The 57,671-nt window shown below is 35.6% G+C and carries 48 protein-coding genes, 1 tRNA gene and 17 pseudogenes (2 of these 66 running past the window's edge); 36 read left to right on the top strand and 30 right to left on the bottom strand.

Annotated elements, in window-relative coordinates:
* The 4 genes from NBW39_RS07785 to NBW39_RS07770 all read left to right on the top strand — a co-directional run.
* Window positions 1–195: the final stretch of an IS982 family transposase gene (locus tag NBW39_RS07785; RefSeq protein WP_250294632.1), read on the top strand. It extends 678 nt beyond the left edge of the window; the window shows 195 of its 873 coding nt (coding positions 679–873); its start codon lies beyond the left edge, outside the window; it ends in the stop codon at window positions 193–195.
* 326 nt (window positions 196–521) lie between these two features.
* Window positions 522–1,121 carry a peroxiredoxin gene (locus NBW39_RS07780; protein WP_250295109.1) on the top strand — a complete coding sequence of 200 codons (600 nt, stop codon included), beginning with the start codon at window positions 522–524 and terminating at the stop codon, window positions 1,119–1,121.
* Window positions 1,108–2,046, top strand: a complete 939-nt coding sequence (trxB, locus tag NBW39_RS07775; protein ID WP_250295108.1) for a thioredoxin-disulfide reductase — start codon at window positions 1,108–1,110, stop codon at window positions 2,044–2,046. Before NBW39_RS07780 ends, trxB begins: the two co-directional genes overlap by 14 nt.
* Window positions 2,047–2,131: 85 nt before the next feature.
* Window positions 2,132–3,643 carry an ankyrin repeat domain-containing protein gene (locus NBW39_RS07770; protein WP_250295107.1) on the top strand — a complete coding sequence of 504 codons (1,512 nt, stop codon included), beginning with the start codon at window positions 2,132–2,134 and terminating at the stop codon, window positions 3,641–3,643.
* Here NBW39_RS07770 and NBW39_RS07765 read toward each other — a convergent pair.
* The 4 genes and pseudogenes from NBW39_RS07765 to NBW39_RS07750 form a co-directional block, all read right to left on the bottom strand.
* Window positions 3,640–4,560, bottom strand: a complete 921-nt coding sequence (locus tag NBW39_RS07765) for a tyrosine recombinase XerC (protein WP_250295106.1) — start codon at window positions 4,558–4,560, stop codon at window positions 3,640–3,642. The two genes, NBW39_RS07770 and NBW39_RS07765, sit on opposite strands and share 4 nt — an antisense overlap.
* 2 nt (window positions 4,561–4,562) lie before the next feature.
* On the bottom strand, window positions 4,563–5,942 hold the full coding sequence (gene lpdA / locus NBW39_RS07760; RefSeq protein WP_250295797.1) for a dihydrolipoyl dehydrogenase: 1,380 nt from the start codon (window positions 5,940–5,942) through the stop codon (window positions 4,563–4,565).
* Window positions 5,935–7,044, bottom strand: coding sequence for an outer membrane protein assembly factor BamB family protein (locus NBW39_RS07755; RefSeq protein ID WP_250295105.1), 1,110 nt, complete (start codon window positions 7,042–7,044; stop codon window positions 5,935–5,937). Before NBW39_RS07755 ends, lpdA begins: the two co-directional genes overlap by 8 nt.
* A gap of 144 nt (window positions 7,045–7,188) precedes the next feature.
* A pseudogene (locus tag NBW39_RS07750) lies at window positions 7,189–7,311 on the bottom strand (Rpn family recombination-promoting nuclease/putative transposase); the annotation flags it as partial.
* A gap of 182 nt (window positions 7,312–7,493) precedes the next feature.
* Between NBW39_RS07750 and NBW39_RS09260 the strand changes: the two are divergent.
* Window positions 7,494–8,609: pseudogene (locus tag NBW39_RS09260) on the top strand (IS3 family transposase).
* A 266-nt stretch (window positions 8,610–8,875) separates the two neighbouring features.
* On the opposite strand, the gene NBW39_RS07735 reads toward NBW39_RS09260, so the two are convergent.
* Window positions 8,876–9,085 carry a helix-turn-helix domain-containing protein gene (locus NBW39_RS07735; protein ID WP_250295102.1) on the bottom strand — a complete coding sequence of 70 codons (210 nt, stop codon included), beginning with the start codon at window positions 9,083–9,085 and terminating at the stop codon, window positions 8,876–8,878.
* Between the two features lie 94 nt (window positions 9,086–9,179).
* Here NBW39_RS07735 and NBW39_RS07730 point away from each other — a divergent pair.
* Both NBW39_RS07730 and NBW39_RS07725 read left to right on the top strand, forming a co-directional pair.
* A pseudogene (locus tag NBW39_RS07730) lies at window positions 9,180–9,940 on the top strand (IS982 family transposase); the annotation flags it as partial.
* 216 nt (window positions 9,941–10,156) lie between these two features.
* Window positions 10,157–10,444: pseudogene (locus NBW39_RS07725) on the top strand (IS110 family transposase); the annotation flags it as partial.
* Window positions 10,445–10,493: 49 nt separating this feature from the next.
* Here the strand turns inward: NBW39_RS07725 and NBW39_RS07720 are convergent.
* Window positions 10,494–10,937 (bottom strand): annotated as a pseudogene (locus NBW39_RS07720) (IS630 family transposase); the annotation flags it as partial.
* 94 nt (window positions 10,938–11,031) lie between these two features.
* On the opposite strand from NBW39_RS07720, the gene NBW39_RS07715 reads away from it, so the two are divergent.
* Window positions 11,032–11,904: an IS982 family transposase gene (locus NBW39_RS07715; RefSeq protein WP_250294632.1), complete on the top strand. Its 873-nt coding sequence runs from the start codon at window positions 11,032–11,034 to the stop codon at window positions 11,902–11,904.
* Window positions 11,905–11,918: 14 nt separating this feature from the next.
* On the opposite strand, the pseudogene NBW39_RS07710 reads toward NBW39_RS07715, so the two are convergent.
* Window positions 11,919–12,340, bottom strand: a pseudogene (locus tag NBW39_RS07710) (IS630 transposase-related protein); the annotation flags it as partial.
* A 265-nt stretch (window positions 12,341–12,605) separates the two neighbouring features.
* Here NBW39_RS07710 and NBW39_RS07705 point away from each other — a divergent pair.
* Complete coding sequence (locus NBW39_RS07705) at window positions 12,606–13,043, top strand: transposase (protein WP_250295100.1); 438 nt, start codon at window positions 12,606–12,608, stop codon at window positions 13,041–13,043.
* A 304-nt stretch (window positions 13,044–13,347) separates the two neighbouring features.
* Here NBW39_RS07705 and NBW39_RS07700 read toward each other — a convergent pair whose 3' ends face one another.
* The 3 genes from NBW39_RS07700 to NBW39_RS08760 form a co-directional block, all read right to left on the bottom strand.
* A complete protein-coding gene (locus NBW39_RS07700; RefSeq protein ID WP_250294750.1) occupies window positions 13,348–15,141 on the bottom strand; it encodes a reverse transcriptase/maturase family protein in 1,794 nt (597 codons plus the stop codon).
* A gap of 557 nt (window positions 15,142–15,698) precedes the next feature.
* Entirely contained in the window at window positions 15,699–16,946 is a 1,248-nt protein-coding gene (ltrA, locus tag NBW39_RS07695; protein ID WP_250294718.1) for a group II intron reverse transcriptase/maturase, read from the bottom strand.
* A gap of 43 nt (window positions 16,947–16,989) precedes the next feature.
* A complete protein-coding gene (locus NBW39_RS08760) occupies window positions 16,990–17,112 on the bottom strand; it encodes a hypothetical protein (protein WP_256466289.1) in 123 nt (40 codons plus the stop codon).
* A gap of 1,040 nt (window positions 17,113–18,152) precedes the next feature.
* Here NBW39_RS08760 and NBW39_RS07690 point away from each other — a divergent pair.
* Window positions 18,153–18,226, top strand: a tRNA-Arg gene (locus NBW39_RS07690).
* Between the two features lie 8 nt (window positions 18,227–18,234).
* On the opposite strand, the gene NBW39_RS07685 is transcribed toward NBW39_RS07690, so the two are convergent.
* Window positions 18,235–19,185 (bottom strand): complex I NDUFA9 subunit family protein, encoded by a 951-nt coding sequence (locus tag NBW39_RS07685; RefSeq protein ID WP_250295099.1) that lies wholly within the window; start codon window positions 19,183–19,185, stop codon window positions 18,235–18,237.
* A gap of 50 nt (window positions 19,186–19,235) precedes the next feature.
* On the bottom strand, window positions 19,236–20,612 hold the full coding sequence (locus NBW39_RS07680; protein ID WP_250295098.1) for a UDP-N-acetylmuramoyl-tripeptide--D-alanyl-D-alanine ligase: 1,377 nt from the start codon (window positions 20,610–20,612) through the stop codon (window positions 19,236–19,238).
* A 185-nt stretch (window positions 20,613–20,797) separates the two neighbouring features.
* Between NBW39_RS07680 and NBW39_RS07675 the strand changes: the two genes are divergently transcribed.
* From NBW39_RS07675 to mdh, 7 genes are read left to right on the top strand one after another with little or no spacing between them, the layout of a single operon-like run.
* Window positions 20,798–21,664, top strand: a complete 867-nt coding sequence (locus tag NBW39_RS07675) for a hypothetical protein (RefSeq protein WP_250295097.1) — start codon at window positions 20,798–20,800, stop codon at window positions 21,662–21,664.
* A gap of 4 nt (window positions 21,665–21,668) precedes the next feature.
* Window positions 21,669–21,950 (top strand): hypothetical protein, encoded by a 282-nt coding sequence (locus NBW39_RS07670; protein ID WP_250295096.1) that lies wholly within the window; start codon window positions 21,669–21,671, stop codon window positions 21,948–21,950.
* Between the two features lie 3 nt (window positions 21,951–21,953).
* The gene (locus NBW39_RS07665; RefSeq protein ID WP_250295095.1) at window positions 21,954–22,322 is read left to right on the top strand and encodes an HIT domain-containing protein; all 369 of its coding nucleotides are present in this window, start codon (window positions 21,954–21,956) and stop codon (window positions 22,320–22,322) included.
* An 18-nt stretch (window positions 22,323–22,340) separates the two neighbouring features.
* Window positions 22,341–22,694 (top strand): NADH-quinone oxidoreductase subunit A, encoded by a 354-nt coding sequence (locus NBW39_RS07660; protein WP_006279576.1) that lies wholly within the window; start codon window positions 22,341–22,343, stop codon window positions 22,692–22,694.
* Between the two features lie 3 nt (window positions 22,695–22,697).
* Window positions 22,698–23,213, top strand: coding sequence for a NuoB/complex I 20 kDa subunit family protein (locus NBW39_RS07655; protein ID WP_250295094.1), 516 nt, complete (start codon window positions 22,698–22,700; stop codon window positions 23,211–23,213).
* Window positions 23,206–23,778 (top strand): NADH-quinone oxidoreductase subunit C, encoded by a 573-nt coding sequence (locus tag NBW39_RS07650; protein ID WP_250295093.1) that lies wholly within the window; start codon window positions 23,206–23,208, stop codon window positions 23,776–23,778. Before NBW39_RS07655 ends, NBW39_RS07650 begins: the two co-directional genes overlap by 8 nt.
* A gap of 3 nt (window positions 23,779–23,781) precedes the next feature.
* Window positions 23,782–24,729 carry a malate dehydrogenase gene (mdh, locus tag NBW39_RS07645; protein ID WP_250295092.1) on the top strand — a complete coding sequence of 316 codons (948 nt, stop codon included), beginning with the start codon at window positions 23,782–23,784 and terminating at the stop codon, window positions 24,727–24,729.
* A gap of 324 nt (window positions 24,730–25,053) precedes the next feature.
* Here the strand turns inward: mdh and NBW39_RS07640 are convergent, their stop codons facing one another.
* The 3 genes from NBW39_RS07640 to NBW39_RS07630 are packed head-to-tail and all read right to left on the bottom strand — an operon-like array spanning window position 25,054 to window position 26,999.
* A complete protein-coding gene (locus tag NBW39_RS07640; RefSeq protein WP_250295796.1) occupies window positions 25,054–25,848 on the bottom strand; it encodes a TatD family hydrolase in 795 nt (264 codons plus the stop codon).
* Between the two features lie 16 nt (window positions 25,849–25,864).
* Window positions 25,865–26,350, bottom strand: coding sequence for an RNA pyrophosphohydrolase (locus tag NBW39_RS07635; protein WP_250295091.1), 486 nt, complete (start codon window positions 26,348–26,350; stop codon window positions 25,865–25,867).
* The gene (locus tag NBW39_RS07630; RefSeq protein WP_250295090.1) at window positions 26,343–26,999 is read right to left on the bottom strand and encodes an AAA family ATPase; all 657 of its coding nucleotides are present in this window, start codon (window positions 26,997–26,999) and stop codon (window positions 26,343–26,345) included. The genes NBW39_RS07635 and NBW39_RS07630 overlap by 8 nt, the downstream gene beginning before the upstream one ends.
* A gap of 139 nt (window positions 27,000–27,138) precedes the next feature.
* Between NBW39_RS07630 and rsfS the strand changes: the two genes are divergently transcribed.
* From rsfS to rhuM, 4 genes and pseudogenes are all read left to right on the top strand, one after another.
* The gene (gene rsfS / locus NBW39_RS07625; protein ID WP_250295795.1) at window positions 27,139–27,456 is read left to right on the top strand and encodes a ribosome silencing factor; all 318 of its coding nucleotides are present in this window, start codon (window positions 27,139–27,141) and stop codon (window positions 27,454–27,456) included.
* A 244-nt stretch (window positions 27,457–27,700) separates the two neighbouring features.
* Window positions 27,701–28,953: pseudogene (gene tyrS / locus NBW39_RS07620) on the top strand (tyrosine--tRNA ligase).
* A 46-nt stretch (window positions 28,954–28,999) separates the two neighbouring features.
* On the top strand, window positions 29,000–29,557 hold the full coding sequence (locus NBW39_RS07615; protein ID WP_250295089.1) for a hypothetical protein: 558 nt from the start codon (window positions 29,000–29,002) through the stop codon (window positions 29,555–29,557).
* Window positions 29,557–30,000, top strand: a complete 444-nt coding sequence (rhuM, locus tag NBW39_RS07610) for a RhuM family protein (protein ID WP_250295088.1) — start codon at window positions 29,557–29,559, stop codon at window positions 29,998–30,000. The genes NBW39_RS07615 and rhuM overlap by 1 nt, the downstream gene beginning before the upstream one ends.
* A 67-nt stretch (window positions 30,001–30,067) precedes the next feature.
* Here the strand turns inward: rhuM and NBW39_RS07605 are convergent.
* The 3 genes and pseudogenes from NBW39_RS07605 to NBW39_RS07595 form a co-directional block, all read right to left on the bottom strand.
* Window positions 30,068–30,939, bottom strand: a pseudogene (locus NBW39_RS07605) (IS982 family transposase).
* A gap of 94 nt (window positions 30,940–31,033) precedes the next feature.
* Window positions 31,034–31,910 (bottom strand): annotated as a pseudogene (locus tag NBW39_RS07600) (IS481 family transposase); the annotation flags it as partial.
* Between the two features lie 37 nt (window positions 31,911–31,947).
* Window positions 31,948–32,740 (bottom strand): IS5 family transposase gene (locus tag NBW39_RS07595; protein ID WP_250294889.1). Its coding sequence is split into 2 segments (ribosomal slippage): window positions 31,948–32,475 and window positions 32,477–32,740, totalling 792 coding nucleotides; the frame shifts between segments, so codons are not numbered across the junction.
* 62 nt (window positions 32,741–32,802) lie between these two features.
* Between NBW39_RS07595 and NBW39_RS07590 the strand changes: the two are divergent.
* Both NBW39_RS07590 and NBW39_RS07585 read left to right on the top strand, forming a co-directional pair.
* Window positions 32,803–33,084: pseudogene (locus tag NBW39_RS07590) on the top strand (phospholipase D-like domain-containing protein); the annotation flags it as partial.
* A 114-nt stretch (window positions 33,085–33,198) separates the two neighbouring features.
* A complete protein-coding gene (locus NBW39_RS07585; RefSeq protein WP_250295087.1) occupies window positions 33,199–33,741 on the top strand; it encodes a hypothetical protein in 543 nt (180 codons plus the stop codon).
* A gap of 34 nt (window positions 33,742–33,775) precedes the next feature.
* On the opposite strand, the pseudogene NBW39_RS07580 reads toward NBW39_RS07585, so the two are convergent.
* Window positions 33,776–34,092, bottom strand: a pseudogene (locus NBW39_RS07580) (transposase); the annotation flags it as partial.
* Window positions 34,093–34,166: 74 nt separating this feature from the next.
* Between NBW39_RS07580 and NBW39_RS07575 the strand changes: the two are divergent.
* Both NBW39_RS07575 and NBW39_RS07570 read left to right on the top strand, forming a co-directional pair.
* A pseudogene (locus NBW39_RS07575) lies at window positions 34,167–34,465 on the top strand (transposase); the annotation flags it as partial.
* Between the two features lie 111 nt (window positions 34,466–34,576).
* Window positions 34,577–34,915, top strand: coding sequence for a helix-turn-helix domain-containing protein (locus tag NBW39_RS07570; RefSeq protein ID WP_370273787.1), 339 nt, complete (start codon window positions 34,577–34,579; stop codon window positions 34,913–34,915).
* Window positions 34,916–35,027: 112 nt separating this feature from the next.
* Here the strand turns inward: NBW39_RS07570 and NBW39_RS07565 are convergent.
* Window positions 35,028–35,860: pseudogene (locus NBW39_RS07565) on the bottom strand (transposase family protein).
* Between the two features lie 108 nt (window positions 35,861–35,968).
* On the opposite strand from NBW39_RS07565, the gene NBW39_RS07560 reads away from it, so the two are divergent.
* Window positions 35,969–36,520 (top strand): DUF2339 domain-containing protein, encoded by a 552-nt coding sequence (locus NBW39_RS07560; protein WP_250295085.1) that lies wholly within the window; start codon window positions 35,969–35,971, stop codon window positions 36,518–36,520.
* Here the strand turns inward: NBW39_RS07560 and NBW39_RS07555 are convergent.
* Window positions 36,517–37,389, bottom strand: a complete 873-nt coding sequence (locus tag NBW39_RS07555) for an IS982 family transposase (protein WP_250294632.1) — start codon at window positions 37,387–37,389, stop codon at window positions 36,517–36,519. The genes NBW39_RS07560 and NBW39_RS07555 overlap by 4 nt on opposite strands.
* 102 nt (window positions 37,390–37,491) lie before the next feature.
* On the opposite strand from NBW39_RS07555, the gene NBW39_RS07550 reads away from it, so the two are divergent.
* Window positions 37,492–37,734 carry a DUF2339 domain-containing protein gene (locus tag NBW39_RS07550; RefSeq protein WP_250295084.1) on the top strand — a complete coding sequence of 81 codons (243 nt, stop codon included), beginning with the start codon at window positions 37,492–37,494 and terminating at the stop codon, window positions 37,732–37,734.
* On the opposite strand, the pseudogene NBW39_RS07545 reads toward NBW39_RS07550, so the two are convergent.
* From NBW39_RS07545 to NBW39_RS07535, 3 genes and pseudogenes are all read right to left on the bottom strand, one after another.
* Window positions 37,721–38,110, bottom strand: a pseudogene (locus tag NBW39_RS07545) (IS630 family transposase); the annotation flags it as partial. The gene NBW39_RS07550 and the pseudogene NBW39_RS07545 overlap by 14 nt on opposite strands.
* A gap of 12 nt (window positions 38,111–38,122) precedes the next feature.
* Complete coding sequence (locus NBW39_RS07540) at window positions 38,123–38,995, bottom strand: IS982 family transposase (protein WP_250294632.1); 873 nt, start codon at window positions 38,993–38,995, stop codon at window positions 38,123–38,125.
* Window positions 38,996–39,087: 92 nt separating this feature from the next.
* Window positions 39,088–39,367: pseudogene (locus NBW39_RS07535) on the bottom strand (winged helix-turn-helix domain-containing protein); the annotation flags it as partial.
* A gap of 270 nt (window positions 39,368–39,637) precedes the next feature.
* On the opposite strand from NBW39_RS07535, the pseudogene NBW39_RS07530 reads away from it, so the two are divergent.
* Window positions 39,638–40,953: pseudogene (locus tag NBW39_RS07530) on the top strand (IS110 family RNA-guided transposase).
* On the opposite strand, the gene NBW39_RS09045 reads toward NBW39_RS07530, so the two are convergent.
* Window positions 40,895–41,233: a helix-turn-helix domain-containing protein gene (locus NBW39_RS09045; protein ID WP_370273785.1), complete on the bottom strand. Its 339-nt coding sequence runs from the start codon at window positions 41,231–41,233 to the stop codon at window positions 40,895–40,897. The pseudogene NBW39_RS07530 and the gene NBW39_RS09045 overlap by 59 nt on opposite strands.
* Between NBW39_RS09045 and NBW39_RS07525 the strand changes: the two genes are divergently transcribed.
* Window positions 41,182–42,936 (top strand): DUF2339 domain-containing protein, encoded by a 1,755-nt coding sequence (locus NBW39_RS07525; RefSeq protein ID WP_370273634.1) that lies wholly within the window; start codon window positions 41,182–41,184, stop codon window positions 42,934–42,936. The genes NBW39_RS09045 and NBW39_RS07525 overlap by 52 nt on opposite strands.
* Window positions 42,937–42,940: 4 nt before the next feature.
* Here the strand turns inward: NBW39_RS07525 and NBW39_RS09255 are convergent.
* The 4 genes and pseudogenes from NBW39_RS09255 to NBW39_RS07500 form a co-directional block, all read right to left on the bottom strand.
* Window positions 42,941–43,819, bottom strand: a pseudogene (locus NBW39_RS09255) (IS5 family transposase).
* Between the two features lie 647 nt (window positions 43,820–44,466).
* The gene (gene mnmA / locus NBW39_RS07510; protein ID WP_250295081.1) at window positions 44,467–45,579 is read right to left on the bottom strand and encodes a tRNA 2-thiouridine(34) synthase MnmA; all 1,113 of its coding nucleotides are present in this window, start codon (window positions 45,577–45,579) and stop codon (window positions 44,467–44,469) included.
* A 228-nt stretch (window positions 45,580–45,807) separates the two neighbouring features.
* The gene (locus NBW39_RS07505; RefSeq protein ID WP_250295080.1) at window positions 45,808–46,884 is read right to left on the bottom strand and encodes a rod shape-determining protein; all 1,077 of its coding nucleotides are present in this window, start codon (window positions 46,882–46,884) and stop codon (window positions 45,808–45,810) included.
* Between the two features lie 21 nt (window positions 46,885–46,905).
* Window positions 46,906–48,324, bottom strand: a complete 1,419-nt coding sequence (locus tag NBW39_RS07500; RefSeq protein ID WP_250295079.1) for a gluzincin family metallopeptidase — start codon at window positions 48,322–48,324, stop codon at window positions 46,906–46,908.
* Between the two features lie 277 nt (window positions 48,325–48,601).
* Between NBW39_RS07500 and NBW39_RS07495 the strand changes: the two genes are divergently transcribed.
* The 6 genes from NBW39_RS07495 to NBW39_RS07470 all read left to right on the top strand — a co-directional run bounded on the left by NBW39_RS07495 (window position 48,602) and on the right by NBW39_RS07470 (window position 56,447).
* Window positions 48,602–49,081, top strand: a complete 480-nt coding sequence (locus tag NBW39_RS07495) for an OmpA family protein (protein ID WP_250295078.1) — start codon at window positions 48,602–48,604, stop codon at window positions 49,079–49,081.
* A gap of 158 nt (window positions 49,082–49,239) precedes the next feature.
* Window positions 49,240–50,538 (top strand): tRNA lysidine(34) synthetase TilS, encoded by a 1,299-nt coding sequence (gene tilS / locus NBW39_RS07490; RefSeq protein ID WP_250295077.1) that lies wholly within the window; start codon window positions 49,240–49,242, stop codon window positions 50,536–50,538.
* Between the two features lie 27 nt (window positions 50,539–50,565).
* Window positions 50,566–52,476 (top strand): AAA family ATPase, encoded by a 1,911-nt coding sequence (locus NBW39_RS07485; RefSeq protein WP_250295076.1) that lies wholly within the window; start codon window positions 50,566–50,568, stop codon window positions 52,474–52,476.
* A gap of 125 nt (window positions 52,477–52,601) precedes the next feature.
* Complete coding sequence (gene ftsH, locus NBW39_RS07480; protein ID WP_250295075.1) at window positions 52,602–54,434, top strand: ATP-dependent zinc metalloprotease FtsH; 1,833 nt, start codon at window positions 52,602–52,604, stop codon at window positions 54,432–54,434.
* A 654-nt stretch (window positions 54,435–55,088) separates the two neighbouring features.
* The gene (locus tag NBW39_RS07475) at window positions 55,089–55,961 is read left to right on the top strand and encodes an IS982 family transposase (protein WP_250294632.1); all 873 of its coding nucleotides are present in this window, start codon (window positions 55,089–55,091) and stop codon (window positions 55,959–55,961) included.
* Window positions 55,962–56,090: 129 nt separating this feature from the next.
* On the top strand, window positions 56,091–56,447 hold the full coding sequence (locus NBW39_RS07470; RefSeq protein WP_250295074.1) for a hypothetical protein: 357 nt from the start codon (window positions 56,091–56,093) through the stop codon (window positions 56,445–56,447).
* Between the two features lie 6 nt (window positions 56,448–56,453).
* On the opposite strand, the gene tmk is transcribed toward NBW39_RS07470, so the two are convergent.
* Window positions 56,454–57,044, bottom strand: coding sequence for a dTMP kinase (tmk, locus tag NBW39_RS07465; RefSeq protein ID WP_250295073.1), 591 nt, complete (start codon window positions 57,042–57,044; stop codon window positions 56,454–56,456).
* Window positions 57,045–57,152: 108 nt separating this feature from the next.
* Between tmk and NBW39_RS07460 the strand changes: the two genes are divergently transcribed.
* A protein-coding gene (locus NBW39_RS07460) for a thioredoxin family protein (protein WP_250295072.1) crosses the window boundary here: on the top strand, window positions 57,153–57,671 show its 5' portion. Its footprint extends 54 nt past the window's final position; 519 of the gene's 573 nt are visible here — the first part of the coding sequence; the start codon lies at window positions 57,153–57,155; the stop codon falls past the right edge of the window.

Below are 57,671 nucleotides of genomic sequence, written 5' to 3'. Positions count from 1 at the left end.
CTGAAAGAGAAGATTTTACTAGGGAAAAGATCGATTGTTGAAACGGTTTTTGGCTGCCTAAAAAACAAATTTGAACTTGAGCACACTCGGCATAGATCCACAGTAAATTTCTTGGTACATATTTTTTCTACCCTCATTTCTTATTCAATGCAATCGAAAAAGCCCTGTATTTCTCAGCTTTACTTCGTTGGTTAATCCATAACTGGGGTCATAGGGGCTTGCATGACACCATTCTTTTTTCTGGATCCAAGTAGTCAGGGCACTGGGATGACACCCTGACAATCGTCATCCCGCTACATGTTAGTGGGATTATGCTAAGAGATACCGCGGCGGTATGACGGTTCATGGTGGAATGACGTAGAATTTTATACTCACCAACTCAGTGTCCAATCTGGATTGTATCTTATCGGTAAAAAAGAAGAGCTATTTTAGGAAGTTTTTATAGGGCTAAAACTAAAGAAAACTTGCATATAAATTCATCAAGTGTAAAATTAGAGTTGTTTTAAAAGAATAGGTCAATTATGAATCTTGTAACAAAATCTGCTATCGATTTTACTGCTCCAGCTGTTCTCTCCGGCGGAGAAATTGTTGATGATTTCTGTCTGAGTGAGCGCATAAAAAATAAGTATGCTGTCCTTTTTTTCTATCCACTTGATTTTACCTTTGTCTGTCCAACTGAGTTGATATCATTTAGTAATAAAATAGAGGATTTTTCAAAACGTGGTGTTGAAGTTATAGGAGTAAGTGTAGATTCAAAATTTTCACATTATAAATGGCGAAACACTCCAGTTAATGATGGTGGTATTGGAGAGATTAGCTACACTTTAGTGTCTGATATCAAAAAGTCTATATCAAGAGACTATGGGGTCTTATATGATGACTCAATTGCGCTGAGAGCAACTTTCGTTATTGATGATAAATTTATTGTACGTCATCAATCGATAAATGATTTGCCTTTAGGGCGTAATATCGATGAATTCATTAGAATCGTTGATGCAATTAAACATAATGAAGAGCATGGTGAAGTATGTCCAGCAGGGTGGAAAAAAGGTAAGCCAGCAATGCAGGCAAGCGATGAAGGAGTAGCTGATTATCTAAACTCATACAGTGAAGAATTATAAATTTAGTACAAAAGTTCTTATTATTGGATCTGGGGCAGCAGGTTATGCTGCTGCTATATATGCAGCACGTGCAAACTTAGATCCAATTGTAGTAACGGGAATGCAGCCTGGTGGTCAGCTTACAATTACTACAGATGTTGAAAACTATCCTGGTTTTGTTTCAATACAGGGTCCAGAACTAATGGAGCAAATGAGGTTGCATGCAGAAAAGGTTGGAGCAAAAATAATAGATGATGAGATAAAAAGCGTTGAACAACTTGAGGATTCTAATGAGTATAGGTTTAGATCTTCTGGTAATACCAATGACTACTACTCGAATGCAATTATAATTGCATCTGGTGCGCAAGCAAAATGGCTTGGTCTCAAGAGTGAAAAGGAATTTCAAGGTTACGGAGTTTCAGCTTGTGCAACTTGTGATGGTGCATTTTTTAGAAATAAAGTTGTAGCCGTGATTGGTGGTGGAAATACCGCTGTTGAAGAAGCAATATTTTTAACTCGATTTGCCAAAGAAGTGATATTAATACACAGGCGTGATAAATTAAGAGCGGAAAAAGTAATGCAAGATAGACTCTTTAAAAATGATAAAATAAAAGTAATGTGGAACCATACCGTAGAGCAGATTCTTGGAGAAGAAAATCCGAAAAAAGTTACTGGTATTATAGTTAAATCAACGGAAGCTCAAGAATTGAAAGTGGATGGAGTGTTTATTGCAATCGGACACGCACCAAATACGGGTATTTTTAAAGGCTTTGTTGAAATGGATGAGCAGGGTTACATCATTACAAAACCTGGAACAACTTTAACTAGTAAAGCAGGGGTATTTGCTGCAGGTGATGTTCAAGATAAGGTATATCGCCAGGCAGTAGTTGCCGCAGGAACAGGGTGCATGGCTGCACTTGATGCAGAGAAGTTTTTAGAGTCGTAATTAATTCTAGGATTTTGAATAAATCGCTTGCAATTTTCCTTTTCTTTTACATAATTATATTAGTAAATTATTAGATAGGTTTAGTATGTCTTGGGAAAGAAGTAGAGTAGGTATGACTGGATCAGAAAGAACCCAAGAGTCACTTAATACGCCAACACAAAAGTTATTTAAGGCTATTGATGATGAAAACCTAGAAGGTTTTAAACAAGCTCTGGCAGAGGGTGCGGATGTTAATGCGTTTGATAAAGAAGGCATGACACCTTTGGTGTCCATAGTTACTAATTTGTCTGCAGGCTTTAAAAAAGAATATCAGAATATGATTAGGTTACTTCTACTGCACCAGAGAATAGATGTTAATATTTGTGAAAAAAGTAATGACGATACAGCTTTACACCTAGCAATGTGCTTTCAACAAAAGAAAACGTTACAACTTTTGCTTAGTCACCCAAACATAAACACTAATATAACCAATAAGAAAAATCAAAGTCCTAGTGAGTGTGCTAGGCAAAATCGTGCTGAACATTTGATAATAGAAATACAAAAAGCACGAAAAGGAAAAGAATTATTAGCTGCTCTTTCTAGTGGAAACATTTACCAAGCGGAAACACTATTGAATCAAGAGCTTAATCCTAATTGCTGGAGAAGAACCCAAGATGGAAGAATAAAAACACCACTTAGCTTAATTATCGAATCGTGTTTACGAGGAATAATAGGAGATAACGAAGAAGTATTGACTAAACTTTTAAAACATAAAGACCTAGATTTTAGTCAAATAAAGCCAATACAAGCTATAGAGCGAAATCCATGGGTGAAGAAAATAATTGAACAAGCTATTACAGAGCGATTAACCGATGCTATTAATAAAAAAGATTTAGATGATGTAAAAAAATTAGTAGAAGATAATTGTTTCATAAATCGTGCAATTGTTACTGCTGCGTTGAGGGATGTTGATAATCCAATCGAATCTATTACAAATTATTTAAATGAGAAATTTCCTGCAAATACGAATAATATACCAAAAGATTTTGAGGGGTTTGTAAAAGAACTTGTAGAAGAACTTGAAAAAACAAAAACTCAACTTAAAGAAAAAGAGCAAGAGCTAACGAATAAAACTAGCAAAATTTCACAGTTAGAAAGAGATTTGAAACAAGTAAAACAAGAAAAATTAAGTCAACAAACGAAGATTAATGATCTAAATGATGAAGTAACTCGACTTAATAGAATTGTGTATGGAAGAGCAAGTGACACTGTCGAAATTTCACAATTAAAAAGAGATTTGAAACAAGTAAGGGAAGAAAGAGATAGGCTTTCATCAGAAATCCGTACTAAAAGTCTGAGTAATAAAAACGAAAAATCCTCACAAGCAATTTCCCCTGGTAAAAAACAAAGCAACTATGCTTATGCATTTTTTATATTATCTGGAGCATTGACTGGTTGTGTAGGTTTAGCAATTTTATACGATTATCTAGTAATAGGTGCTTGTCTTACAGCAGTTGCACTGGTTCTTTTTTTAGTAGGATGTCATAGTTTATATAAAGCAAACACAATACTTAGTGATGTTGAAAGCACTCAGCTTGGTGGTTTAGAACGAAGTTAAAGTTTTGACTTCTTCTCCAAACTCTGTTGGAAATTCTTATACATATTAAAAACATCTTGATAATTGAGGTGAGTGTAAACTTGAGTGGTCTCAAGACTCGAATGACCAAGCAGTTGTTGTATTGATCTTATGTCAATATCTTCCTGAAGCAAATGAGTAGCAAAACTATGACGAAATGCATGTGGAGATAAAATTTCTGGTAAATTTAACATTCTCCTTATTTTCTGCAAACGATTGGCCACATAAGTTCTTCCCAATTTTTTTCCCCTTACTCCCACAAAGAGATATTGTGCTTCATCAAGGTAAGGACAAGCTTTTACATATTCCTGTATACATTTTTTTACTACCGGAAGAATGAATACCTGCCTTTGTTTATCTCCCTTACCTGTTACTATTAAACTTTCATTGTTAATATCACTAACCCTAAGGTTCAACGCTTCACTGATTCTTAAGCCTGTACCATATAGCAGGACGATAATCGCAATTTCTCTTTTTATCACCCAAGGTTCACCCAAGTCAGATAATTTCATTTCTTTCACCAAAGTTTTTATATCAGGTATTGATAATGCTTTGGGCAGAGTTCTTCTCTGAATCGGCCTTGACAAGGAAAATACAGCTTCATTGTCTATATTGTAGTTGCTTTTTATGTACTTGAAAAAATTTCTGATTACTGAGAGTGCTCGAGTGTTAGATCTTGCATTTACACCTCTTGCGTAACGAGAGGTAAGCCAACTTCTTAACTCAGGTACGCTCAATTTTTCCAAAGTGCCAACATTCACTTCTCCACCAATGTGAGTATTTAGGAAACTTATAAGATCCTTCAAGTCCCTCATGTATGACTCTAAAGTGTTTGGTGAATAAAATCTGTTGCACCTCAGCCACTCATACCATTTTTCAATGATTGAACCGAGGTCCACAATTATTTTTTAAAGAAAGCATCAATGCATGCGTCGCGGAAGGCTTCATTTATATCAGGGTGAGAGTGACAAATTCTGTATATATCCTCTGCTGCTGCGCCATATGCCATTGCAACCGCTGCTTCGTTGATTAGCGTATCAGCGTATGCTCCTATGATATGCACACCTAGTATTGTATCTGCTCTGCTACAAGTCAGCACTTTCACGAATCCTTCAGCATCATCAGTGATTTTTGCTCTGCCGTTTGCAGCAAATTGACATTTACCAACTTTGTACTTATGGCCAGCATTTTTGAGTTCCTCTTCGGTTTTACCGATCGAAGAAACCGCAGGGTGAGTGTAAATGACAGATGGTATAATTTTATAATCAACGTGAGGTAATTGTCCTGCTATTATTTCCGCAACTGCAACTCCCTCTTCCTCTGCTTTATGAGCAAGCATTGCTCCACCGATCACGTCACCAATAGCAAATATCCCTTTCACATTAGTTTCATATCTATTGTTAACTTGAACGAAACCACGACTGTCTTTCTCTATTTTTCCATCGATACCAAGACTCTCAGTGCATGGTTTGCGCCCTACTGCAACCAGCACCTTATCCGCCTCTATAACGTTTGTTTGGTTATCTTGAGCAGAGCAAACTTCCACACTCAAAGAATTATTATTTTGTTTTATCTCCTCAACTTTAGTGCTGAGTAAAAATTTTACTCCTTGTTTTTGTAGACTAGAAAGTAGAGACTTACTTAATTCTCCATCCATTGCTGCAGCGATTCTGTCAAAAAATTCTACTACAGTGACTTCAGACCCTAGCCTCCTCCATACAGAAGACATTTCAAGTCCTATTGCCCCGGCCCCGATTACGACAAGTTTTTTTGGTACTTCAGTTAAAGATAATGCACCAGTAGACGAAATAATGTCTTTCTCATCGATATTAATTCCTGGCAGAGAGCTAACATCAGAACCAGTTGCAATTACTATATTTTTTGTCTTCAGCACCTTACCTTCAACTGAAATTTCAAGATTACCTTGGTCAAAAGAAGCAAGCCCATTGATTTTAGTGATTTTGTGAAGGTTAAATAGATATTCTATTCCTTGCCCCAATTCTTTAACTCTGGCATCCTTATAGCCTAGCATTTCTTTTAAATCGAAACTTGCATCCTTAATTTTTATGCCAAGCTTCGACAGATCATCTTTCGTGTGAGCATACTGATAGGAAGAATGAAGTAGTGCTTTGGAGGGTATGCACCCAACTCTGAGGCATGTACCACCAAAAATGCTATTTTTATCTATACAGGCAACTTTCAATCCAAGTTTTGCAGCAGCGATAGCGCACTTATAGCCGCCTGGACCACCACCTATAACAATCAGGTCATAATCAATCATAAAGAACAAACCTATTTTCTAAAGAATAAACACCATTTCCCTCAGTTGTTACATATATTTTATCGCGAGTAAACACCAGAGTGTGAAACACATTACCAGGTACTTTGATTACCTTTCCTGCACTTTCAGATCGCGGAAAAGCAATAATTGAACCTTTATTGCTCGTTACCCACAATGTATGTGCATGCATAATTGGAGCAAATAATTGCGTATTTTCTATTAAATCAGATGTCCAGACTGTTTCTCCATTTTTTATATCCAGGCCAATTATTTTATCGTCTTTAGTAACTATAAAAATTCTTCCGCCTTCTTTTTGCTCCTTTGGAGGAATAAGAGGACTATAATATGACTCAATGTCTGATACACTTTTTACTTGCAGTGACTTTGACCATAAAATATTCCCTGATTTTACGTCAATACCATAAACATAAGAATTGTTTGTAGTTATTAAAGTATCGCCAAGCACTCTCGGTGTAGTAGTTACATCTGTGAGCTGTGTATCCAAAAAGTTTGTAGCCAATTTTTGGCTCCACAATTTTTTACCGTCTTCATTAAAAGCTATTAACTCACCATTTGAAAATGGCGCTATTATTTTATCGTTAGAAATTGCTGGCGATATGGAATACCAACCTCGAACCTCATTGATACCGTTTTGATAAGTCCAAACGGAGCTGCCATCTTTTATATCAAACACGTACAGATAATTATCAATAGTCAATACTACCAATTTATTATTTATTACTGCTGCTTTCCCTCTTACTGGAGCTCTCAATTCTTTTTCCCACTCAATCTTGCCAGTTTTTGCGTCTATTGCGTGTAAAGTGTTATCCACTATAAAGAAAACATTTTTTTCATAATGCGATAGGCTCATGTTACCAATTTTTTTCCTATATGAGAGGTGTAATTTCCAATTCATAGCCTTTGAGTTATCAACATCAAAGGAATATAAAGCGCCGTGCTTGTCTGATAAAATAACGCTATCTTCTGTAAGCACTGGAGCTACATATCCTTGAGATAGTTTTTTATCCACTAGACTTATTCGCTCGCTTGCCATTGTGTAACTGCTGCACAATAACATTATCATGACAATTATTACTTTCATTATTTATTGAAAACAAGATTCATTAATATACATCTTAAGAACCTTAATTACAACGGAAATGTTCTTGCTGCATGTTAAAAACGTTGATTTATGAACGAAATATTATATTATTATGTGAGATAATGCATACTCTTAGAGGTAATGGTCAGGTAAGGAAGTAGTATTACTACTACTCCCTCCCTTAGAAACGCAGCATGCAGGTTTCCCCACACTACGCTTGAGCCCCTTATCTAAGTTCTTCTTTTCTCGAACCGGCTTGTCTTTCATAAATCCTCAGAATACATCAACTTTAGTGGTGACACTAACAGTAGAGAACCTTCTCTTGAAAAGGAGCTTGCTAACATTCTTGTTCGTTTCACTCTTTCATCAAAATGACCTTACCCAGAAAAAGTAGAGAGGAAGTTAAGCCATTTTTGAGGTAAAATAAAACATGATCATGAGGGCTTATTATGGTAAAGAACAGAAAGAATTACACAGTGGAATTTAAATTAGAGGCAATAAAGTTGGTAAAGGAAACGGGGCAGTCAGCAAGCAAAATAGCTAAAGATTTAGGAATAGATAACAGTACACTAAGTGACTGGATAAAAAAATATAACGAAAAAGGATCAATAGAAGAAGCATTTCCTGGTAAGGGAAAGTTGGCACCATGTGATAAGAAAAGTTTGAATTAAAGAAAGAACTAACAAGAGTTACTAGAGAAAGAGACATTTTAAAAAAAGCCCTGGGCAAGTCACAAAGAGTAAAATATTTATTTATCAAAAAGCATAGAAACTACTATAAAGTACAGGAGTTATGCAGGATTTTCTGCTAGCGGCTACTACAAATGGACTAGTAAGAAGAAAAGCAGCAAAGAATCAACAAGGGAGCAGTTTCTAGCAGATATTCAAAAAATATACCAAGCATCTAATTGTAGATATGGTGCACCTAAAATTCATGCTGAACTAAAGGCTTTAGGTAAAAATTGCAACATCAAAACAGTGCAGGATGTCATGCAAAAAAATGGCATTCAAGCTAGACTGAGGCGAAGATTCAAAAGCAAAAAACAGCAGACTGACAATAGCTCCCAATATATTGGACCAAAACTTTACTACTAGTCAGCCAAACAAAGTATGGGTAACTGATATTACATACATAAAAACTAAGGATGGTTGGCTATATTTGGCAGCAATAATTGATCTATATTCACGTATGGTAGTTAATGAGTAGTACAATAACTAAGCATAGATGCTTTATTGATGGCTGTTGATAAGCGCAAACCAGCCAAAGATCTGCTATTTCATAGTGATCAAGGTTCACAATATACCTCTAAAAATTATCAATTTTTACTGAATACAAAAAGTATTATTTCTAGCATGAGTCACAAAGGTTGTTGTTACGATAATGCTGTTTCGGAGAGCTTTTTTAGTTCACTAAAGAGGGAATTACTCATTGATACCTCACAACACTCCGCACAACAAGCTAGAACCGCAATATTTGAATACATAGAAATTTTTTATAACAAACAACGTAGACATTCTACTATTAACTATTGCATTCCTGAAAAATTTGATTCATCATTTTCATAATGAAAATGGCTTAACTTCCTCTCTACTTTTTCTGGGTAAGGTCAGTGGTGATTCAACTTTGTGTGACAATAGTAGCTTCGATCCTTCTTGAATTAAAGTGCTGATTGTTTTCATTATTCCAAAAATATGTTCCTTTCAGCCAAGAATAGCAATTCCAGTTTAGGGTAGCTGCACTAAATCCCAGTGTCAAGCACACATTTGTACGGATATTGCAATTTGCAGGTTCAAGTAGCTGACACTGGTTCACCTTATGCATATTGATACTCCTATAAAAAATTTGGGTTGTTGAGTTTACCGTTTTTAAAATCCACTAGAATTCTAACAGTTTCTGGTTTATCTTCAAATAAGTATTTGCCTCTGGTTTTACTATCATCTTTTTGTATTGTAATTTGACCATTATTGATTCTATCGTAAAGCCAATGAGTAGTAACTTTGAGGATTTTTGCAATTTGTGGAACAGTAAGGTAGCCAGGCACTTTAAACCCCAGTTGCGGATTAGAAGTCAGTGAAAAAGATAGGAAAATAGGGTAAACTCCGGAAACATATTATCAAAAAATAGAGAGGTTACCCATGAATAAAAATGTAACAGAATTATTTTGCTTTGTAGACGATTTTTGCAAGGCTATAAACAAAAATTTCGCAGAAAAACTCCTGCCAAACAGTAAAAAACCTACCAGAACGGCAGAGATTACGCATTCTGAAATTCTTACTATAATTTTACTTTATCAACAATCTAGATGTGAGGACTTTAAATCTTTCTATACATATTATTTGAAAGCACTATATGGATCTGAGTTTCAAAATTTGCCAACATATAGTAGATTTATTAGGCTAAAACCGAGGGTTTTATGGTATTTAGTGCTCTTGTTAAAGTGAGCAGTCAAAAGTGACCGGAATTTCGTACATAGATGCAACGTCTATCGCTGTTTGCCATCCAAAAAGAATCTCAAGAAACAAAGTTTTCAAAGGATTGGCGGAGCTTGGAAAGACTACATACGGCTGGTTTTTTGGTTTCAAATTGCATATGGTAATCAATGAAACTGGCGAAATTCAAGGAGTTACACTGACTAAAGGTAACGTTGACGACAGAAAACCAGTACCAAAATTAACTGAAAAACTGACCGGTCTTTTGTTTGGTGATAAGGGCTATATAAAGAAAGAGCTCTTTGCAAAACTCTTCGATAGAGCTCGTTACCAAAGTAAAAAAAGGTATGAAAAACACATTAATGCTGCTTGAAGAAAAGATTTTTTTAGGAAAAAGGTCGATTATTGAAACAGTTTTTGGCTACCTAAAAGACAGACTTGAGCTTGAGCATTCGAGGCATAGATCTTATATGTTGAAATTAAGTCTTTATAAGTATTAAGAAGTAGTAATATAAAGATGTATAGAGAAGAGGAACCGCCATAGATCTTGGTCATAAGGACCGTATTGGAGCAAGGTTCTCTTCTCTTAGGTTTTATACTGAAAGTTCCGAACAACTGATTGAGCTTTTAGGCTCGTATATAAGACTGGAAAATGCAGTATATGTTATTATTACGGAGGAATTATGAATTCATCAAACATTATTGCTGGCATTGATGTTAGCAAAAGTAAATTAGATATCCACATTCACCCATTTGGACATTATAAAACGTTTGAAAACAGTATACAAGCCATCGATAAAACACTAGACTTTTTACGTTTGCATAATGTAACCAAAGTTGGTCTTGAGGCAACCGGCGGATACGAAAAATTATGCGCATATACTTTACTAAGCAATGGTTTTGAGGTGTACGTCATTCAACCTAGATGGGTTAGAGACTATGCTAAAAGCCTTGGTATTACTACAAAAACTAGACTGCAGCACGTTATATTATAGCACTTCTCATAATAATCCGAACAGATCATAGAAAGGCAGAATCAACAGCATGACGAAAAGACTTGAATAGAGGAATGTTTTTCCTGACTCTGTTTTTTATAGCAAACCAATGATGTTCAATTTTGTTAAAATCTGGAGAATACGGTGGCAGATACAAAATTTCTGCACCAATCCCTTTAGCAAGCTTAATGATCTTATCAGACTTATGAAAAGTAGCATTGTCAAGAATGACAGTTTGTCCAGGTTCCAAGGTCGGTATCAAAAATTGCTCAAACCATCCATTAAAAATATCCATATTACAGTGGCCTTCAAAGGTTAATGGAGCAACTATTTTTCTTTCACTTAAAGCTGCAATCATACTGATTCGTTGAGTTTTCTTCCCAGATTTTAGGGCATAAAACCGCTGTCCCTTCTGACAATATCCATAGGGGTAGTCTTCAGTGTTGTCAATGCCAGACTCATCTATATAACCTCAGTTATGGATTAGAAAATAGATAAAAGTATAACTAAGAAGAGGGAAACAGGGTAAACTCGAGTATTTTAGTAATAATAAGAGGTTACCCATGAAGAAAGATATTACAGAACTGTACTGTTGCGTCGAGGATTTTTGTCGTGCGGTAGATGATAATTTTGCAAATAGGTTCTTATCAAACGGCAAAAAACCAACCAGAGTACCAGAAATAGCGCACTCAGAAATTCTAACCATAATCCTATTATACCATAAATCACCATGTAAAAACTTCAAGGCTTTTTATCTTTGTTATCTTCAGTTATTCTATAGATCAGAGTTTTCAAAGCTGCCTTCATATCACAGATTTATTGCCTTAAAGCCGCGAGTTTTGTGGTATTTAGCATTACTTTTGCAATGGTTTTGTGAACAAGCAAAAATGACCGGGATTTCCTACATAGATTCTACTTCAATAGCAGTATGCCATCGAAAAAGAATCTCAAGAAATAAGGTTTTCAAAGGATTAGCAGAGTTAGGAAAGAATACTTACGGCTGGTTTTTTGGTTTTAAATTACATGTAGTAATCAATGAAATAGGTGAAATTCAAGGTGTTACGCTAACCAGAGGTAACGTCGATGACAGAAAACCTGTACCAACTCTAACCAAAAAACTAACTGGACTTTTGTTTGGAGATAAGGGCTATATAAAGAAAGAGCTCTTTGAGAAACTATTCGATAGAGGTCTAAAACTCGTCACTAAAGTGAAAAAAGGTATGAAAAATGCACTGATTTCGCTGAAAGAGAAGATTTTACTAGGGAAAAGATCGATTGTTGAAACGGTTTTTGGCTGCCTAAAAAACAAATTTGAACTTGAGCACACTCGGCATAGATCCACAGTAAATTTCTTGGTACATATTTTTTCTACCCTCATTTCTTATTCAATGCAATCGAAAAAGCCCTGTATTTCTCAGCTTTACTTCGTTGGTTAATCCATAACTGGGGTTATATACACTAAGTTTTTAGGTTCTTTTGTTGCTATAATTTTCAAGAATTTAGCACGTTTTTCTTCGCTTCTTTCCTTGTACCCATAGGTCTTTTTTTGCGTGTAAATCCAATTTTTTTCAGGGCTCGGTGGATAGTTTGGATACTAACGTTGCTCCAAAGTTTAGCCATTTCCAATAGAGTCTTTCCTCCGTTTTCTCTGGCAAATTTAGCAAAGGCATCCCAGTCGGTAATTTTGTGATTGTAACCTCCATTTCCAAGTTTTTTTGATTGAAAGTCACCTGTTTCTTTTCTTCTTTGCTGCCACTCCCACAAAGTAGTTCGTCCAATTTTAAATCTTGCTGCCACTGTTTCTCTGCTTTCTCCCTCGTCTAGAGCTTCCATTGCTTTTTTCCTTAAGTCATAACTATATGCTGCTGGCATACCTACCTTCACTACTACAAATCCTTATTTTACCTTATTTGGACTATTATGAAAAGTACTATAATAACACAGATATGCGTGCTACTCCCTTAACAGTTGGTAATAGTAATATTGATTGCTTGAAACAAAAATTATCTCGTAGAAACCAGCTAGTAGAAATAGCAAAAATACAAAAAACCAACAGGTAACTGATACATCTATAATCAAGCAGATAGAAGATCTTCTTGCAATTTTACACAATCAAATAAAAACTTTAGAAGATGAAATGATTACATTTATCGATCAAAACCAAGACCTTGCAAAAAAATACATATCAATAACCAGTATACCAGGTATAAGTAAAATCACAGCCCTAACTTTGATCTGCTATTTACCTGAACTTGGAACTCTTCAAGAAAAACAAATATCTAGCCTTGTCGGACTTGCGCCTTTTAATCGAGATAGTGGTTTTAGTAGAGGAAAAAGGTGCATTCAGGGAGGTAGATCACAAATCAGGAAAGTTTTACACATGTGTATTCTCAGTGCACAAAAAGTTAATTCTTATATCAAACCTTTCTTTACTAGATTATATAATCAATATAAAAAGCCATATAAAATTGCTTCCACTGCTGCTATGAGGAAATTGCTTATTCTTGCTAACTCTTTAGTCAGAGATGACAGGGTTTTTACTGAGGAATATAGTCCTAAGACTGCTTCTATATAGTAATAGCGTAGCTGTGAATAAGTACGCCCACACAAATCTTAAGTACTTATTCACAGCTACATCAATTTTCCTATTGACTTTTAACACAACTGCTCCAATAAATTTTTTGGTGCACATCTTTTCTACATTAGTTTCATATTCCATGAAGCCTGGAGAGTAGACCGGCGGAACTTCCCCACCAGTCTCTCGCAGAACTGTACGTAAAGTAGAGTAGGCAGCCAGCGAGTTACTATTAAGCACTTTTCCAACAGCCTCTCTCCGAACCACGCATGACCGTTTCCGTATCACGTGGCTCTCCAATAATCTAACGTTTTAAGGAATCACCATCATATTTCCCATATTGGATTTTCTTATGGCATTCATGACAAACAACAAGAGTTTTTCTCTGTCGTTCAATCATTCTTTTCTTCCATTCAGGTAGTTCAACATTACTCTTACTTCGTAGATCAGCAAGTTTACGTACATGGTGTACCTCAATCTGCTCTTGTGATTTACATAATTCACAAGTTTGTGCCAATAGTCTTTGCTCTATTTCACTACGCTTATTCCATATTGGTATAAGGTTATCACTTATGCTTACCCATTTATTCCATTTTAGCGACACAGCACCAAAGTGTGTAATTAATGGTATCTTTGATGGTAAACGATCTACTCTGATTTGGATGACTTTTCGTTTTTCACCTTCATCGTTTTCAATCATCGCACCAAATTTTCTATAAATTTTCCTGCAAGTTGTTTTGTATTTAGATGCTAAAGTCTTTACTAATGATACTTCCATCACATACTTCAGATAACTTAGTGTGTGAAGGTTGTAGGCCATTTTGTAGTATTGTACAATTCCTCGATATTCAGTTTGATACTGAGCAACAATACTGTAAGCTGTATCAATTGTACGTTGAGGTAAATGTATAGGCTTTCCACAACGCATATATTCAGAACACTTTTTCTGCTTTATATGGTGTGGTACACGTAAGCCAACACTACCGTTAATACACCGCTGTGTCCGATGATCATGTTTATCATCTGCATGCAAGACGTGTATTTCATAACCCAAAAAATTGGCTTTGCTATCACATGCGTGTGTAATAAGCGTTTTATCTTCATTAAGCATAAGTTTGAGCTCCTCATTGAGGAATCTAGCAATCTCATTTTTAATTTGTTCAGCTTCATTTTTTGGTCCTGCAAACCCTACCAGAACATCATCAGCATACCTAACATACCAAAGACGTCGATAATTTTGATCACAAGAGTCCTTAGATGGCATACTCTGCACTAATTGGCGCAGTTGCCTTACTTGCTCCCAATTCCCTTGTTTTCTCATCATCGATACTTGCTTGGTTAACCTTAAATATTTTGGGTTTGTCCTTCTTCGCTTACCTCGGTTATTTGCTGGTATTAATGTATGTTCCACATGTTTATCTAACCGATCGAGTAATATGTTACTCAGAATTGGACCAATAATAGAGCCCTGTGGTACTCCACTGTGACTCTTATTGTACTTCCAATTTTCCATATATCCTGCTTTTAGCAGTCGATTGATTAGTTGGATAAAACGGTTGTCTTGAAAGCTTTCACTCAGTATTTTTAACAATATGGTATGATCAATTGAGTCATAACATGCTCTGAGATCCCCTTCTATAAACCATTTTGTACCTCTGCCTTTTTGCGTTACTGCTTTTAATGCAGTATGGCATCCACGCTTTGGCCGGAATCCATGTGAACACTCACTAAATTTAGACTCATAATAGGCTTCCAATATTAATCGGATTACTTCTTGAAGTAACTTGTTTGACCATGTTGGCAATCCTAACGGCCTTCGTTTACCGCTCTTCTTTAAAATGTAGATACGTTTTACTGGTATCCATCGATATCGTTCATAGCGTAAATCCTCTATGATTTTATCAATTTTCTCCAAAGACATACCATTAACTGTTTCAGCAGTTACACCTTCTGTCATAGCACCTTTATTACGACAAAGTTTACCATACGCTTGAAGGTAAAGATCACGCTGATAAAGTAGGCGATATACGTTTTTAACCGGCAGATTTCTTTGTCCGCGTTCACGTATAATGTTAAGTATTGTTTCAGCTTTCCGCATCTTGCGTACCTCCCAATTTCAACATTCAATTATCTGTCACCCTTTGCCCTGTATGTGGCTCTCCCACATTCCCCGGTGGTTCGTTACTTCCACGACTACTACGATGACTCCGTAACCATAGAACTCGCGTTCCTTAGGTCATCCCATGTTCCGTCACTAAGAACTGTTCTAGATCAACTTAGGTTTTCCATTCATCCTCTTAAATAAGTTCACTACTTATCGTTCTACAGCCAGAATGTCGCACAAACGAAAGTTTAATCTGTGCTTACTGTAGACATGGGGTTTTAAATGTGATACCCATGGATGTGAAGTCCCACCCCTGAAGATTAGAATTCAAGCAGTTTAGCTTTAACCATATTGATCAGGTGTTGCAAGCCGTTATCTTACACATCTTCAGACAACTCTCGCTTTACATACATGCTCTTGTCCTCCTCCCCTTTCGGGTTAAAGTTAGTTGTTCACCTCGAGGCCATTTATTCTGAACCCCGCTTAGCTCTGCTAAGTATTTCTTAATGCGTGCCACGGCGCACCCTCTCGATTTATACAGCTCCCGTTATTCAGCCTTTTGATCCCAATCCTAGTGTCCAGTGATAGAAAATATTTGGAGACCTCTTTCTCACTTTTGCTAGAAATTGCTTTGCTAGTCTTCCATGATTTCGAAGTTTCTTATATTTGGCTCTGACCCATCCTACTAGGTGCCACTCTACATTTCTGAGAGATGGATACATCTCTGATTTATAAAACCTGCCATAGTACTGATACCAGCCTCGGACTATAGGATTTATTTTCTTTGATATTTTCTCTAGTGTTGTATATGTTTGCCTACGTATTTTCCATGACCTTATGGTTTGGTTGATCTTCTTCTTGGCTTTGTTGCTAATTGCAGGTAGAAATGAGACAAAATAGTTTCCTATTTTATTGTTCTTTGCCAGTCTAGGTCTGAACGTGTAACCCAGAAAGTCAAAGCTCTGTATTGGAAACTCATCTCTCCTATTGTCATCCTTACAGTACACTATTTGTGTCTTTTCAGGATGTAATTTTAGCTTAAACTCAGCCAATCTTTCTTCGATCTTGTCTTTTATGAATTTTGCCTGTCTCTGGGTTTTACAGTGCACCATTGCATCATCTACATATCTCTCAAATGGTATTGTTGGGTAGTTTTGCCTCATCCACATATCAAATGCATGATGCATAAATATGTTAGAAATGATTGGGCTTACAGAACCTCCTTGTGGAACTCCCTTATTCCTAACTACCTTACTGCCATCTGCTAGTTGAATCGGGGCTTTCATCCACCTTTCCACGTACAGTATGACCCACTTGCAATCTGTATGCTTCTTGATAGTTTGCAGTGCTAACACATGATCCAGATTGTCGAAAAATCCAGAAATATCAAGATCTATCGTCCAATCACTTCTCCAACATCTCTTACACGCTGTACTTACCGCATCCAGTGCAGACTTGTTTGGTCTATAACCATACGAATCTTCGTGAAATTCCTGCTCTACTAACGGTTCGAGATACATAGTAGCTGCTGTTTGCCCTATCCTGTCGAATACTGAAGGAACACATAAAGTTCTTTGTCCTCCTGTATCTTTTGGTATCGCAACAGCTTTTACTGGTTCTGGAAAATAACTTCCGGATGACATCCGATTCCACAGTTTGTATAGATTATCTTTTAGATTTTCTTCAAACTTTGTTATCGAGACCTCATCTACACCTGCCGCACCTCTGTTTTTGGATACTTGTTTATAAGCTTTCCAAATCAGTTGCTTTGGTATGTCAAAAGATTTTGTTTTATTCATTAACTCTTCCCTTTCGGTTGATAAATAATTAAAACTAAATAACTCAGCCCCTTCGCTCCATTTCCATTACAAAAACTTCTTCACTACTACGAGCTAATCCGCCCCTGTTTTTCGCATCAGTACTCTCTTCCTTAGAGTTCAGCTCCTTGGACTTCTCCCTTATCATCGAAACGACAGGTTCCCATAGTTCCACACAATAGCCTGAAATAGGTTCATGCCACCTATATGCCGGATGCCACCTACCCAGTAGACAAGTTCCCGATAGGCTTATCCCAAGTTACTTTTTCTCCCCTGGTTTTGACATCATCGCATTACCTTTCGACGTGTAATCAGTGGTTCACTTGCGTTCATCTCTCTATTTCACACATGACGCATAATTACGCCTTTTCCATAACGCTCACTACCTTGGCTCTTTACCAAAGCAGCTTATGGTTGTTTGAAGCCTGCTCTTGTAAACCGGCTCCGAGGGGCCCACCCTCATCTATTGTGCAGCTTTCGCACTTAGTTTGCTCTTTCCTGAACATTCCTTGTGTCTCTACGGCACACAAAAAGCCCTGTATTTCTAGATTTTACTATATTGATTAATCCGCAACTGGGGTTACTAGCGGAAGTTACTCTCAAATGTTTGTTCATGTTAGCTAGAAATATTAAGAAATTAATTAATTTAAAAAAGGCAAAAGAAGCCCCTGTCAATATCTATTTAAAAACATTGGCGTTTTTTAAGTCTTAAACACTGCAATTTAGCTGCTTTTAAATGCAACTCACCTTAGTTTAAATGTTTAAGAAACTTACTAAGCAGAAAAAAAGGCAAAAGATATCCCGTGTTAGCTAGTTGTCACTCTCTAATCCTGCAAATCGGCGTTCTATACTGTCTTAAACAGCGCGTTTCAGCTTATATAGCTAGAAATACTGTGAAGACATAAGGTGCACATAGTGCAAAAAATTAAAAATAAGACGCCAACTACGTTGTTTTCTTGCTGTTTAATCTGCACAGATGAAGATAACTGAATACCTTCAGTTTCATGATAAGGGGGTTGAAGGAGTTTGTCAAGGAAGTTTCTATATAATATTTTCTAAAATAAATAGACTTCTCGCATCCAATTTCAGCAGCGCGTGACACACAACTGCAATAATAAGGTTTTGCAAGACAACCATCATATTCACACTTGACTTTATGCGTGTTAAGAAGCATTTTATATATGTTGTGTGCCCGTAGCTCAGCTGGATAGAGCAACAGCCTTCTAAGCTGTGGGTCGTAGGTTCGAATCCTATCGGGCACACTCTTCTATCAATACTTTCTATAAATCTTCAAGTACTCTGGCACCACATTTTCAATTGCTAATGGTCGAACCTTCATTGTTTCAAGGTCAACTGACTTTTCGATTGAGCTATTCATCATAACTTTCACCTGATCTCGAGTAAGCACAGGGTTCGTATCTCTGGTTATTGGTTTTAGCAGCATAGAAATAATTTTATTTTCTAAAAAGAAAGCTATTAACTTTGCCATTGGAAAAGATACATTGATCAACAAACACTTTCTGTTAGTAACATTCAGAATAAACTTCAATAAGCTTTTGAAAGAGTAAACCTTTGGTCCACCCATGTTATAAATTTTCTTGTCTTGCTTATTAAAACTGATAATACGATATACCACTTCAGCTAAGTCTGTTACACATATTGGCTGAAATTTAGTCGTTCCATTGCCAATTAGCGGCAAAAAAGGAAGAACAGTTGCTAATCTTGCAAATTTATTAAAGAAGTTATCTTCTTTACCAAATACAAGGCTTGGCCTAATTATTATTGCTTCTTGAAATGCTGAAGTTACAGCTTTTTCACCTTCCAATTTACTTTGAGCATATTTTGACAACTTGCTATTTTCTATTCCCATAGCAGAAAAATGTATCATCATAGGTACATTTTTCATTTTTGCAGCTTTTGCTATCCTTTCAGCTATTTTAACGTGAACAGCGTAAAAATCGTGCTTTTTTGCTTCATATAATATTCCCACTAAGTTTATGGCTACATCACATTCTTCCATACCCTCTAGAACTGATTTTTCATCAAAAAAATCGCCTTTAAATATTGATATTTGTCCCAAATTGCCACACAATTTTAAACAAGCAGCTTTTTCCTGATTACGAGTGAATATCTTTATTAAATATCCTTCTGCTGCCAAACGTCTTACGATGTGTTTCCCTATAAACCCCGTTCCACCAAAAATAATTACACGTTTTGTCACGATTAAAGTTCCTAATAATTTGTTACTGTAAATCAATACAATGATTTTGCTTAATATTCTATTATGAATTCCCGTACAATAAGATCCATTTTCATTCCTCGTGAGCCTTTAACTAGAACTACATCATTATCCTGAATAATGTCAGCTAAATTACTTTTCAATTGATTAGAATCATTAAAATGCACGCCTTTTATATTATTTGGCAAAAGCTCATGCAATTCTAACATAAATTCACCGACTGTATAAACTTTATCTATATTATTTTCTGTGATAACCTTAACCAGATCTGTATGAAATTCTATGCTTTTATCACCAAGTTCCAACATATCACCAAGCAAAGCTACTTTTCTCTGATTAGAGTATGTACTCAAAGTTTTTATTGCAGTTTTCATCGGAGCAGGGCTGGCGTTATAGGAGTCATCAATTAAATGTATATATTTTCTATTGTATTTGACCTTATGAACATTACCTCTACCTTTTGTTACACTAAAATTCTTAAGTGCAAGTGGTAATTTTGATAAATCAAGTCCGAGGCTTTGCACAACTGCTGCAACAGCAAGTAGCGAATAAGCAAAATGCTCACCTTGCACACGTAAATTACAGTTTATAGTTTGATTATTATTTAGTCTTATTTTTAAATTTAACCCGTCATCGTTTCTTATTATGTCTAACAAGTAAACTTCAGCATTTTTATCTTTACCGAAGCTTATTACATTTCTATTGGCATGTGATGAGAGATAATCATAATATTTATTATCTCTGCTTAAAACCAAAGTACCGTTATTTTTCATACCATACAGAATTTCTAACTTCGCTTGTGCAACGTCAAATAGTGATGAAAAATTTTCAGTATGTGCAGGTTCGATGTTGGTAATAACTGCAATATTTGGATTACTAATCTTTGATAATTCTTTTATTTCACCAGCTTTATTCATTCCCATTTCAAGAATTAAGTACTGGCAGTTTTTTGGAGCTTTTAGAATTGTCAAAGGCAATCCTATATTATTATTTAAGTTACCTTCGTTTGCATGGGACACTCCATATTGCGATAAAACAGTGTGTAGCATATCCTTTGTAGTGGTTTTTCCGACACTGCCTGTAACTGCAATAACTTTAGCATCAATAAGAACATTTCTAATGTAATATGATGCCATATCGTGCAAAGCTTTCAGGGTATCTTGTACAATAATGAGAGGGAAATTTTTATATTTACCCTCACTTACTATTGCAGCGGCAGCCCCTTTTAAAAACGCTTCATGCAAAAAATTATGGCCATCAAAATTCTGCCCTTTAAGTGCAATAAATAAATCACCTTTTTTTATGCTCCTTGTGTCCGTTGAAATATTTGAGCCATGTATCCAATTACAACCATTTACGTCTCTTCCGCCAGTTGCATCAATGATATTATTTGTGTTCCATTTAAACATAATTTAGAGAGTATTCTTTATAATAAATTGAACAATAAAAGTAGCGAAAATACTACATGTTTTAGACAATGTGCAAATAATGGTTGCAATCCCTATAATTCTATCTTATAATGGATATAGAAGTTTAAATTTTTTCGTCTATAATTAAAATGTATTTAGTTATAGAAAGTACCTTGGAGGTATGTATGCCAAAAAACGACCAAAATGAAGAATCTACTTCTATACTAGCTAAAGTAGGAAATTTTCTAGGTAGAGGTGCAAAAGCTTTAGGTTGGGGTATAATATATCCTATATGGCCAAAGAACTGGTTTAAGTCCTGGAATGAGATAGGGCACGACATAAAAAATGGCCGGCGCTATGTTATTGGCAGAGAGCTTGAAAAATACGACCCACCTATAGAAACCACACAAGCTAGTGAGAATCTTGGTGTACAAATAACAGAGCAAAAGAAAGGGACAGGAAAGGTAGCTTTTTTAGCGTCAAGAACTCTGACGGGAGATATACCTTATTTGAACGATAAACAACTTGGTGAAATAGAAGCACTAAAAAGTAAGTATTCAAACATTACTATACATAGAGAAGAAAACAAAGTTGTAATTGAAGTTGATGTTGAAAAAATAATTGAAGACATCAAAAAGAACAATCCAGGAATTGATGAGAAAAGAATAAAAGAGCTTGCTCTTGAAAAAATTGCTGAAGGAGCTGAAGGAGTTGGTGGCAACCTTAAAAAGCTAGCAAAAATTACTGGCGGAGAATTTAAAGTTCACACAGACTTAAAATTGCTGTATGGTATTGCAGAAAAATTGTATAAGGAATATGATGATCAAAAGCAGTTATCAGAAGCTACGAAACCTGCAAGTAGCGAAGGGTTACTAAAGGCTGGTCACTCTTCAGAAACTCTGGCTTTATCTGCTAGTGATAGGGGTAAGGCATTGGAAGCTGCTGAAACATTTGTAGATAGTAGTAGAGGAGAGTTATTAAAGGAAACTGCAAATTGGCAGAATAAAGTTGAGCAGGGTTCTGAAAATATAAGGACAAGTAGTAGGAGGTAAAGTTATGAGTTATGAGGGAAATGTTATGGGTGAAATAAAAATAGAGGAAAGACATCATAGTCTCACTGTTCCTGGGGATATGTATCACTTACAACCAGAAGTTATTACTGGAAAAAGGGTAAGTGGAATAGAAGTCTCTTTAAAAGAACAGCAGAATATGGTAAAAGAACAAGCAAGGGGACTTATAAGCTCTTTGAATCTTGAAGATGCTTCTGGTGAAACGATAAAACCACTATCTACACCTAATGTAGAGAAAAACGAAGGAAGAGGGAAAGGTCGCTCTTAAAATATGAGCAATGAAGTTTATGATAGTAATAACATCTTTGCTCAAATATTAAGAGGTGAGTTACCTTGTGAGAAGGTATACGAAAATGAGAGTGTACTGGCTTTTTGTGATAAGTACCCTGACGCGCCAGTTCACATTTTAGTTATACCCAAAAATCAATATATTTCATACGATGATTTTACTCTAAAAGCTTCTGAAGAGGAGATAGTAAGTTTTTTTAAAACTGTTAGAGAAATAGTGCATAAATATAATCTAGAAAAAACAGGATATAGATTAGTGACTAACTATGGTGAAAATGGAGAGCAAGTTGTACCACACTTTCACGTGCATATTTTAGGTGGTAAAAAGTTAGGAAAGCATGTAAACTCATAGTGTTATATGTTTTGTTAAATGAGCGAATATTTAACCATAGTAATTTTTATCTGCGTATCAATTGTAGTATCTTTTGCTTTAGGTATATTGCCTATGTTTCTTGCAGTGAGTAAGCCAGATGGTGAAAAGCTTTCCACATATGAGTGTGGCTTCAACCCACTATCCAGTGCAAGAAAAAATTTTGACATTAAATTTTACTTAGTTTCAATATTATTTATAATATTTGACTTAGAAATTGCTTTTCTTTTTCCTTGGGCTGTTTCTTTATCTAAGATAAGCTATGGTGGATTTTGGTCTATGATGGTATTTCTTGCAATACTCACTATAGGTTTTATCTATGAATGGTGTAAAGGTGCATTAGAGTGGGAGTAGTTTATGACAAATCAAATTCTATCTAATGATGACTGGGGTCGTTATAAAAAAGAAGGGTTTCTTATCACTAAATTTGGCGATTTAACAGATTATGTAATGAATTGGGCAAGGTCTGGTTCATTGTGGCCAATGACATTTGGTCTTGCATGTTGCGCAGTTGAGATGATGCATACTGCATCCAGCCGTTATGATCTTGATAGATACGGCATAATGTTTCGTGCAAGCCCACGTCAATCAGATGTGATGATTGTTGCTGGCACACTAACTAATAAAATGGCAGCAGCATTGCGCAAGGTTTATGATCAAATGGCAGACCCGAAGTATGTTATTTCTATGGGAAGTTGTGCAAATGGTGGTGGTTATTACCATTACTCTTATTCAGTAGTCCGCGGTTGCGATAGGATCGTACCAGTTGACGTGTATGTTCCTGGATGCCCACCAACTGCTGAGGCGTTGCTATATGGAATGCTATGCCTACAAAACAAAATAAAACGAACTCAGAATATAAAGCATGGATAAAACTGCAAGGCATATACAAAAAAAGACCAAGTGTGAGTGCATTCAAAAAGATGATGGCATTATTGTAATATATTCAACTTTAGATGAAATTGAAAAGCACTTACTCTTTCTACGTGATGATGAAAAGTGTAGGTTTGAATTGTTAGTTGATATTTTTGGAGTTGACTATCCAAATAGAGAGAAGCGTTTCGAGCTAATATACAATCTGCTCAGCGTTGTGCATAATATTAGAGTACACATAAAGCTTCAGTTATGTGAAAGCGACATGCCTCCAAGCGTAGCGAAGATATTTAGTACGGCTTTGTGGTTTGAGCGTGAAGTGTTTGATATGTATGGAATAGAGTTTTCTGATCACCCTGATTTGCGTAGGATTCTAACAGACTATGGATTCAAAGGTCATCCAATGTTAAAAGATTTCCCTCTCACTGGTTATGAGGAAGTAAGATACGATATAGAGGCAAAAAAGGTTGTATATAATCCTATAGATTTACCGCAAGATTTTCGTATGTTTGATAGCTTATCGCCTTGGGAAGGTAAAACCATAAAAGTAAATATAAAGGAGTAGAAAATGACAGTACAAAGAAAAAAAATATCTTTAATCGGTGCAGGAAATATCGGTGGAACTCTCGCCCATATGATTGCACTAAGGGAACTCGGTGATGTTGTTTTACTTGATATTAGCGATGGAATACCACAAGGTAAAGCACTCGATATAGCAGAATCATCCCCTATTGATGGATTTAATGTCAATATTACTGGCACAAATAGGTATGAAAACATAAAAGACTCTGATGCAATTATAATAACCGCTGGCATTGCCAGAAAACCAGGAATGAGCAGGGATGACCTCCTGCAAACCAATGCTAAAGTAATGAAGGAGGTTGGCGAAAATATTAAAAAATATTCTCCAAACGCGTTTGTAATAGTGGTTACCAACCCTCTGGATGCCATGGTTTCAGTGGTGCATAAATTTTCAAACCTTCCAGCTAATATGGTTGTTGGCATGGCAGGAGTGCTTGATTCTTCCCGTTTTCGTTATTTTCTTGCAAGTGAATTAAATATCTCAGTTGAAGATATATCTGCTTTTGTGCTTGGAGGACATGGTGACACTATGGTACCACTCATTAATTGCACTTCTATCGCTGGCATTCCACTTACCCAAGTTATCGATATGGGTCTCATTACGCAGAAAAAAGTTGATGAAATAGTGAAGCGCACTCGCAATGGCGGTAAAGAAATAGTTGATCTGCTTAAGTCTGGATCTGCATACTACGCTCCTGCATCTTCAGCTATATGCATGTTAGAGTCATATTTAAAAGATAAAAGGCGTATATTACCATGTGCTGCTTACCTTAATGGTGAATATGGTGTAAAAGATTTGTTTATTGGTGTTCCTGTAATTATTGGAAAAAACGGAATTGAAACGATCCTAGAAGTTAAAATGAATGATAGTGAACAAGAAATGTTTAATAAGTCTGTAAACTCGGTGAGAGAGCTGGTGAAACTTCTAAGCTAAATTAAGTATCCGTTCAGCGGAGTGGCAAAATAAGGTAGACAAGATAAATCAAAAAATCAAGAAAAAGTGAGTTTACAACAAATGATGTCATCCCAGTGCTTGACACTGGGATCCAGGGATTTTGATTGGATACTGAGTATAAAAGTAGCTAACCTTATGTTAAAACACAATATTTTTGGTGAGGGGTTGCATTAAAAGCTGGATTCCAGTGTCAAGCACTGGAATGACACAACCATAAAGTGAAACTAGATCCCAGTGTCAGCTACTTGCATAACACCACTTTTGCTTCAATATTTGCATATTAGCCACGCCCTTGAACAGATACTAAATTAATTGCTCTATAGAGCTTCTTTGTAGCTTAAAACAGCCTAAAAAATTATTTGTAGTTATTTCTGCTACTTGTTCTGGTGACTCATTCCACAATTCTGCCAAACAATCAACAACGTATTTCACCATTGCTGGTTCATTCTTTTTTCCCCTATAAGGCTCAGGTGATAGATACGGTGCATCAGTTTCAACCAAAACACGTTCGCGTGGTATACCTTGTGCAATTCCTCTGAGTAAGCTCGCATTTTTAAAAGTAATGATTCCAGAAAATGAAATATACAACCCTAAATCTATAGATTGATAAGCAAGCTCTTTAGAGGAAGCAAAGCAGTGCATTACTCCACCAAAAGTGCCAGTTTTCATTTCTGATTTTAATATATCAATCATCTCACTATCAGCACTCCTAGTGTGAATAACTAAAGGTAACCCTGTTATTCTTGCTGCTTCTATGTGTGATGCAAAACTTTTTTTCTGATTGTCTTTGTTGTCAGATTTATAAAAATCTAACCCGGTTTCACCGATACTAATTACCTTTTGGTTCTTGGTAAATTCAACTAATTCATCAACATGTATACACTCACCGTTTTCTATGGCAGCATCAAGTGGATGCACACCAACAGAGGAGTAGACTTGATCATAAGACGAAGAAATTTTTGATAATTTAGGAACATCATCAATGCTTACGCATATGTTATGCAAAACCTTTACACCATTTTGCTCTGCCCTTGAAATTACTTTTGGTATTTCATCATCAGAAAAATAAATCAAGTGGCAATGAGAATCTACTATCATGAGCTTATTGTAAATTTTACTCAATAATAGAGGCTTTTATTGTAGAAGAAAACTCTTCTATTACTGTTCTATAAACTTGCTTTTTGAACGATATAGCACTGGCTACCAAACCATCCACATCTTGCCAACGCCATTCTTTGAACTCTGGATGATTAGTATAGTTAATATTAATATCCTTATCCTCTCCGCAAAACTTCATTAAGAACCACCTTTGCTTTTGACCAGAATATTTTCCATTCCAGCATATTGGTATAATTTCTTTAGGCAAGTCGTAGTATATCCAATCTTTGTTTTTAGCTATAATTTCTGCTTTATCGGTGCCAACTTCTTCTAGTAACTCGCGTAATGCTGCTTGTTCCAGTTCCTCACCATCATCAACACCTCCTTGTGGCATTTGCCAATAAGATTCGATATGAAAGGGTTTGCCAACAAAAACATGTCCTTGTTTGTTAAACAGCATTATGCCAACACAAGAACGATACTTATCTTTCTGCTCAACCACGAGTACGCTCTGTTTTTAAATGATTTGTTACAGAAGTTTTAATTAATTTTCCATTTTTTTCTTCCTTCATCTCTTCAACAATTTTCTTTGCAACTTCCTTTGCACTTAAGTTTGAGTTACCAATTTCAAGTGTACCTTCAGGTATAAATAGCCTTTTCCCCTTAATTTTTTTCATAGCAAAATCTGAATCAGTAATTTTATTTTCCTGGTACCTTTCTTCTGATTGAACACGCCTTACTAGTTCCTCATTATTACAATGTAACACTACATGAAGAATTTTCATATCCATTTTTTTACTTAAATTTACCACTGAGTTGTATAATCTTTGGTCATGGGGATCACCCTCTATCAATTCATTTGTAAATATATAATGTTTTGATTTTATGTAGTGTTTTTCTAGTATTGCTAACATATTTTCTCTGACTGCAAAAATCTTTTCCCACAGATCATCTGGAACTTCAGCGTTCTGTAATTTAACAATATCAAATATAATACTATTGAATAGATTATTGCTTACTATTACTCCATCAATGATTTTACACAGTTCTTTTGCAGTAGTAAATTTACCACTACCTGGAAAGCCAATTAAGTAGATGAGAGTCTTGCCCATAGTGAATACTAGTAGAAAGCTATTTTCAATTATACACATTGTACATGCTAAAAACACGATGATAAAATAGATGCAGGTAATACCTTTTTAACGAACAGTCGCGTTGAAAATAGTTCATATTTAGAGATTTTGAGTGTATAATTATAAGCAAATTAAATAATTTAAGATGATGACTAATGTGTCCAGTGATACAGAATCAATAAAAAGCACGATTGTAGATATAATAGATCAAAATAAAGGTCACGATATAGTTACTTTTGATGTGCAGAACGAAACCGTTATTGCAAAATATATGATTATTGCATCTGGTGATTCAAGTCGCCATGTGAAGGCGTTAGCTGAGCATGTAGTAAAAAATCTCAAGCAATACGATAAAATAGATGTGGAGGGTATGGATGAAGGTAATTGGGTGATTGTGAATTTTCAAGGCATAATGGTTCACATATTCAGGTCAGAAGTAAGGGAGTATTATAAAATAGAAGATTTATGGAACTGATTGCCTGGGCCATTCAAGTACAACTGTATAAGTATCGCACCTTTAGGATAGCTCCCCAAGAAAAGGTGTCATCCCAGTGCTTGACACTGGGATCCAGAAAACTTAATTATAAACGAGCACACTATACAACGTTTTTGATGAAATTGCATGAAAAACTGGATTCCAGCGTCACGCGCTGGAATGACATCATCATCGATATCTTCAATGACAATGTTCACATATAAAATAACATACTAAAAAGATTATGAAACACAAGTCCGAGTTTTTAAATTTTATTCAAGAAAGAGGATATCTATATCAGTGCACAAACATTGAGGGATTAGATCAGTTATTATTGCAGAGCAATTATATAGTCGCATACATTGGGTTTGATTGCACAGCACCAAGTCTTCATGCTGGTCACCTAATTCAGATTATGATGCTCCGTCACCTGCAAAAATTTGGTTACAAGTCGATAGTTTTACTTGGAGGTGGCACAACGAAAATCGGCGACCCATCCGGTAAGGATAAAGCAAGAAGCTTTTTATCTATCAAGGATATTAGCGAAAATATATCTAGTATAAAGAAAACATTGGAGAAAATGATATCTTTCGATGATGGAAAGACTGGTGCAGTTATAGTAAATAACGCAGACTGGCTGGATAGTATAAAATATATAGACTTTTTGCGTGATATAGGAATACATTTTTCAGTAAATCGCATGCTAAGTTTTGATAGTGTGAAAACTAGGCTGGATAGAGAGAGCAAACCTTAAGCTTCTTAGAATTTAATTACATGCTATTGCAGGCTTATGATTTTGTTGAGTTGAATAAAAAGCATGGCTGTCGTCTGCAGATTGGAGGGTCAGACCAATGGGGAAATATAGTAAACGGAATTGAGCTTGGAAAAAAGTTGAATTTACCTGAGCTGTTTGGCCTTACTGCCCCTCTTTTATTGAATGCTCAAGGGGTAAAAATGGGCAAAACTGAAAATGGAGCAGTGTGGCTTGATGATAATATGCTAAAGCCTTACGACTACTGGCAATATTTTCGCAACGTTGATGATCAAGATGTTGGACGTTTTTTGAGATTGCTCACTGATGTGTCAATTGATGAGATCAAAAAATTAGAGTCCTTAAAAGATCAGGAAATAAATGAAGCAAAAAAAGTTTTAGCAACAGAGGTGACAAAAATATGTCATGGTGACAAAGAAGCGGAACTTGCACGATCTGCTGCAGTCTCTGCTTTTGAGAATGAAGATAGCTCACTACTTCCTGATTACATCATAAAAAAAGCACAAGTTGCAAGCGGCATATCCTTAGTAAACCTACTGCGTGACACCGGTTTGGAATTTTCAAAATGCGCAGCAAAGCGTTTAATACAGGGCAATGGGTGCAAAGTTAATGATAATATCATAAACGATGTTAACTATATAATAAATTCCGAGAGCTTTAAAGGTCAGTCATTCATAAAACTGTCTGCAGGAAAGAAACGCCATATTAAAGTTGTGGTAGATTAGGTCTCAAAGTAAGAAAACAAATTTTGGACGAGTGAGAAATTATGATATGAATGACTTAAGTCAAATATATTTATCTCATCATAAGCCTATATCAAATCTTTTTTTAACTTTGGGTATTACTACATTCCGTGAAGCATTAAAATATGTACATGAACTGCCTTACGGACGTAATCTTGATCGTACAGATTATCTATCGGTACTAAATGAAAAGCGAGGAACGTGTAGTACAAAACATGCACTGATTTATAAGTTAGGCTGCGAATGTGAAATTGACATAACACTACATATGGCTGTTTTTATGATGAATAGAGTAAACACTCCAAAAATCTCTGCAATTCTAAACGAGTATAATTTGTCACACATTCCAGAAATGCACTGCTACCTTCGTTATAAAAATCGAATTATTGATATAACTTTTCCGGAAAATAGTGTATCATTAGAACTGATAGAGGAAGAAAAAATTGAGCCCGAACACCTTGGAAATTACAAAGTAAAAAAGCATAAACAATTTATTGAGAACTGGTTACCCAATTATACCATACAATACAACATGGAGCAAATTTTCAAAATTCGAGAATTATGTATAAAACAACTAGAAAGATAGTGGAAAGTGAAATTCTATTATATACAACTCCGAACGGAGACGTACGGATTGACGTTCTGTACCAGGGTGAAAATATTTGGCTCACACAGAAGAAAATGGCAGAGTTATTTGGTGTTAATATCAGAACAATTAGTGAGCATTTACAAAACATATTTGCTAGTCAAGAGTTAGACAAAAACTCAGTTATCCGGATCTTCCGGAATACTGCTTCAGAGCGTGGATTCTATCAAAAAATTACAGATATTTATGCTGAATGCTCTGCAGATTATGATCCAACTTCAGAAATAACAAAACAGTTTTACTCAAAAGTGCAAAATAAATTACATTGGGCAATCCACGGGTTAACTGCAGCAGAGTTGATACATTCTAGAGTCAGTCACAAAAAGCCATTCATAGGTCTTAGATGTACAGTCCCAGAGTGTGATGGTGAGGATTTAGCATAAATAAATCAGGAGCACTGTAAACATATAAATTCATAAGGAGTAAGACCCTTAAGACCCCAGTTATGGATTAACCAACGAAGTAAAGCTGAGAAATACAGGGCTTTTTCGATTGCATTGAATAAGAAATGAGGGTAGAAAAAATATGTACCAAGAAATTTACTGTGGATCTATGCCGAGTGTGCTCAAGTTCAAATTTGTTTTTTAGGCAGCCAAAAACCGTTTCAACAATCGATCTTTTCCCTAGTAAAATCTTCTCTTTCAGCGAAATCAGTGCATTTTTCATACCTTTTTTCACTTTAGTGACGAGTTTTAGACCTCTATCGAATAGTTTCTCAAAGAGCTCTTTCTTTATATAGCCCTTATCTCCAAACAAAAGTCCAGTTAGTTTTTTGGTTAGGTTGGTACAGGTTTTCTGTCATCGACGTTACCTCTGGTTAGCGTAACACCTTGAATTTCACCTATTTCATTGATTACTACATGTAATTTAAAACCAAAAAACCAGCCGTAAGTATTCTTTCCTAACTCTGCTAATCCTTTGAAAACCTTATTTCTTGAGATTCTTTTTCGATGGCATACTGCTATTGAAGTAGAATCTATGTAGGAAATCCCGGTCATTTTTGCTTGTTCACAAAACCATTGCAAAAGTAATGCTAAATACCACAAAACTCGCGGCTTTAAGGCAATAAATCTGTGATATGAAGGCAGCTTTGAAAACTCTGATCTATAGAATAACTGAAGATAACAAAGATAAAAAGCCTTGAAGTTTTTACATGGTGATTTATGGTATAATAGGATTATGGTTAGAATTTCTGAGTGCGCTATTTCTGGTACTCTGGTTGGTTTTTTGCCGTTTGATAAGAACCTATTTGCAAAATTATCATCTACCGCACGACAAAAATCCTCGACGCAACAGTACAGTTCTGTAATATCTTTCTTCATGGGTAACCTCTTATTATTACTAAAATACTCGAGTTTACCCTGTTTCCCTCTTCTTAGTTATACTTTTATCTATTTTCTAATCCATAACTGAGGTCTTAAGAGTTTTGAGTCTCTTTGCATAATTATAAGCGATAACAAAGTTATAAAGGTGTTCTTTAAGTTGCTGATGCGATTGATAGTAATACTTCTTAACTGTAGCATCCTTTAAAGTTTTATTCATACGTTCAACTTGCCCATTTGTCCAAGGATGGCTAACTTTTGTCAAACAATGTTCAATGCCGTTGTCTGTACAAACTCTATCAAATATGTGCTTGAAAGCATACTTATGACGCTTCTGGTTGGTAAATTGTATGCCGTTATCTGTTAAAATGGTATGTATTTTATATGGTAAGGTTTTAATCAAATTACGTAGAAACTCAGCAGCTATGGGTTTTGTAGCAGTATTATGCAACTCAACATAGGTAAATTTAGATGTTCTATCTATTGCAACAAACAAATATAGCTTACCTTCTTCTGTTCTGACTTCTGCAATATCAATATGCTATAGGGTATTGTTTGAACTTCTTTTTTGGTTTAACTTCACCATCAACATCTGGTAGTCTACTAATGTTATGCCTTTGTAAACAACGATGTAGACTAGATCGGGTTAGATGTCGAATTGTAGACTGGAGAGCATAAAGGCAATCATCTAATGGTAAAAGTGTATGCTTGCGAAATGCAACAATTATCGCTTCTTCTTCTAAAGTTAAGACAGTTGATCTTGGATGTTTTGGACCCATATCACTATCTTTAGTGAATGAGCGTTTTCTCCATTTGACAATAGTTTTTGGATTAAGGTTATAGTACCTGGAGAGTTTTGCTATGCTCTCTTTACTATTTTGTATTGCTCTACGAATTGTCTCTGTTATTTTGGCGCACCCATGTAACCATAATTCCTCCCTTGATGGTATTTTTTTCTCACATTTTATCATACCATCACACTGTGAAACTGTACATCTTAGAACCTGTTCATAATCTTTTAAGGAGTAAAGAAGTGAAAGCAAGAACGACCATTTGTAAGCTAGTGTTGAGTTTCCGCTCGCAATTTTTCCACAAACGCCTACATTTTTCCAACCAAGCAAAAGAGCGCTCAACAACCCATCTCTTTGGCAGTACAACAAAGGTGTGTAATTCACTTCGCTTTATTACTTCGACCGTCGAACCAATAGTTGCTTTTATTTGTGTTGCAAAATTTTCTCCAGTGTAGCCTGCATCAACAAGTATATTTTTAACTTCAGAGAGTTTTTCTTTAGCATTTTCGACCATTTTCATGGCACTGCTGCGGTCGGTTGCTTCTGCCGTTGTTACATAAATCGCGTGTGGTAAACCTTGTGTATCTACTGCAATATGGAGCTTTATTCCTGAAATTTTTTTACCTGCATCGTAGCCCTTATTTTCAGCAGTATCTGCATTTTTTACGCTCTGAGCATCAATTATACAAAAACTAGTTCTTTCTTTCCGACCATTGCTGATACGTGTCTCTCCAACTAATTTTTTTTAATACACGCTCCAAAGTACTTTCTGTATCTTCGCTTGGTTTTTCACTCCATTTTTTAAAATATTCGTAACAACTTCGCCATTTTGGAAAATCTTTTGGCAGCATTCTCCACTGACAGGCACTTTTTAGGACGTACAGCACTGCACAAAATACATCATACAAATCAAGTTTTCTTGGTTTTGTTTTCTTCCTACTACTCTCCAGAATTGATCTGATTTTTTCAAATTGTTCTCGACTTATGTCACTTGGGTATAAATTTCTCATATATCCTTATTCATATACATCATCTCATAGTTTATCACTTTTTTGAGATTATGAACAGGTTCTTAGATAAATCGCAACTCTACTCAAAATATAGTGTTATAAATGAATTATTTTCAGGTGGAGTACCAATTTGGATCGATGACAAGCCAAAGATTGCTCATAATAAGATAATGATTGTTGACAATCAAAAAGTTATCACAGGATCATTTAACCTGAGTAAGATAGCTAAAAAAGGAAATGCTGAAAATTTATTAATTATTACAGATTATCCTGAACTAATTCAGCAGTATGTGAAAAACTGGGAGGCACGAATGTCACAGTCTTATAAATATGCTCTCAACTAATCAAGAGCACTTGCTTAAAATCAGTTCTAAAAACAGCAAGAGAGAGCTTTCTTATTAATTGACATATGCATAATAATTATGATATAATAAACTAGAAATTTAAGGAATAAAGTAATGGATTATATAAATGATGCTGCCGGTAGCTACACTGCCATTCATGATTTTTTTCAAAACAACGGTGTTGGAGATTACAAAGTTCAATGCAGTTATGGTGGGGTGCCGTATGCTACTGATGAGTATGTGCATTCTGGCGATAAATTTTGGAGCAATAATTTTATAGACTCACATTTTGGAAAGGAAATAAAAATGTATCCTCAAAGTGAACTTTTAGCTAAAGAATATACTGGAAATATGCTGCCGGTTTCAATATCACTAGACAAGGATTTAATAAAAATCAAGGAATGTCAGAAAAAAACGAAATTTGTGGAGCTAGAAAGGGAGTCAGGCGATTTAGTGTATGATAAGCAAAAGCATGTAAAGTGTTACACAACAAAGCTATCATATGATGATGTGCATATTTACAATAACGATAAAGTTTCAACATTTAGCATAAAACGCGACGTGCCAGATGATCCGAAATACAGTTTAAATATAACATTTACAAAGGTTAATGATAATAGACCAGGATTTTGGCAAAAATTTAAAAACATGTTTTAACGTGACCATTCACTGATTTTTACTCAACTATAGCTTAATCCACAAAGGTAGAGACATTTTTAAGGATAAAGTAAACAGCATTAGCAAACATGTGAGATATTTTTCGAATATTGTGCTTAATTTTAAACCAATAGTGCTCAATAGGGTTGAGCTCAGGTGAGTAGGTTGAAAACTTTACATCCTACTGACTCTATTAAAGTTTTCACTTTTGGCGTTTTATGAAAATTGATATTATCTAAAACAACCTGCCCGCAAATTCTTAATCAAAATTTGCTCAACATAGCTTTCAAAAACAGCTTTTTCACAGTTTCCTTCAAATATCAAAGGTGCAAGAATTTGGTTATCTGCAATCTGACCTTACCCAGAAAAAGTGGAGAGAAAGAAAGGAGTTTTTTCGGGTAAAATAAAATTTTGGAGGATTAGAAATGGCAAGAGAATATACGGCAGAATTCAAATTGGAAGCTGTTAAGCTGGCAAATGAACAAAGAAAGGCAGGTCAACCAGTTGCAAAAGTAGCAAGAGATTTAGGAATAAGGGATAGTGTATTAGGAAAATGGATGAAGAAATATAACGAAAAAAAGTCAGCGGCAAATGCATTTCCAGATGTAGCACCTTATGACAAAGAGAGATTTGATTTACAGAAAGAGTTAGCAAAAGTAACAAGAGAAAGAGACATTTAAAAAAAAGCCCTGGCCAGTCAAAAAGAATAAAATGTTTTTTTATATAGTAATACCAATTCCTAAAAATAAATAGACGAATAAAGAAAAATTATCAAAATAGAATAATTTAAGAATTAGTGAGGAGTTATGGCAGCAAGCAATAGGAGAAGAATTATATAATAAGAGTAAGCTGGAATTACGGCATAAGAGGAGAGATAGGAAGAAGATTACAGGCAATAATATCTGCAAAAGAATATGGAATAACAAAAGTTGCTCAAATATACCGAATTACTAGAACTACACTGATGAAGTGGATTACAAGATTTAAGGAAGGAGGAGTCGATGCGTTTAAAATACAACCAGGACGTGGAGTAAAGCCGAAGTTAAGCTACAAGCAGCAAGAAGAAATTAAAAATGTCATAGCAGAAGAAGGAGCCAACCTAACGGCTAAGAAATTAAAGATCATAATTGAGAAAAGGAAATGTTCAAAAAAGTGTGTCAAACCGCATTTTTAGTTCAACTCAATTTTCAATCTATCTGGAAAGAAAATATCAAGTTGAGACATAAGACCTGCTGCAAATCAAGAAGTAAGAAAAAGGGGAGTAGGAAGGCTAAAATCAAGGTTAACTAAAAGGCATGCTTAAGATTTATAATGCCAGCAATAATATTAAATCTCAAGTTGTATTTCTTCTGAAAATTACGGTAAACATGTGACATAATCTTAAATATTTTTATTTCGCGAATCTTATTTTCTACTCTCATTCTAAATGATGCTAACCTTCTGTTATGTTCCTTCTGCTCTGGAGTCAATGACTTTTTACGGTACTTTTTATACGGAATTACAACATTGCTCTGCAATTTTTGCCAGCCTTGATACCCAGAATCAGCGTATTTTATACTATTTCTTGGCAAAAATTTTCCTGTTTTCTTATCCGAAAGTCATGAATTTTGCCGCGATGTGACCTTGACACTGACAAAATTTTTCCATTCTCCTCAACAACAATTTCAGTTTTCATAGTGTTGGTTCTTTTTTTTCCTGAATATGATTTCTTCCGTTTTTTACTATCTTCTGGCCTCTGTGTTTGCTGTTCTGTAACATCAGCCAGAATCTTTAGTATTTTTTCTGGTGTCATACTTCTATCTTTTGTTATAGTAACTTTTTTGGCAAGTAATGGCTCTATTTTCTTCAGTAACCTACATACATTTGCGTTGTGCACATTGAACAGGCACCCTAAAAATCTATGTGTTATGTAAGTGCGATAGTACAAAATTACGCAAAATAACTTGTCTTCCAGAGTTGGTAGTTGTGATCTTCTACCATGGCACTTTTTCTGTTTTTCAAGTTTTTCCCACTCAGACTTCACTTTTTCTACCACCTTTTCGAACTCCTCTATAGTTAAACCTGTTATATTACGAAAGTTTCTTGGGTGTTTCTTCATGTTATAGTAACTAAAGCTCATTTTTTTACCTTACTCAATCTGCTTATTCTTCTTTTACCTCTCTCACATCATTTTTTCAATCACCTTTTGCAGCAGGTCTACAGTCAAATTCGTGGTTTACGTGGTGAGTTGAATAAGCTGGAAATTCGGCTACTCAAGATTTTTGCATTCTTAGAAAAAGAAGGTATGAAGCTTCCATCTGATATTCAATCTGGTCCAAATCTGTGGCAACAAACACAATACTCTAGTAACACTTCTATTTCTGATCCTATAACACCTTCAATTCCAAAATGCAATTTGATTGCCGAAGATGCAGTGCCAAAGCATTCTAAGAAACAAAGCAAAAGAATCAATTTTGAACAGCAATTTGGTATTCACCTGCCTGTTTGGATAGGCGGTGTTGCTTTAGCCTTTGCAGGTTTCTTTATGGTCAAGTATTCCATTGAAATAGGATTGCTTAGCCCGACTGTGCGTGTGATGCTTGGCCTGATGTTTGGTGGTGGATTGCTTTATACTGCAAATTGGGTACGCAACAAGCCTCAATTTGCTAACGGTACACGCATTGCCCAGGCATTATCGGGTGCAGGTATTGTTGATTTATATGTTTGCATTTTTGCAGCTGCTAATCTTTATGATTTGATACCTGACTTCATTGCCTTTATAACCCCAGTTATGGATTAACCAACGAAGTAAAGCTGAGAAATACAGGGCTTTTTCGATTGCATTGAATAAGAAATGAGGGTAGAAAAAATATGTACCAAGAAATTTACTGTGGATCTATGCCGAGTGTGCTCAAGTTCAAATTTGTTTTTTAGGCAGCCAAAAACCGTTTCAACAATCGATCTTTTCCCTAGTAAAATCTTCTCTTTCAGCGAAATCAGTGCATTTTTCATACCTTTTTTCACTTTAGTGACGAGTTTTAGACCTCTATCGAATAGTTTCTCAAAGAGCTCTTTCTTTATATAGCCCTTATCTCCAAACAAAAGTCCAGTTAGTTTTTTGGTTAGAGTTGGTACAGGTTTTCTGTCATCGACGTTACCTCTGGTTAGCGTAACACCTTGAATTTCACCTATTTCATTGATTACTACATGTAATTTAAAACCAAAAAACCAGCCGTAAGTATTCTTTCCTAACTCTGCTAATCCTTTGAAAACCTTATTTCTTGAGATTCTTTTTCGATGGCATACTGCTATTGAAGTAGAATCTATGTAGGAAATCCCGGTCATTTTTGCTTGTTCACAAAACCATTGCAAAAGTAATGCTAAATACCACAAAACTCGCGGCTTTAAGGCAATAAATCTGTGATATGAAGGCAGCTTTGAAAACTCTGATCTATAGAATAACTGAAGATAACAAAGATAAAAAGCCTTGAAGTTTTTACATGGTGATTTATGGTATAATAGGATTATGGTTAGAATTTCTGAGTGCGCTATTTCTGGTACTCTGGTTGGTTTTTTGCCGTTTGATAAGAACCTATTTGCAAAATTATCATCTACCGCACGACAAAAATCCTCGACGCAACAGTACAGTTCTGTAATATCTTTCTTCATGGGTAACCTCTTATTATTACTAAAATACTCGAGTTTACCCTGTTTCCCTCTTCTTAGTTATACTTTTATCTATTTTCTAATCCATAACTGAGGTTTATAGGAATGGCAACAGTAACAGCCACTGCAGTAGTGTTATCCATAAAGCATGGAATGCCTATTGCCTTTATAGGTTTAATTGGAGGATTTTTGACTCCTGCTATGGTCAGCTCGCAAGACCTACAAACGCCGATTTTATTGATCTATTTATACTTCGTATTTACCGGATTAATGATTGTTGCCCGCAAGCAATGTTGGTGGCCAATGGCAATACTTGATATACTTATACCAAATCTCATAAATAAGTAGGCAAATAACTCACAGAACAAATGGTTTTGATTGAACTTTCCGTAATATTACGAATGAATGCATATACAGTATCTTCCAATAAACTAACAGAGTCATATATTCTATTTTTAATGAGATTGTCTTTCAAATATTGCCATAAACGCTCTACTGGATTTAACTCTGGTGAATATGGAGGTAAATAGATTAAGGTAATATTTTGTGGTATTTTTAAACCTTTGGATCTATGCCATCCTGCACAATCCACAACAAGAAATGCCTCCCTTGTTCCTAAATATTGTGACATCTGCTCAAGGAATATATTCATACAATCAGTATTGACGTTTGGTGCGAATAAGCTAGAACTCTCTCCATTTCTAGGATTAACTGCACTATAGACCCCAGTTATGGATTAACCAACGAAGTAAAGCTGAGAAATACAGGGCTTTTTCGATTGCATTGAATAAGAAATGAGGGTAGAAAAAATATGTACCAAGAAATTTACTGTGGATCTATGCCGAGTGTGCTCAAGTTCAAATTTGTTTTTTAGGCAGCCAAAAACCGTTTCAACAATCGATCTTTTCCCTAGTAAAATCTTCTCTTTCAGCGAAATCAGTGCATTTTTCATACCTTTTTTCACTTTAGTGACGAGTTTTAGACCTCTATCGAATAGTTTCTCAAAGAGCTCTTTCTTTATATAGCCCTTATCTCCAAACAAAAGTCCAGTTAGTTTTTTGGTTAGAGTTGGTACAGGTTTTCTGTCATCGACGTTACCTCTGGTTAGCGTAACACCTTGAATTTCACCTATTTCATTGATTACTACATGTAATTTAAAACCAAAAAACCAGCCGTAAGTATTCTTTCCTAACTCTGCTAATCCTTTGAAAACCTTATTTCTTGAGATTCTTTTTCGATGGCATACTGCTATTGAAGTAGAATCTATGTAGGAAATCCCGGTCATTTTTGCTTGTTCACAAAACCATTGCAAAAGTAATGCTAAATACCACAAAACTCGCGGCTTTAAGGCAATAAATCTGTGATATGAAGGCAGCTTTGAAAACTCTGATCTATAGAATAACTGAAGATAACAAAGATAAAAAGCCTTGAAGTTTTTACATGGTGATTTATGGTATAATAGGATTATGGTTAGAATTTCTGAGTGCGCTATTTCTGGTACTCTGGTTGGTTTTTTGCCGTTTGATAAGAACCTATTTGCAAAATTATCATCTACCGCACGACAAAAATCCTCGACGCAACAGTACAGTTCTGTAATATCTTTCTTCATGGGTAACCTCTTATTATTACTAAAATACTCGAGTTTACCCTGTTTCCCTCTTCTTAGTTATACTTTTATCTATTTTCTAATCCATAACTGAGGTTATAGAGATAAAAGTTTTGCCTACCTAATTTTACCTTAACCTGTGTCCTAATGCCTTTTTTAAACCATCCGTGTCCAATCTTTGAATGTGTGCCAAACCGCGACTCATCGAAGAAAAATAGCTCTTTTTCGTGATACGTGACAATAGTTTCATTAAGATTTTTTTTTAAATTCTTCTTGTTTATTTTTATCCTGTTTATTGTGCACAGGCCTTGGAGTAATATACGAAAAACCTAACTTTTGCATCAGTCTATGTGCTGTAGACTTACTTACCTCAAGAGCCTAGAACAGACAAAATCTGTAAAATCAAAAAGAGAAACTTCCTCTGTACTTTATGTTTTTTAGATGTAGTTATATGGAGAAGCGCTTCTGCAGTTATAACCGGCAGTTTCAATGGTGCTATAAATGCCCGCTCAATAGCATGGTTTTGGGTGGAACGGTCGAATCATTGATGGAGTCCTTTTAGACTACCTCGCTTAGGAGATTGTATTATCTAACCGTTCCAAGCTGAAGCGTTTCGCTATTACAAATTATAATAAGGGAGTTACTATGAAAAAAGCAAAAAGTAAATTAGAGATAATGAACCCTGATGCGGCAGGAATAGATATTGGTTCAGCTGTACACTATGTGTGTGTACCTGAGGGAAGAGATGAACAACGCATTCAGAAATTTTGCTGCTTTACTGCAGATCTTCATAACTTGGTACAGTGGTTAAAAAAGTGTAAAGTTACGACCGTAGCGATGGAATCAACAGTGGATTCCTTTATTTCAAATACTTGAGTCATATGGACTTGAGGTAAAGTTGGTGAATGCACGGCACGTAAAGAATGTAGCTGGTAGGAAGTCTGACGTTCAAGATTGCCAATGGCTTCAACAATTGCATAGCTACGGGTTGCTTCAAGGATCATTTAGGCCAGATAATCAGATGTGTGTATTGCGCAGTTACGTGCGTCAACGTAAAAATCTCACTGAAAGTGCATCTACACATGTTCTGCGCATGCAGAAGGCATTAATTCAAATGAATATTCAATTATACAAAGTTATTAGCAATATTACTGGAGTGACTGGTATGAAAATCATTAAGGCTATAATTGAAGGAGAAAGAGATCCTGAGAAATTGGCTGAATTCAGGGATGCACGAATAAAAAATGATCGATCTACTATTGCAAAAGCATTGACGGGTGACTATAGAGAGGAACATCTATTCGCGCTAAAGCAAGAATTTGAACTGTATAATATTTATCAAGAAAAAATAGCAGAATGTGATAGGAATATCGAAGCCTATTATAAAACTTTTGATACAAAATCTGGTGAAAGTAAGCAGCCGAGTAAGGGAAAGAATAGCAAAAACAAGCCAGACTTTGCTTTACATGAGGAACTGTATCGAATAACTGGTATGGATTTCACTAAAGTTCCAGGGTTTGATGTATTAAGTATACAAACCCTAATTTCAGAAGTCGGTATAAAGCATAATAAATGGCCAACAGAAAAGCACTTTTCGTCATGGTTGGGCTGCTAATAAAATTACAGGGGAAAAAGTGTTTAACACAAGAAAGCGTAAGGTTGTAAGTAGAGCTGCAAATGCCTTACGAATGGCTGCTTATGCTGTAGGAAAAAGTAAAAGTGCATTAGGCGCGTACTACAGAAGATTGAAAAAACGATTAGGAGCACCAAAAGCAATAACAGCTACTGCAAGAAAAATGGCATGTATATTTTATAGTATGCTTAAATACGGACAGGAATATGTAGAAAAAGGAATGGAATATTATGAAACACGCTATAAAGATAGAACTGTAAAAAATTTGGTTAAAAAAGCTCGGGAATTTGGTTACGTATTAGTTCAACAAGAAGAGTTAGTTGAGTGAGTTTCTTAGGAGAAAACATTTTCTCAATTATGATCTTTAATTTCTTAGCCGTTAGGTTGGCTCCTTCTTCTGCTATGACATTTTTAATTTCTTCTTGCTGCTTGTAGCTCAACTTCGGCTTTACTCCACGTCCTGGTTGTATTTTAAACGCATTGACTCCTCCTTCCTTAAATCTTGTAATCCACTTCATCAGTGTAGTTCTAGTAATTCGGTATATTTGAGCAACTTTTGTTATTCCATATTCTTTTGCAGATATTATTGCCTGTAATCTTCTTCCTATCTCTCCTCTTATGCCGTAATTCCAGCTTACTCTTATTATATAATTCTTCTCCTATTGCTTGCTGCCATAACTCCTCATTAATTCTTAAATTATTCTATTTTAGAAACTTTTCTTTATTCGTCTATTTATTTTTAGGAATTGGTATTAGTACATTCTTGTGGATTTGCTGTTGGTTCTTTGGTGGCAATTTTATTCCAGGAGATACTATCTGGCTCGGCTTATTTTTAATTGCAGTAAGTGCAACGGTAGTTATTACTTCAAAACAACAATATAATCGAGATAATACTGATCTGTTTAAGATAACATCCATACTCAATTATCTGACACTTAGTGGTGCATTGACATTTACTGGAATAATTACTGCTCATGTAGGATTCGGGTTAATGGAATGGGGACTGTTTTACTTGCTATCATTGGGTGGAATTGGGCTCGTATACTTCGATCAAAGGCTTTATGGTCTTGTGCCATGGTTATCAATGGCAGTAAATGCTGTGATGCTGATGGTGTGGAACACTCATGATATTAATGCTTTTGCTTTAACTATTAGTGTGTTTGGTACCTTATATATTGCCTGTGGCTATTTACTACAATCCCGTAGCGAGAAACCTCTAATTTGGGCTGGTCTTATTGCAGCCACAAGTATCGGCTACTATTTTCTTGGTTACTACAAGTTGCAAAACACAGTATTAGTATCTGATATTGCGCTTTTTTGGGGTATTCTTGCGCTTGCATTTGGTGGTTTCAGTACATATGTGTTACAGAATATTCTCAGAGCAGTACCAGAAAATTACCCCAAAAAACAGCACTTGATGGCAATTTATGCAGCAATGAGTACTGCCTTTTTATCAACAGCGCTGACCATCGAACTACCACGCGAGTTCCTATCAGTAGCTTTTGCAGCGCAGCTTTTTGCAACTACGTGGATAAATACCAAGATAAAAGTCAAGGCACTAAGATATATCATAGGTATCCTAGCTTGTGTGTTTGGGTTTCTTTTGATTCCACAAATCCTACTGTTAACTCAGCTGACTGTGTATAGCCTAGTGGAGGCTAAGCTTGCTATACAAAATGGTATTCCTATTGTGGATTGGCCAATATTTCAGCTTGGTTTGCCTGCACTATTTTTTATGATGGGAAGTTACCTACTACGTCAGCAGAAAGATGATAAACTTGTACATTTGCTTGAAATTTCAGCTATCGCGCTCATTGGTGTAATGGGATATTACCTTATTCGTCATACCTTTCATATCAATGAAAGCGTTTTATTTGTGAAAGCAGGCTTTATTGAACGCGGTGTTATTACCAATATTCTGTTCGTTTATGGATTAGTATGTTTATGGATTGGCAAGCACTTTGTAAGACAAGCTGTATCGCTTAGTGGTCTTGCACTTTCTAGCATTGCGATCTTTCGCATCAACTACTTTGATTTTATTATTTATAACCCACTTTGGTCATTACAAACTATCGGTAAGTTGCCTATACTCAATGCTCTATTACTTACTTATGGCTTGCCAATTCTGTGGACTTGGAAAGCTACACTTGAGTTGTTGCATATGGGTAAAGCAAAATGGAGTCAGTATGGCTGTGGTTTTGCTCTGTTGCTTTCCTTTGTGCTGATATCACTGAATGTACGTCAAATATTTCAAGGCACATATCTGAATGGATACGGAATGGCTTTGTTGCATCGCACCTTATACTGGTAGTAATTTACGATAAATTCATGTAGCCATTTCGCATACCAATGTCAGTGAATTTATTGAGCAAATAACACTTGAGTCGCAGTTCCTTCTCACGATTAACCTCAGATTTGTTCCGAAAACTAAACCAGAATGTTTGTTTCAGTCGCGAGAAAAAACCTTCTACATAAGATCTTTTCCCATAATTTACTTTCTTTTTCCATTCTTTCACGCCATCTTCACCGTATAATTTTATTAATCTAATAGCAGCATTTCTGTCAGACATATAATCTATTTCTGGATGTTCTGCCGCATTGTTTATTGGTGGAATTTTTGCCTTTATATCATATTCGTTACACAATTTATAAAACTTGTGCCTATCATATGCCCTATCTGCATATAGTGCTTTTATGGCATGAACTTCTTTAAGCAAATCACAAGCTCCATAGTGATCAGACCGTTACTGTATTTTACAGCTATATATTCAACATTACATGCAATTTTCTATAGCTGCGATACTTTCTATCTTCGCTATTTTCCTTCAGGAGTGTTGTTGTATATCTGTACTGTCTATAGCAATTTCGATATCTTCCATGTTATTTTCTGCAATCATTTATCTTAATATTAAGTTTCTTTTGATGCTTGTGAATAGCTGCAAATCTCTTCCTATTTGTTGCAAATATCCTTTTATAAATCCGACTGTTTGTCTTAAACCAATTCTAAAGAGACTGGTGATTATATGCACCAAAATTACAACTTTATCACTATAAATATAGTTGCCGCCCTGCATTTTTGGACAATTCTCGTACCAATTTTCTATAGCGTCATTGATATAACAAAAAATGCTTCCTCTTTCTTGGAGAAATTTGTTATATTCGCTATGGTTACTGACTCTCATTTTTTGTGGCATATTTTTTCTTCAAAGGTTAAATGGCTATTTTATAATGAATTTTGTCAGTAACTGCCAGATTTTTTCGGTTGCTATGCAACAAAGCCATCCCAGACTGGGATGACAAAAAAAGGAGCGCTGGAATGACACCTCTCTTGGGCTCTTTTAGCCACAAATATTAAGAAATTTACCAAACGAAAAAAAAGGCAAAAGAAGCCCTGGTCATTGTCTATTTTCAGTACTTGGCGTTTTTTAAGTCTTAAACACTGCAATTTAGCTGCTTTTAAGTGCAACTAACCTTAGCTAAAATGTTTAAGAAATTTACTAAGCAGAAAAAAAGGCAAAAGAAACCCCGTGGTAATTAGTGTTCACTCTCTAATCCTGCAAATCGGCGTACTATACTGTCTTAAACAGCGCGTTTCAGCTTATATAGCTAGCAATACTGTGAAGACATAAGGTGCACATAGTGCAAAAAATTAAAAATAAGACGCCAACTACGTTGTTTTCTTGCTGTTTAATCTGCACAGATGAAGATAACTGAATACCTTCAGTATCATGATAAGGGGGTTGAAGGAGTTTGTAAAGGGATTTTTTTGTTTCTATTCCCAATGTTATATGGTTATGCAAGAAGTTTATTGTACGTTTACACTCTGCATTAAAGCCTTTAGTTAAGAGCATATCCATCCTCCACCGATAACTTGTTCACCTTTATATGCCACGCAGGCTTGACCTGGACTGATGCCAAAGTAATCGTCGTTTAAAATGACACAGGCTTTATTTTTTTCGTCAGTTGAATGTATTGTTGCTAAACTTCCCGCATGTGATGATCTCAGCTTCACAGTTACTTCCATACCTTCGTTTGGTTGTTCTAACCAATTTAACTCTTTGATCAATATTTTTTTTTGCATTAATGCGTTGATCGGACCTACTATAACCTCATTATTCTCTGTATTAATTTTTATTACGTAAAGAGGTTCATTGTGTGCGATGCCCAAGCCTTTTCTTTGTCCTACTGTAAAATTTACTATGCCACTGTGCTCACCTAGCACTTTTCCATTTACATCCACAATTTTGCCTTTCTGTACGGATTGTGGAGCTAATTTAGCTATTGTTTTACTATAGCTTTCGGAAACAAAGCATATATCTTGACTGTCCGGCTTTTCAGAAATTTGTAAGCTAAAATATTTTGCTAATTTTCTTATATCACTTTTATAGAACCCACCTAGTGGAAATCGCAAAAGCTTCAACTGCTCCTTTGTTGTAGCAAACAAAAAATAACTTTGATCTTTACTTTTATCAATGCTTCTGCACAACTTTACCTCACCATTTTTTTCTAATCTCCTCACGTAATGTCCTGTAACTAGCACATCAGCACCAAGATCTTTCGTAACTTGCAATAGATCACGAAATTTTACCGTTTGGTTACATTTTACGCATGGTATGGGAGTTTCCCCACGCATATAGGTACTCGCAAAATCCTCTATTACTTCCTTTTTGAATATTTCCTCGTAGTTTAAAATATAGTGAGGAAAGCCAACACTTTCAGCTACACGCTTAGCGTCGTAAATATCCTGTCCAGCACAACATGCGCCCTTTCTTGCGTTAGCATTACCGTCGGTGCCATAGAGTTGAAGAGTTACACCTATCACCTGGTACCCAAAGTTATATAGCAGTGCTGCAGCAACGGAGCTATCAACTCCCCCGGACATTGCAACAATAGCCTTGGTCTGGTGCGGAGCTTTATCTTTTAACAAAGGTTCAATTTCAAATTCTTTTAGCATATAATTTATAAACACAAACTTGGTGTTAAACGCTGGAATCTAGTTTCTATTACACAATTTCATCGAAACAGCATACTTATTTATAGTCAAATTCCAGTGTCACGCTACTTGGATGACACCCTTTTCTGCTAGAAGTTGCCTTCAAATTACTTGGTGCGTGACACTGGGATCTCATTTATATTACATAATTCCATCAAAACAATTCGATAAACTACCTTCAAAAACAATTTAATCTTGCTTGAATAAAACATGGCCAAAATAATCCATGTTTTCAAGCACTTTACCGCTACCTAGCGCAACACAACACAGTGGGTCATCTGCAACACGGACTGGTAATTTTGTTGTTTCACTGATAACTTTGCCTAAGTTACGCAATAATCCGCCGCCACCGGATAAAATTATTCCTCTATCGACTATATCGGAAGAAAGTTCAGGCGGAGTGCTCTCCAGTGCAGTCCTAATAGCAGAAATTATCTGATGTACAGGCTCTATTAAACTCTCTGCAACTTGGTATTCTGATAAAAGCATTTCTTTTGGCATGCCACTCACTAAATCCCTGCCTTTAATTATCATTCCCTCTTTGTTATTTTCACCTGGCAGATTGGCTGAACCTATGCTTTTTTTAATTTTTTCGGCAGTTGTTTCACCGATTAATAACTTATGATTTTCACGAATATATGATTTTATTGCTTCATCCATAATATCGCCACCTACTCTGGCAGAACGTGAATAAACAATTCCGCCTAAAGAAATAATTGCAACTTCAGTTGTACCTCCTCCTATATCAACAATCATAGAACCTTCAGGTTCAGTAACCGGGAGGCCAGCTCCGATTGCTGCAGCCATTGGTTCTTCAATTAAAAATACTTCATTTGCACCAGCACTTTCTGCTGCATCTTGTATAGCACGCCTTTCAACTGGAGTGGATCCAGATGGGACGCATATGATAATATTAGGTTTATTAACAGTGAATTTTGTGTTCGCACTGCGTATGAAATATTTTAGCATTTCTTCCGCACTTTTAAAATCAGCAATAACTCCATCCTTTAAGGGCCTTATCGCCTCTATTTCTCCAGGCGTTTTTCCAAGCATCATTTTAGCTTTTTTACCAAAAGCATAAGGAACGTAGCTTCCTTTTTCTTTTATTCTTGCTACAACTGAAGGTTCATCAAGCACTATTCCCTGATTTTTCTGATAAACTAAAGTGTTTGCAGTACCAAGGTCTATGGCAATATCGCTAGCAAACAAACCTTTGAAAGTAAAAAGGCTATAAAACTTTCCGGTCAATTTTCGAACAAAATTCATACATAACTCAAGAAAACCATTTTATTGAGACAAATTATACTTTTCAGATAGGTAGTAAGTAACACACTCAACGTCTAAACCTTTACCTGTTACTTTTTTTAGCAGTTCCAAAAGGCTATACTTTGCACTGTATACATTTTGAGATAACCAACTGATAAGTAAACTAAAATCTCCTTTTATTATAGCACTTAATGATTCGTAATGATTCTTTTTAACGCAAGAGAAAATCTGCACAGCAGCAATTAAAGCAATAATTTTTATAGGAAAGTAGCCCATAACACCGCTTGCCCAATATTCATCTTGAAAATAAGTGTCCAGCTCATTTTTGGCTTTTACTGGAATTTTATAATGCTTCATACCTTCAAGCCATGCATCATGCAGATCTTTGATTTCTAACGTACCATTTATTAGATCTTGTTCTAACTTGGTTCTTAGCATAATGTGAGCCAATAAACTAAATTCATCTGCGTTCTTTAAAGAAGGGGAAAGGTTTATTTCATTGAAAACCAAGTGCAAATTTTCAACACTGCTATTAGTTTTGCCTTTTATAGCAAATTTCTCTTTTATGTGTGGTTGAATGAACTCAATAAATTCTCTGGATGTTCCAATCATCCTTTCCATGAATAACCCTTGAGCCTCATACATAACATGTCTCGTAATTGGGCTACTTATAGAATTTTGCGCTAAACATTTTTGATAAATTGCATAACCACTATGCCGTAAAAGTGAAAATAAACCATAACAAAAATCAGATTCATCATAATCTATAGGGTAGTAATAAGAAGTACGAATCTCATTTAGTGCAATACCCATTTGCTGTAAACATAATGAGCCAAGTTCAATCTGTTTCTGAGTAGCAACTTTTTGTATATTAGCAACCTTATCCTTTTTCTGCTTTTCAATTATTTTATCCACATTTTCGCTAAAAAATTTGCCTACCTTGGGGAATATTTCCCTTATATTCTTTTCTGTGATATCAGAGTCATAGCCAGCAAGCAGTGAGTCGTATTTTGAGCATTTTAATTGCTGCGATTTTATAGAAGTTACTTCACGAATGAGTTTGATTAAATCAGCAAAACGTTCTTTTAGCTTTTCTAAGTTACTGGTTTCAGAATGAGATAGCTTCCATAAATTTTGGCATTCAACCTTAGCTTTGGATAAAGACTTTACTAAATCAATAGGAACAGCACTGTTGCTTTTATGTATTCTCTCTATTAACTTTAGCTGCTGAGTATTTGCACTTTTTTTGTTACCAAGAGCATCTGCTAATGATTCCTTTATTACGTCATGAGAGATAATTTCATGTCTGATTTCTTCTAGAAGACCCATTTGTTCAACTTTGTCCTCTGCATTCAATTGGCTTTGGTTTAGTATTTTTAGCGTATTTTCGATATTCTTTACCCTATATAATACTTCCTCTAAAAACTTATAAGATTTCATATTTGTTCATTATTTTAGAAAACATCTGTTTAATACCGTAATAGATTAATAATAAAGTTAAAAGTATATTTGCTTAAAGTACAATAAAAAATTGCACATTTTATTCCTTTATTGGATTTTTTTACTCAGAGTCCAGCATATTATAAGAAAATTAATTGTAAGGTTGTAGAAAAAGTATTTAGTATTTTATTTCTCTTGACTATATTACAATATGGAGAGATTATTAACTACTGAAATTAAAGTTACGCACTATTTTAAAATTTATGGAGGTTTAGTAATGTGGAGTAGACTGGTTATAATGTGCTGTTTTTGTTTGCTACTTACTGGTGTAAGTTCTTGCCCAAAAAAAGGAGCAAATACAACAAATAAAATGCATTCTGTTGTTAAGCAGATAGGTGATAAAAGAGTTTTCTTTGGTTATGATGAATCTAGTATTACTGAAGTAAGTGCAGATGCATTACTTGACGTAATGGAGGTGTTACAAGATAACCCTGACGCAAAGGTTACTTTAACTGGTCATACTGACAACCGTGGTTCTCATGATTATAATCTTGCGCTAGGCGCTAAAAGGGCAGATGCAGCTAAAAAATTTATGGTTAGTTGTACACCCTACATAGAAAACAGAATAAAAACTGCTTCTAAGGGTGAAACTGAGCCTTTAGTTAATGTAAAAGATGATTCTAGAAATTCTAAATACGAAAAAGAGCATGCTAAAAATCGTAGAGTGGAATTTTCATTTTCTGGAATAAAGAAATAGATTAAAACCTGGATCCCAGTGTCAAGCACTGGGATGACATAAAGAAAGGGCACTGGGATGACAAAAGAGAGCAATTCCGCTGCTTATTAGCAGAATCTATATATATCGCAAATAAGTCGCAGTATGATGTAGAGACTATCTGGCCATCAAGAGACATAATGGAATTAGAGTCATTATTTCAAAATATAGCTAATAGCTTTGCTTTCCATAATCAAATTGCAGTTGCAGTATCAGGTGGTGTAGATAGTACAGTCTTACTGCACTTAATGACCAACTGGGCAAAAAAAAACAAGCTTTCACTTCCTATAGCATTAACAGTAAATCATGGATTACGTTCAGAGTCTCAAAAAGAAGCTGATTTTGTTATAAGTTATGCAAAAGAACTTGGAGTAAAGGAATCGTTCATATTAAATTGGGAAAAGCAAAACATTAAAGGTAATATTCAGTTACAGGCACGAAAAGCACGGTATAAGTTACTAGCAGAGTGGTGTAAAAACAATAATGTTAAATGTTTGCTCGTCGCTCATCACAAAGATGATCAAGCAGAAACGTTCTTATTAAGATTAGAGCGAGGTAGTGGCGTAGATGGATTATCATCAATGGACTACAAGTCTTTCCTAAATGGTATTTATATATTTAGGCCATTGTTAAATTTTAGTCGTAGTGAAATAGAAAAGTACGCTAAGCTTCACCGGTTAAAATGGATTGAAGATAGAAGCAACTATAACTTAAAATACAGGCGAACTTTATACCGTAACTTACTTAAAGCAAGTGACAATCAAGAGATTTTAACAGAGCGAATATGCCTCACAGCCCTTCATATGAAAAGAGCTGCAAAAGCGTTGATGCACTACACACGCCTTGCATTTAATGACTGTGTTAATGTTCATTATCTTGGTTATATTGAAATTAAACTAAGTGAATTTTATCAATTGCCAGAGGAAATAGCTTTGAGAATTCTTCTTTACTCTATAATGGCAATTGCTAGTAAACATTATAAACCAAGGTACAACAGCCTTATCGTAATATTTAATAAAATATTGCAAAAGGATAGTAATGTTAACTGCACACTTTCTGGGTGCAAAATAAGAAAATATGGAGAAAATATCTTAATAATTAGAGAATCGTCAAAGATACAGAAAAGTACTGTAAGCTTGCCATTAAACGATCCTATTGAATGGGATAACAGATTTAGCTGCACAATACTTGGAAATCAAGAGTGTTCAGTTATCATTGCTCCATTAAAAAAAACACAAAAAGTTCCTGAATTTCTGAAGGATTACAACTGCTGCCCTGAAGTTTTCTATTCTTTGCCTGTAGTGCTAAAAGATGGAAAGGTGCTTGCTTATCCTTATGTAAGTCATGATGGAAAAGACATCAATAGTAATAAGGTTCAATTCATTATTAGTTGCATAATACAAAAAAGACTTGTATTATCGATATGTTATGATCAATGATGAAAATTTATCTTAGTGAGGTATTATATGAAGATAACTTGGCGAGGGTTTTTTAAATTTGTTTTGCTGTGTCTAGCAATCACCGCTTTTATTTACCTTATTTATCTTACGTGGCCTAGCATTAAAGCTACTGCTGCCACTATATCTTTCATGCCTATAGTTATAAAATCTGCCGTAGTAACTTGTGCAGTGGCAGGTACTGCAACTGCACTTCTTGTGTTTGGAGCAATATGTGTCGGTGTTTATGAGCTAATGAAATCACCTAAAGTAAAAAATGTACCTGAACAGAGAGATGTAACCGAGCAAAAAGTAACACTTGATGACGTTATAGCAACAGATGAAGTAAAAAAAGAGCTACAGGTGATTTGTAATAATCTGTCAAAAGAAGGGAGAGAAAAATTAAAAAAACTAAACGTTACTGGAAAAATAACTTACATTTTACATGGCCCACCAGGCAATGGTAAGGCCTTAATAGCTGAAGCAATTGCAACTAAAACTAATTTGCCATTTTTAAGCATTAGTGGGCGTGAGCTTTCCATAAGTTATTTTAGTGAGTATGATAATCTTTTAAAAGACGCAAAGAAAAAGCCTCGTTGTATAGTCTTTATAGATGGAATAGATGCTAGTACACGATACGATAAAGAGACTCAGCTCACACGATTAGAGGAATTGTCTAAGTTGAAGTCTGATGTAACATTAATTGTTTCAGCTAAAAGTGTAGATGCTTTAGATCAGCAATTGGTTGAGCGCAGTTATTACCTTGGGAAAATTCACATTCCTCAACCAGACGAGAACCTACGCAAGCAGACATTAGATACACATCTAAAGGGAAGAGTAGAACAAGGTGTAAGTTTGGAAGAAATTATAAACAAAACTGAAGGGTTTTCATTAGGTATGTTGCATAGCTTAGTAAATACAGTAAAATTTAACGCCGCATCCCATATAGGAAGAACGGACGTGGAAACCTATGTTACCGAAGATGATCTTGAAGGTGCATTAGAAAAACTTACCAACAAAAACAACAATACCCCTACAAAATCAGATAGGATAGAAGAAGTAACACTTGATGATATTATATTGCAAGACGATATAAAACAACAAGTAAGAGAGTTTTGTGAGTTTCAATCGGACAAGGATAAACAAATAAATAACGAGCTAAAAATTAAGGAGAATGCAGCATTACTCTTGTACGGTCCGCCGGGAACTGGTAAAACTATGATTGCTAAAGTAATTGCAACTGAAACTAAAGTGTCATTTAAAGGTGTTTCCGCATCTGCGTTTGTTGATCAGTACGTTGGTAGCGGTGCAAAAAGTATACGTGAACTTTTTGAGGATGCAAGGAGAAGTGCTCCCTGTATAGTTTTTATAGATGAGTTTGATGCTATTGGTAAAGATCGTCGTGATCATACAGGTAGTGGTGCTCAAGTATATATAGAAGCTTTGGAGCAGTTATTAACCGAGTTGGATGGACTTGAGTCTAATGAAGGTGTGAAAGTGATTGCTGCAACTAATTATCTGGAGGTTTTAGACCCAGCACTGCGTGACCGTTTTACAAGAATTGAGGTTAATTTACCAGGTGAGGCCCAACGCAAGGAAATATTGGAGAAAAATATAAAAGATGTGAAAAAATCATCGGATGTAGACTTAGAGAGCATCGCGCAGCAAACTAAAAATTTTTCAGGAAGAAGGTTATCTATTTTAGTAGATTCTGCAAAACGCAATGCTAGGAATCGTATCAAAAGAAGCGAAGAAAGCACAATAGAAATTACTATGGGTGATTTTACAAAACCACTTGAAGAGATTCAAAAAGAAACTGAGAAAGAAAGGGAGCAGGAAAAGGCTAGAAAACAACAGGCAAATGATAATGTTATCCCTCTTATTATGCAAGCTAACACTCAACAACTACAAAATCAAGCTGTCAAGGAACTTACCTCTTGAAACTGGCTTATCCTCATACAAATTATAATGGGGAAAATGCCAATGACGATGAGATACAATGCATTACTAATAGCGTAATAAAACAAAATCTGGTAAGCTTAATTGATATCTAGTTAAAAGTAACGATGAAAAAATTTTTAGAAGGCTTATTGATCTGGTTAGTAATTATTGTTCTTATTTCAGTTGCTTATATTCAGTTCAGCGGAAATATAGGTAGCAGTAAAACAATCATACCTTTTTCGGAATTTTTAACTAGACTAGAAGAAAATGATGTAGAAAATATTGTCATAAAAAACCAGAATATTGAGGGCAAGTTTAGGGATGGTTCAAGTTTCAACTCAAGCGGTGTTATATATAGCGATCTAATAAAAAATTTACATGATAGAAAAGTGAGATTCTCCTTTTCAACTGGAGATTCTGCCATAAACGTAATTGGTGGATTACTTATCTCATGGGTCCCAACATTTATCTTTATTGGCTTTTTGCTATTCTTTCTTAAACAAACACAAGCGGGGGGCAACAGAACTATAAGCTTTGGCAAGTCAAGGGCTAGACTCATGACTAGTGGAAAAAAAGTAACATTTGATGATGTTGCCGGAATTGATGAAGCAAAAGAAGAGCTAGTAGAAATCGTTGATTTCCTTAAACAAAGGCAAAAATTTCAAATATTAGGTGGAAAAATACCAAAAGGGTGCCTTTTAATTGGCTCTCCTGGAACTGGTAAAACTTTACTTGCTCGTGCAATTGCAGGTGAAGCTAATGTGCCATTTTTTAGTATTTCTGGATCTGATTTTGTTGAAATGTTTGTAGGTGTTGGTGCAAGTCGTGTTCGTGATATGTTTGATCAAGGCAAGAAAAATGCTCCTTGTATAATTTTTATAGATGAAATAGATGCGGTGGGTAGACATCGTGGCATTGGCCTTGGTGGCGGCAACGACGAAAGAGAGCAAACATTAAATCAGTTATTAGTTGAGATGGATGGCTTTGAATCTAATGAGGGCGTAATAATAATTGCTGCGACTAACCGTCCGGATGTCTTAGATCCAGCACTGCTTAGGCCTGGTCGTTTTGACCGGCAGATTACTATTTCCTTACCCGATATAAATGGACGTGAGAAAATATTAAATACTCATATAAAGAAAATATCAATGGCCCCTGATGTAAATGTGAAAACAGTTGCAAGAGGAACACCGGGTTTTTCAGGTGCTGATCTAGCAAATTTGGTGAATGAATCTGCGCTTATTGCTGCAAGAAGAAACAAGAAGATTGTTACTATGGACGATTTCGAATATGCACGTGATAAAGTGATGATGGGCGTAGAAAGGCGATCTCTCATTATGACAGAAGAGGAAAAGAGACTGACTGCATACCATGAAGCTGGTCATGCGGTGATTGCTGTTAATATGCCTGCTTCTGATCCTATACACAAGGCAACAATTATTCCACGCGGTAGGGCACTCGGTTTAGTTATGAGACTACCAGAGACAGATAGAGTGTCCCTCACAAGAGAAAAGATGCTAGCAGATATAACTGTTGCAATGGGTGGACGTGTGGCAGAAGAGCTAATTTTTGGCTACGATAAAGTCACAAGCGGCGCATCTTCAGATATAAAACTAGCATCAGATTTATCACGTTCCATGGTAACAAAATGGGGAATGAGTGACAAAATAGGCCCGATCTATCACAATCGCGAACAAAATATGCATGGTTCTGAGATAATTTCTGAAGATACGTTAAAACTTATAGATGAAGAAGTGAAGAAAGTTGTGTCTTCTTGCTATGAAAAAGCAAAAGACATTTTGACCAAGCATAAGAAAGGCTTAGATCTTATTGCTGAAAATCTACTGGAGTTTGAAACTTTAACAGGAGATGAAATAAAGGATATACTAAACGGAAAAAAAATTGTCAGAGAGGAAAATGAGAAGAATGAGAAAGTAAAAAAATCCTCTCTCTATTAAATTTGGCCTTGTTTAACTGCTAAATGAAAGTTTTTAGTTGCAGCAATGGCGTCATCAGGTAGCTATCTGACTCACAGAAACGTAGCTAAAATTCCTTGACAAACTCCGCCAGCCCCCTTATCATGAGACTGAAGATATTCAGTTATCTTCAATCTGTGCAGATTAAACGACAACAGTATTACGTGATTGGCGTCTTATTTTTAATTTTTTGCACTATGTGCACCTTATGTCTTCACAACATTTCTGGGTTTTCAAGCTGAAACGCGCTGTTTAAGACAGTATAGTACGCCGATTTGCAGGATTAGAGAGTGACAACTAGCTAACACGGGATATCTTTTGCCTTTTTTTCTGCTTAGTAAATTTCTTAAACATTTAAACTAAGGTGAGTTGCATTTAAAAGCAGCTAAATTGCAGTGTTTAAGACTTAAAAAAACGCCAATACTGAAAATAGACGATGACCAGGGCTTCTTTTGCCTTTTTTTTTATTTGGTAAATTTCTTAAATATTTATGGCTAAAGATTGCACGAATGTTGCAATTACAAAAGCGATCTCTACTAAGAACCTCAGTTATGGATTAGAAAATAGATAAAAGTATAACTAAGAAGAGGGAAACAGGGTAAACTCGAGTATTTTAGTAATAATAAGAGGTTACCCATGAAGAAAGATATTACAGAACTGTACTGTTGCGTCGAGGATTTTTGTCGTGCGGTAGATGATAATTTTGCAAATAGGTTCTTATCAAACGGCAAAAAACCAACCAGAGTACCAGAAATAGCGCACTCAGAAATTCTAACCATAATCCTATTATACCATAAATCACCATGTAAAAACTTCAAGGCTTTTTATCTTTGTTATCTTCAGTTATTCTATAGATCAGAGTTTTCAAAGCTGCCTTCATATCACAGATTTATTGCCTTAAAGCCGCGAGTTTTGTGGTATTTAGCATTACTTTTGCAATGGTTTTGTGAACAAGCAAAAATGACCGGGATTTCCTACATAGATTCTACTTCAATAGCAGTATGCCATCGAAAAAGAATCTCAAGAAATAAGGTTTTCAAAGGATTAGCAGAGTTAGGAAAGAATACTTACGGCTGGTTTTTTGGTTTTAAATTACATGTAGTAATCAATGAAATAGGTGAAATTCAAGGTGTTACGCTAACCAGAGGTAACGTCGATGACAGAAAACCTGTACCAACTCTAACCAAAAAACTAACTGGACTTTTGTTTGGAGATAAGGGCTATATAAAGAAAGAGCTCTTTGAGAAACTATTCGATAGAGGTCTAAAACTCGTCACTAAAGTGAAAAAAGGTATGAAAAATGCACTGATTTCGCTGAAAGAGAAGATTTTACTAGGGAAAAGATCGATTGTTGAAACGGTTTTTGGCTGCCTAAAAAACAAATTTGAACTTGAGCACACTCGGCATAGATCCACAGTAAATTTCTTGGTACATATTTTTTCTACCCTCATTTCTTATTCAATGCAATCGAAAAAGCCCTGTATTTCTCAGCTTTACTTCGTTGGTTAATCCATAACTGGGGTTAAGAGGGTGTCATTCCAGCGCTCCTTTTTTTGTCATCCCAGTGCGTGACACTGGGATCCAGTTTTCCATATAATCTCATCGAAAATGTTGTAACCACTTTCTGTGCTAGTTTGCTTGCTTACAAGCAAACTTTCCTGGATCCCAGTGTCTGGGCACTGGGATGACAGGAGAAGGAAGCATTGGGATGACAGGAGAAGGGGCTACTCGGATGACAGGAGAAGGGGCTACTCGGATGACAGGAGAAGGGGCTACTCGGATGACAGGAGAAGGGGCTACTCGGATGACAGGAGAAGGGGCTACTCGGATGACAGAAGAAGGGGCTACTCGGATGACAGAAGAAGGGGCTACTCGGATGACAGGAGAAGGGGCTACTCGGATGACAGAAGAATGGGACGACAGGAACGGAGTGTGAAGGACTTAAATCACAATTATCAGCTGTTACAAAAAACGCCAAAAATAATTGCCTTTTAGTTTGGGTTATGTAAGAAGTCTAATAATTTCATTGTGTACTTGATTATCATTTTTTGTTTCAATTTCAGTGATAACATGGCACCTATCGGGCTCTTTTATGGCTATTTCCTGAAATCCTTTTCTGACCTTATTATAAAAATTAACATCCATTTCTTCATATTTATTTCTATCTTTTGCTCTGCTGAGCCCAACTTTAACATCAATATCTAGAATAAATGTAATATCTGGATATCTAACTCCAGCCAACCTGTGCAAATCTTCTATTAGCTCTAAATCAACTCCAAACCCATATCCTTGGTATGCAATAGTTGAATCAATAAACCGATCACAAATCACTATTTTTCCTTCTGCAAGAGCTGGTAATATTAATTTTTTCATATGTTCGTGCCTCATCGAGATAAGCAGCAAGAGTTCAGAAATAGGATCAATATTATTCGTTAACAACACTCCTCTTATCTTTTCTGCAAAATCAGTGCCGCCTGGTTCTCGAGTCAATACTACGCTATTTTCACCGCGAATTTGCTTAAAATGATTTGCAAGTAGCTTAGATTGTGTTGTTTTACCAGAGCCGTCTATTCCTTCGAAAGTTATGAACATAAGTTTTATAATTATAATATTAAAAAAGAATATGCAAACAGTATACATAGAAACCGTTTGACATTTAAATAACAAGACCGTAAATTATATATGGTATAATAATATTCTATGGTTGCTCTGAATACTCCTGAAGTCGATTTTAGTTTTACTGCAAAAGATTTTAATCTTTTGGGAGTAGACAATAAATACTATACATTAAGTGACTGTTGTGGAAAAAATGGTCTTATTGTAATATTTATATGCAATCACTGTCCTTACGTTCAGTCAATTATTAGCAATCTGGTAAGCGATGTTGATCAATTGAGAAAAGATTATCAGGTAAACACCGTTGCAATAATGCCAAATGATGTAAATGAATATCCGGAAGATTCCTTTGAAAATATGATTAATTTTGCCAAGGAAAATAAGTTTACATTTCCATATTTAATTGATAGTACACAGAAAATAGCTAAAGAATACGGGGCTGTTTGCACTCCTGACTTTTTTGGCTTTAATTCCAATTTAAACCTTTGCTATCGTGGACGTTTTAACGACACAAAAAAAGAAAAGGTTCAAAGCTATGAAGTAGGAAGTAGTGACTTATTTCAAGCTATGAAATTTATTGCAGAAACTGGTAATTCTCCAACT

The organism is Wolbachia endosymbiont of Oedothorax gibbosus, assembly GCF_936270435.1.
In the GTDB taxonomy this organism is placed as follows: Bacteria; Pseudomonadota; Alphaproteobacteria; order Rickettsiales; family Anaplasmataceae; genus Wolbachia.
The sequence above is the reverse complement of the archived record's forward strand: the minus strand, read 5'-3'. Positions and strand labels throughout refer to the sequence as shown.

Coding starts and splice junctions, on each gene's coding strand:
- NBW39_RS07705 (WP_250295100.1), top strand. CDS start 12,606: ATGATTACATTTATCGATCAAAACCAAGACCTTGCAAAAAAATACATA.
- NBW39_RS07585 (WP_250295087.1), top strand. CDS start 33,199: ATGGATTATATAAATGATGCTGCCGGTAGCTACACTGCCATTCATGAT.
- tmk (WP_250295073.1), bottom strand. CDS start 57,044: ATGTTCATAACTTTCGAAGGAATAGACGGCTCTGGTAAAACAACACAA.
- NBW39_RS07670 (WP_250295096.1), top strand. CDS start 21,669: ATGAGTTATGAGGGAAATGTTATGGGTGAAATAAAAATAGAGGAAAGA.
- NBW39_RS07700 (WP_250294750.1), bottom strand. CDS start 15,141: ATGCGGAAAGCTGAAACAATACTTAACATTATACGTGAACGCGGACAA.
- NBW39_RS07485 (WP_250295076.1), top strand. CDS start 50,566: ATGAAGATAACTTGGCGAGGGTTTTTTAAATTTGTTTTGCTGTGTCTA.
- NBW39_RS07680 (WP_250295098.1), bottom strand. CDS start 20,612: ATGTTTAAATGGAACACAAATAATATCATTGATGCAACTGGCGGAAGA.
- NBW39_RS07555 (WP_250294632.1), bottom strand. CDS start 37,389: ATGAAGAAAGATATTACAGAACTGTACTGTTGCGTCGAGGATTTTTGT.
- NBW39_RS07665 (WP_250295095.1), top strand. CDS start 21,954: ATGAGCAATGAAGTTTATGATAGTAATAACATCTTTGCTCAAATATTA.
- NBW39_RS07650 (WP_250295093.1), top strand. CDS start 23,206: ATGGATAAAACTGCAAGGCATATACAAAAAAAGACCAAGTGTGAGTGC.
- NBW39_RS07715 (WP_250294632.1), top strand. CDS start 11,032: ATGAAGAAAGATATTACAGAACTGTACTGTTGCGTCGAGGATTTTTGT.
- NBW39_RS07640 (WP_250295796.1), bottom strand. CDS start 25,848: ATGATAGTAGATTCTCATTGCCACTTGATTTATTTTTCTGATGATGAA.
- NBW39_RS07660 (WP_006279576.1), top strand. CDS start 22,341: ATGAGCGAATATTTAACCATAGTAATTTTTATCTGCGTATCAATTGTA.
- NBW39_RS07550 (WP_250295084.1), top strand. CDS start 37,492: ATGGCAACAGTAACAGCCACTGCAGTAGTGTTATCCATAAAGCATGGA.
- NBW39_RS07500 (WP_250295079.1), bottom strand. CDS start 48,324: ATGAAATCTTATAAGTTTTTAGAGGAAGTATTATATAGGGTAAAGAAT.
- NBW39_RS07770 (WP_250295107.1), top strand. CDS start 2,132: ATGTCTTGGGAAAGAAGTAGAGTAGGTATGACTGGATCAGAAAGAACC.
- lpdA (WP_250295797.1), bottom strand. CDS start 5,942: ATGATTGATTATGACCTGATTGTTATAGGTGGTGGTCCAGGCGGCTAT.
- NBW39_RS07675 (WP_250295097.1), top strand. CDS start 20,798: ATGCCAAAAAACGACCAAAATGAAGAATCTACTTCTATACTAGCTAAA.
- NBW39_RS07540 (WP_250294632.1), bottom strand. CDS start 38,995: ATGAAGAAAGATATTACAGAACTGTACTGTTGCGTCGAGGATTTTTGT.
- tilS (WP_250295077.1), top strand. CDS start 49,240: ATGGAATTAGAGTCATTATTTCAAAATATAGCTAATAGCTTTGCTTTC.
- NBW39_RS08760 (WP_256466289.1), bottom strand. CDS start 17,112: ATGATAAGGGAGAAGTCCAAGGAGCTGAACTCTAAGGAAGAGAGTACT.
- mnmA (WP_250295081.1), bottom strand. CDS start 45,579: ATGCTAAAAGAATTTGAAATTGAACCTTTGTTAAAAGATAAAGCTCCG.
- NBW39_RS07780 (WP_250295109.1), top strand. CDS start 522: ATGAATCTTGTAACAAAATCTGCTATCGATTTTACTGCTCCAGCTGTT.
- NBW39_RS07755 (WP_250295105.1), bottom strand. CDS start 7,044: ATGAAAGTAATAATTGTCATGATAATGTTATTGTGCAGCAGTTACACA.
- NBW39_RS07655 (WP_250295094.1), top strand. CDS start 22,698: ATGACAAATCAAATTCTATCTAATGATGACTGGGGTCGTTATAAAAAA.
- ltrA (WP_250294718.1), bottom strand. CDS start 16,946: ATGAATAAAACAAAATCTTTTGACATACCAAAGCAACTGATTTGGAAA.
- NBW39_RS07475 (WP_250294632.1), top strand. CDS start 55,089: ATGAAGAAAGATATTACAGAACTGTACTGTTGCGTCGAGGATTTTTGT.
- NBW39_RS07615 (WP_250295089.1), top strand. CDS start 29,000: ATGAATGACTTAAGTCAAATATATTTATCTCATCATAAGCCTATATCA.
- mdh (WP_250295092.1), top strand. CDS start 23,782: ATGACAGTACAAAGAAAAAAAATATCTTTAATCGGTGCAGGAAATATC.
- NBW39_RS07505 (WP_250295080.1), bottom strand. CDS start 46,884: ATGAATTTTGTTCGAAAATTGACCGGAAAGTTTTATAGCCTTTTTACT.
- NBW39_RS07495 (WP_250295078.1), top strand. CDS start 48,602: ATGTGGAGTAGACTGGTTATAATGTGCTGTTTTTGTTTGCTACTTACT.
- ftsH (WP_250295075.1), top strand. CDS start 52,602: ATGAAAAAATTTTTAGAAGGCTTATTGATCTGGTTAGTAATTATTGTT.
- NBW39_RS07630 (WP_250295090.1), bottom strand. CDS start 26,999: ATGTGTATAATTGAAAATAGCTTTCTACTAGTATTCACTATGGGCAAG.